Origin of the sequence: Rhizobium sp. 10PS4 (genome assembly GCF_032464805.1) — a bacterium.
Lineage (GTDB): Bacteria > Pseudomonadota > Alphaproteobacteria > Rhizobiales > Rhizobiaceae > Rhizobium > Rhizobium laguerreae.
In genome coordinates this window covers 447312-503436 of sequence record NZ_JAWDIW010000002.1, presented here as the reverse complement: position 1 = coordinate 503436, position 56125 = coordinate 447312, and the positions used below count along the sequence as shown (strand labels likewise).

Below are 56125 nucleotides of genomic sequence, written 5' to 3'. Positions count from 1 at the left end.
CCAGCGCCGCAACATTCACCGGTGCTGGCCGATCCGCGCGTCGGGCCGCCGCCGAGATGGCAAGCGGATAGACCGAAGAACAGCCGATACCCGTCAGGCCAAAGCCTGCGAGCGCGAAAACAGGATGTGTCGCCGCCGCAACCATAACGAGGCCGATGGTCGCGATCCCGAGGAGGGTTATTGCGACCGGGCGTGGATTGAAGCGGTCGATGACAGGGTCCATGCCGAGCCGTCCGATGGCGATGAACAGCGAGAAAATGGTCACGCCGAGCCCGCCGATGAAGGGTTCAACCGCGAATACGTCACGCATATAAATCGCCGACCAATCGACGCTCGCGCCTTCGGCGAGAAGTGGAGCTGCGCCTATCAGGCAAAGGGGCAGCAACCCGATCGTCGGAAAAGCGATGGGCGGACTATCTCCCGGGTGCGCGTCCTGCCGCTGGGGCGCGTTCTCGATCCCGGCGAAAACGATCGACCCCGCAATCAAGACGGCGACGAGGATGATGAAGCTATGCAGTTCGATGGAGACGGCAGCCTGCCGCATGCCGGCGGCAACAAGGGCGGTGATGCAGAAGCCGAGGCTCCACATGCCGTGAGCCCGGCTCATGATGCGGTACCCAAGCAGCGCCTCACGGCGATCAGTTTCGATATTGGCATTGATCTCGAACGCGCCGGTGAAAATGCCCGCAATGAAGAAGAAAGGCACCGCCGCGAGAGCTGAAGGCATCCAGGGGATCAACGCGAAAAACAGCGCCGCACCAAAGACGGTGGCGAAAGCCGTGGTGCGCGCACCAAGCCTCTCGATGAACCTCACCGAGAACGTCAACCCGCAGAGAACCCCGGAAGACATGACGGCAAGCAAAAGGCCCAGCTCTCCCTCGGTCAGGCTGAACTTGACCTGAAGGTCGGGCAACCGCGAAACAAACGCGCCTAAGGAAAGGGCCACGGCAAACTGAATGAAGAAAATGCGGTGGTGCGGCTTCATCTCGACACTCTGCTCCGATTGGAGCGGGATCGAAGCAGAGCGATCCCGCAGATAGCCGGAATCTCCGACGAAATGGCGACTGGCTCAAAAGCTGCGTTCTCAGGATTGTCAACCACCCTTGCTGACAGCCCCTGTCAGCATCATGCAGCCGCGGCCGATTTCACCGGTGCTTGGCAGCAGCTGGTATTTCTGTGACGCGCAGCTGCTCCGTCCACATCCACTCCCCTTTCTCACAAAAAGTCACACTCGCCTCAATTTAGTTGCCGTTTTGCAATCGACATATGTTTGTGCCCATAGGCAAGTCACAGGAGAAGGGAACTATGGCGTCGACGCATATGAACAATACGGGTGCACGTGCCGGCTGGAAGGGCTTTGTCGGACTGGTCGTCAGCCCGGTGATCGGCTTTGCCTTGATGCCGGGCATTGCGCAGGCGGAATCCTTTTCGAAGCTTGAAAAGCAGGGTTATGCCGTCGGCAGACTCACGAAAGGCCGCCCCCCGAATTGAACAGACCACGCTAAACCGGCTGAAGCAGGACGTGTCGCTTCTTGCCGACCGACAGCCGGATCACCCGTCCTGGACGTCGGAGTCGCCAAGCCGCATTGCCTCGTCGCTCACGCTGCCGCCGGTCACCCCCGCACACCACTGCTTCCACCCCCCACAAAAAATTTAGCACCCGCATCAATTTGCTTGCCGTTCTGCAATGCGGCATATGTTTGTGCTCATGGCAAATGGCATGAGCGGGGAACCATGACGGCGACGCATTTGGATAAGACGGGGGATGCCGCCGGCCGGAAGGGCTTTGTCGGATTGGTCATCGGCGCGGTCGGCGTCGTCTATGGCGATATCGGCACCAGCCCACTCTATGCCCTTCGCGAGGCGCTGAGGCCCTTTGCCGCCGATGGCGTACACGAAGCCGAGGTCATCGGTCTCATTTCGCTGATGGTCTGGACGCTGACGATCATCGTGACCTTCAAATATGTGCTCTTCCTTCTCAGGGCGGACAATGACGGCGAAGGCGGCACGCTTTCGCTTCTCGCCCTTCTGATGAAGAAGATGGGGCGAAACGTGCCGGTGCTCTTCTTCGCCGGCCTGATCGGAGCGGCTCTCTTCATCGGCGATGCGATGATCACGCCTGCTTTGTCGGTCATGTCGGCGCTAGAAGGCCTGAAACTGGTCACGCCGGCCTTTGCCGAATACGTCCCGCTCGCTTCAGCTGCGATCATGATCGTTCTCTTTGCTGTCCAGTCGAAGGGAACCGCTGCCGTCTCGATCTTTTTCGGGCCAATAACGGTGTTGTGGTTTCTGGCTATGGCGGCAGGCGGCCTGATCCATATCGGCGACGATTGGAGGATTCTGGAGGCGCTCAATCCAATCAATGCATTCCTGTTTCTCACCCATGCCGGCAGCGTCGGCCTTATCGTGCTCGGCGCCGTCTTTCTGACGGTCACGGGCGCCGAAGCGCTCTATGCCGATCTCGGGCATTTTGGGCGCCGGCCGATCCAGATGGCATGGTTCGTACTGGTTTTTCCCGCACTACTTCTGAACTATCTCGGCCAAGGCGCACTCGTTCTCGCCCATCCGGAAGCCGCCACCAATCCGTTCTTTCTGATGTATCCCGACTGGGCCTTGCTGCCGGTGGTTATCCTGGCGACAATGGCAACGATCATCGCCAGCCAGGCGGTGATCACAGGCGCATTTTCGCTGGCCCGCTCGGCGGTTCACCTCGGCTTCCTGCCGAGGCTCAGGATCAAGTTCACGTCGGAGACCAACACCGGCCAGATCTACGTGCCAAGCGTCAATCTTCTCCTGTTGGTCGGCGTCTTGATGCTGATCTTTTCCTTCGGCGACTCCGAGTCGCTGGCGACGGCCTATGGCATCTCGGTTACCGGAACCATGGTGATCTCGACCATGCTGGTCTTCCAGTTCCTCCGGGCCGTCTGGGGCTACTCCCTCGTGCTCGCCGCCGTCCTGCTGCTGCCGCTCTTCATCATCGAAGTCCTGTTCCTGGCGGCGAACCTCTTGAAGATCCACGATGGCGGCTGGGTTCCGGTCGCCCTTGCGCTGGCGATCATGGTCATGATGTGGACATGGACCCGAGGCCAGGCCTATCTGAAGAGATTGCGGGCCAACAACGAGATCCCGCTCGATTCCTTCATCAGGTCGATCGAGCGAAAGTCGGAGCATTCGCCCGTCACCGTTCCGGGAACGGCCGTCTTCCTGACCAGCGTCCCGGATCGCACGCCGAACGTCCTGCTCCACAATCTCAAGCACAATCACGTGCTCCACGAACAGAACGTTATCCTGACCGTCTGGACCGAGGACGAACCTTATGTCCCCGACAGCCGTCGCATCAAGGTCAGCCAGCTCTCGCCGCGTTTCGTGCGCCTCGACATCACCTTCGGCTTCATGGACGACCCCGATGTCACCAGGGCATTGGCTCTCTGCCGGGAAAGCGGCTTCAAGTTCGAGATCATGAGAACCTCCTTCTATCTCGGCCGCCGGAACCTCGTCAGGACACCAAACACCGGCTTGCCCGCCTGGCAGGAGCGCATATTCATGGGGCTGGAGGGCTTGGCGATCGATCCCTCCGATTACTTCAACCTGCCGTCCAACCGCGTCGTCGAACTCGGCGAGCAGATCGCCATTTAGGAGCACGGCTTCCAAGCCGCTCGCTGCTTGCATCAGCCTCGATATCGCAATGCATTGACGATGATATCGAAGGGCGTAAGGCGCTGAACCTTACGCTTTGGCAGAGATCGCGCTCAACTCCTCGAGATCAAGATCGCGTTCAAGCTCGTCCAACGTTTCGTCGTCGATGTCGCCGGCGCGATGGAGGCGAATGAGCTCCCGGCGTCCCGTAGCAACCGCTTCGAGAACGACGTCGAAGTGGGCATGGAGCACCGGTTTGTAATGCTCCGTTCTCTCGGCATAGTCGACGATTACTGTCGCCCTGCGCTGGTATCGGTCCAGCAGTTGCGGGTGGATGAGTTTTCCTTCCGCGTCGTATGCCAGGCTTTGGACGGTGCCGAGCTGCGCCTGCACCATGGCGACTTCGGCCTGGCTCATGGTGAGGCGCGCTCTTTCCGTCTCCGTCTCCACCAGCCGCGCCCAGGCAATTACCCGCCCCAACGTCGTGCCCTGCACGAGCACGGTTCCGAGAATGACGGCGAAGGACGTGGCGAGGATGAAGTCACGGCCCGGGAACCCCTCCGGCAGGCTGAGCGCCAAAGCGAGCGTGATCACGCCGCGTACGCCTGCCCAGCTGAGAACCGTCGCGCCGCCGGCGCCGAGCGGCTGAGCTCGCGTCACCCCCAGGACTGCACAGAATCTGATGACGAGATCGGAGGCGAAAACCCAAGCAAAGCGCGCGACCACGAGTGTGACGAGGATCGCCAGCATCGGCAGCCCCATCGTCGCGATCACGGTGGTCAGGCCGCCGCCGCGTTCGACGACATCCCGCAGCGACAGGCCGATCAAGGTGAAAACCGAAGCTTCCATCAGGAAGATCATCACGGTCCAGAACGACGTGCCGCGCATGCGCGTTGCGGCCGAAAATACGGTGTGCTGGTGCCAGGACGCGATCAAGCCGGTGGTGACGGTGGCGATGACGCCGGAAACATGCAGCAGCTCTCCGAGCAGATAGGAAATCCAGCCGAGCAGCACCGTGGCTGCGATGATCAGATATTCGTCACCGAGACGCCGAACGAGTTTGACCCATGCCGTTCCCACAACGACGCCGACGACGGCGCCGCCGAGCGCCAGCACGAAGAAGCTGCCGATCGCCTCCCCCGCGCTGAAGGCTCCCGTTGCGGCAGCGGCAACGGCAAAACGGAAAAGAACCAGGCCACTTGCATCGTTGAGCAGGCTCTCGCCTTCCAAAAGAATCTGCAGCCGCCGCGGCAGTTTTACGCGCTCCAGCACGGCGCGCGCCGAAACTGCGTCCGGCGGGGCAACGATCGCGCCAAGGGCTGCGCAGGCGGCCCAGGGAAGCGATGGAAAGATAAGATGGGCCACGACGGCGACGACCGCGCAAGTGAACAATACCGCGCCGACAGCCAGCGAGGCGATGCCGATCATATGGCGCCGCAACCGCGCCAGCGCGATGGCCCAGGCGCCGTCCATCAGGAGCGGCGGCAGGAAGATGACCAGCACCAGCTCCGGATCGACCGATATCGCCGGCAACCCCGGCACGAACGCCAGCAAGGCGCCACCCGTCAGTAGCGCGACGGACGGCGGCAGTCCGAGCCTGTGGGCCGCATAGTGCAGCGCGATGATCGCAAGAAACATCGCGATGACGAGCTCGAATAAGTGGGTTGGTTCCATACGCCTCTGCCCTGGCTCGAAAACGAATTTTGGATGCCTACTGCATAGTTCAAAGCGGAATCGATTCAAGGATAAAATTATCCGGTAATTCAATGCTTTACAGCATCTTTTAAGCGGCCGGAGCCCAATGGGTGCTTCGGAGCAACCGTCCATTTGCTAACATCGGCAGAATACGCTTTCCCGTCAATCCGGCTGCAAACAGGAGTGGCCGCTTCGGGACCCACCTGGCGTCTCGGCGGCATTGCAGATGATCTCGTTGCCGTCGATCATTGCCTGGATTTAATTGGAATTTCCCGCACATCCTCCTTAAATCCTGCGTCTTGAGGCAGAGGAAGACAGATGAAGAAGCGAACCCTTGTGCTTGGCGGTGCGGCCATTGTCGCATCATCCGTGGCTGCGATGGCGATCTGGCCGTGGCGGCATGTCACTGTTGCCGCCAGGACATTCGACTGGAAGGGAACGGATTTCGTAAGCGGCGGCACAAAATCGGTTACCTTGGAAAAGCTGCCAGAGCCGCTCTTCCGTACCAGTCCGAATTGCGTCGTGACCGTCGCCCAGACCCTTGGCCCCTGCCATGTCAACAATGTCCCGGCTCGTCAGGACGTTTCGGAAGGAAAGGCCGGGCTGCCTTTGCGGTTGGCCGTTCGGATCGTCCACGCGGCCGATTGCCGGCCGGTCGAAAATGCCGATATCGAAATCTGGCATACCGATCACCGCGGCATCTATTCCGGCCGCGAGGCTGCGGAGATGTGCACCTTCGGCGATGCCGAGGCGATCAGCGGGCTCGCCTTTCGCGGCCGCCAGCCGACGGATGCCACGGGGCAGGCAAGCTTTTTGACGGCCTATCCCGGATGGTACAAGGGCCGCACGCCGCACGTTCACTGCCGCATCCTCGCCGTGGGCAAGGAGCTTCTCGTCAGCCAGATCTATTTCGACGATGTGCTGAGCGATATCATCTATGGTGAGCATCCCGACTATCTCGGGCGCCCTGCCCGCGATACGCGCAACGACGAGGACGGCCTCTTCCCGGAGGATGCGGCCGACCACATGTTCGATTTCGAAAAGCTCGACGGCGGCGTGCTATCCGCCACCATCACGATCGGTCTCTCTTCCTGAGGGGAGCTGCGGGATTTCCGTACCCTTGACCACGACGACCTCTCCGGCCGTGGAACCCGACACGAGGAAAACGTCAAGGTCGGCATGTCGGTCGGGGGCCTATATGCCTGCATACCATTCATACCCGCGATCCTCCCAGAAGCCGCCATTGCCGCCGTAGAGCTGGCCGAGATCGGCGACGGCTTCGATGCCGGTCAGGTATTTTGCCTGCTTGTAGCCGAGTTGGCGCTCGACTCGGAGCCGGAGTGGCGCGCCATGGGCCACTTCGAGATCGCGGCCGTTCATGCTGTGGGCAAGGATCGTCTGGGGGTGAAACGCATCGACGAGATCGATGCTTTCGTAATACCAGCCGCTGCCGTCGAGCGTCTTTTCATATTCGTCGGCGCAGTGGAAGACGATGTAGCGGGCTTCGGGTTTCAGACCGGCCGTCTGAAGCAACGCACCAAGCGGCACGCCGGTCCATTTGCCGATCGCGCTCCAGCCCTCGACGCAGTCATGCCTTGTGACCTGCGTGCGGCCCGGCAGGGATTTCAGCTCCGCCAGCGACAATTGCATCGGCTTGTCGACCAGCCCGCCGACCTCGAGCTTCCAGCCCGAAAACCGCTGGTTCATCCAGTCGATATAGCGGGCATTGTCGGGCATGCTCGTGCCGTTGGCGCGGAAGGTCGGCGAGATATCGGCTTCTGTGAACTCGCGGGCGAGTGCGTCGTCGCCGAGCAGGAAGCGCTGCGTCTTCATGCTGAAGCCTTCGGCGATCTTCAACACCGATTTCGTCCGATCGTTTTCGACGAGGGCATCGCAGCCGGCAAGCCCCAGCGCCGATGCCGTCATGGTCGCGCCGATCAGGAAGCGACGTCTGGTGATGATGCGGCTCATGACTTTCCTCCCTGCCCGATGTCATAGTAACCGGTGACCATCGAGCGCAGATTGTTGAACACGCCCGAGACCAGCACCATCGCCACATGCACGGCGACGAAGGCGACGAGCGAGAAGGCGGTCAGGAAATGCAGCGTGCGGGCCGATTGTCGGCCGCCGAACAGATCGAGCAGCCAGGGGGCGACCGCATTGAAGCCCGGCGACATGGTAAGCCCCGTCCCGATCATCAGCGGCAGCAGCACGAAGATCACGGCGACATAGGCGAGTTTCTGCAGCGTATTATAGTGGCGGGCCTCGGCCCCCTTGGGAAAGCGCAGCCGGGCGTGATTGACGATCTCGTGACCGAGATGCGAAGGCTTCAGCTCTTCGGCCGCCGGCAGCAGATCGCGGCGGAAATGCCGGCTGACGAAACCATAGGCGAGATAGATGAAGCCGTTGATGACGAACAGCCAGGCAAAGAAGAAATGCCAGCGCCGGCCCGATGCCAGATCCTGGTAGCTCGGCAAGGTCAGCCAGTTCGGAAAACCACGCACCGCGGCCTCGCCGTCGACATTCGAAATCCCGAGAACGCCCGTCGTGTCGAAGCTCAATCCGCCGATGCGCGTCACGCCCTTCAGCGCATCGCCTTCCTGTTCCGCCTCCATGGAAATGAAGGACGGATCGTCGTCGGCGCCGTACTGGCCCCAATAGAGCGCCGGATGGGCGTTGAATATCTGCAGGCCGCTGTACAGCAGCACCGTCATGCACAGCACGTTTACCCAGTGCGACAGGCGCACCAGCAGGCCATGGCGGTAGAAGAGCGTGCGTCCGCTCGCCAGGCCGGCATCGGTCGTGGCCATTGTAGTTCCTCCGGATCGGCGTCAAAGGTCTTCACGAGAAGGACGCGGCCGCTGGCGATAAAGTTTCAGCGGCCGCGCCAAAGTTTACTTCATCGCGTCGCAGGCCTTCATCATCGTGTCCTTCTTCATCGTGTCCTTCTCCATGCCGGCATTGTGCATGCAGTCGGCCTTGGTGCTGCCCGGTCGCCATTGCGTCCTTCGGCACCCGCCGACGGCTCACAGTCCTGAATTCGATCCCCTTGCGAAGGCGGTTACAGCCTCACGCTTATGTGATAGCGCTAGAGTGCCGCGCGTCTTTTGGAGACGTGCAAAGGACGCTGTACACTTTGAATTGCCGCCGGAAGATTTTTGAACCCGCCTGTAACCAAAGCGTCATCCACCCGAATGATATTGCAGACGACATGACGAGCACCCATTCGGAACAAGCACTGAAGATGCTGATGCTTCTTTCCCTCGACGGGGACGAGGCAGCCTACCGGCGTCTGCTCGTGACGTTGCGAACCCTGCTCGTCGGTTATTACGGCGGGCGGATCGGCACTACCGCGAAATCCGACACGGAAGATCTCGTGCAGGAGACGTTGCTGGCGCTGCATTCGCGCCGGGCGACCTATGACAGGGAGCGGCCGTTCACCGCGTGGTTCTTCTCGATTGCCCGCTACAAGCTGATCGACCACCACCGAAAGCATGGCGGTCGCTACAAGGCGGAAATAGAACTGGACGAGGAGATCGAAGACGACTTCAGGGAGGATGCGATTGCAGCGCGCATGGATGTCGAACGGCTGTTGAACGGACTGCCGCAGCACCAGCAGGAGCTGATCCGTCAGGTCAAGCTCGAGGGGCAGTCGGTGGCCGACACGGCAAGCCGCACCGGACAGTCGGAATCGGCGGTCAAGGTCGGCGTTCACAGGGGCATCAAGGCGCTGGCGGCAAGATTGCGAGGTGGGATGTGAGAGAGACTGAGGACGTGATCGACAGCCTTGTCCGGGATCTGAAGCCGGTGCCGAGATATGCGCTCGAACGCCGCTTCGCGTTCGCCATCCTGCCGGCCTTAGCAGTCTCGCTGCTGCTGATGCTTATCATCCTCGGCTTTCGCACCGATATGGCGCAGGCGCTGATGCTGCCGGTCTTCTGGATCAAGTCCGCCTACAATGCCTTGCTTGCAATCGCCGCCTTCGCAGCCGTTTACCGCCTGTCCCGGCCGGATGGCTCGGAGGGCCGCTTTTTCGGGATTACCGCGGCCATCATACTCGCCCTCGCCGTCATGGCGGTCATCCAGCTCGCTTTGTCGCCGGCCGCCAGCTATCCCGTGCTGGTGCTCGGCTCCTCCGCCCTGCATTGCCCGCTGCTGATCTTTGCCTTTGCCACGCCGATCCTGATCGCAAATACCTGGGTTCTCCGTGGCGGTGCCCCGAGCAACCTCGGCATCACTGGCTTCATCGCCGGCATTGCCGCCGGCGCATCCGGCGCCTGGGTCTATTCCTGGTTCTGCACGGAAAACGGCCTGCCCTTCGTCACCCTCTGGTATTCGCTCGGCATCCTCTTGACCGGCGCAATCGGCGCGCTGCTCGGCCCCCGCCTCCTGCGCTGGTAAGCCACTAATCCTTCATCCGGCATGAAACCAGATGCAGCATTCCTGCGTACTACTCGGGGGATGAGTATTGCGTACCCCTGGATCGGGAAACACAGGCAGCGGGGATGACGGCATGGCCAGGAAAGAAGGCGTAGCCCACCTCACCCGGCAAGCCGCAGAACAGGGGCTGGCCAGGCTGATGATGAGGCTGCCTGCGACGCGGGCAACGATCAGAGCAGTTGCGGCGAGCCAGCCCCATTTTTATGAATTATGTGGCGACTACGGCGAGGCTTGCGCCGTCCTCGATCGCGCGCGCCAAGATAGATCGGCCGATCCCGCAATCATCACCGAATACGAGATCATCTGCGCGGAAATCGAAGTCGACGTCATCAGGATCCTGCTCGGCGATCAATGAGACTTCGCAAGTGCTGGGCGGACTGCCGCCGCGATGATGCAACGCCATTTGCTGCCGGCATCCCCATCAACCCGGCAGGTCATCCACATGGATGGAGACGCTCAACGTATCCGTGTCGAAATGCAGCGAAGTCCCGTCGGAGATCTTGTAGTGGAAGGTGTCGCTCACGTCTCCGCTGAGTCCGGCGAGCTTTGCCGCGTCGGCCGTATAGGTGTAATCGCCGTCACTGTCGACATGGATGGTGCCGTATTGGCCGGTCAGCGTCACGCCGTCCTTGTCGACGAATTCGCCCTCGAAGCGGCGAAGCAGCAGGGTTCCATTGGCCGAGCTGTCGTTTTCGAGGAGATTGCCATAATGGCCGCCATCCAGATCGGAGGCGATTTCCAGGCTGTCATGGGTTGCGACAAGTGCAGGCGCTGTGTCCGTGTGCGTCGTATCGCCGACCGCGAGACTATCGCTGCTCGCAAGCATCGTCGCCTGGGCCTCGTCGAGCGTCGTGTTGTTGCTGACGGGAAAGGTGTTCGCGGCGATGATAGTGGGGGAGATGCTGTAGGGCCTGACATCGCTGGCGATGACATTGTCGTGGAAGGAGCCGGATGCCGGCCTGTCGACTTTCAACGCTGCCTGCGACAGATCGTCAAAGACGTTGTTGTGGATCTCGATACCCTCGCGAATGTAACTGGTCGTGCCGGAGGCGCTCACCACCACGCCCCATACACCATCGTGGATGTAATTGCCTGAAATGTCGTAGTCCCGCGTATTTCCCTGGTCGCCGAGACCGATGGCATAGGACCAGCTGTAGCCGCCATAACCTGAAATATCGTTGTCGTGGATAGCGACGTTGGTGCCGGCTTGTGCGCCGATCCCAAAGCCACCGCCGATAATCGCGTTGTCCTCGACCAAGGCATTTACGGGCCGAACGAGCGCGATGACACCCTTCGGCGTAGCTGCCCCCGTCTGGTCGAGATAATTGCCGCTGATCACGATATTGCTGCTGTCGTTCATCTGGACGGCATCTGCCGCGGTGCCGTGGGCATTGGTGACAGTGTTGTTGAGAAAATTGACACCGTTGACTTTTTCGATCCAGACGCCGTCGCCGTTCACGTCGTTGATCGTGCTGTTTTCGATGGTGATGTTCGAGCCGGTCCTGAAGGTGATCGAACCTGACTTGCCCGCCAGTCCGGTGTGATCGACCTCGACGTTGCGGACCGTCCAGTTCGAAACATATCCGCCATAGATGGCTGCCCCGCCGGTGTCCGAGATCTTGATGTTCTCGATGACGATGTTCGATGCATAGAGGCTGTGGATGCCGTCGTTGGGACTATGGATGACCGGCGCATCGCCGACACCATAACTGCCGATCGTAATCGGAGCCGCGACGCTGCCGGAATATTTAAGGTCGAGCTGGTCGTTGAATACGCTTCCGGCGGCGAGCAGCACGCTGTCACCCGGCTGCAGCTTCAAGTTTTCCACCGCCCAGAACGATGCAAACGGCGTGTCCTCGCTCGTTCCATTGTTGCTGTTGGAGCCTATCGCTGGATTCACATAATAGATTGCCATATCGCCTTGTTCTCGAATTGCTCGCGCAGCCGTCTGAATCGGCTGCGACGCGTGGATCGGATGCGGTCGGGGCTAAAGGCCATGTCAAAAGGCCTTCGATATTGCCCTCACGACGGTTGGCAGACCCTGTGGGCCTGCCTTGGTCCCAAGAACGCCTGGCGGAGGCGTACCCTGGAAATGACAACTTATACGAAAACAAGCTACTAAATAACGACCGAAAGGTGAATGAATGATAACCGTATACCTCGGCGACGTATGGTCGCAGAGATGAGATGTCCTGTTTCAGGTCAGTCGCAAGCAAGAAAGGTTGAGGCCGTATTGCAACCCCGTACCCTCACCCGGCGGCAGCCGGATGAGGGACACTGCGGAGCCATTTGATGGCGAGAACAACGCTTCCCCGGGGGAGCCACGCCTCCCTGGGCGAGCCACGCCTCGCCGGAAGGAACGCCTCCCGGCATTGCGCCGCTCCCGGCACTCTCACCTCAGCTCAGCAAGCCATCCAGGTGGATGAAGACGGTCAGCGTATCCGCGTCGCTATGATGCGAGCTTCCATCATTGATCCCGTAGCTGAACGACTCGCTCACATGTCCGCTATGGTCAGGGAGCTTCGTTTCATCGAGCGTGTAGGCATAGTTGCCTTCCCGGTCCACATGGATCTCGCCATATTCCCCGGTCAGCGTCAGGCCGTGCTTGCCGACGGTTTCGTCGCCGAAGCGGCGCAGCACCAGGGTGTCATTGTCCGAGCTGTCGTTTTCGATCAGATTGCCGCGATGGGCGTCGCCCGTATCGGTGAAGATTTTCAAATTATCATGGACGGCGACAACTGCCGGATCCGCGGAGGCCTCCGTGACTGCCGCGGTCTTCGTAACCGGGCTTGCCAGCGCCGTCTCGACATTGGCGACCGTATGGTTGCCTTTGACCGTAAAGGTATGCGCGTCGGCAATGGCCGGCGATATGCTGGTGGCCTTGGTGCCGGTCTCGATCGTATTGTTGTAGAAGGAGCCGGATGCCGGCCTGTCGACCTTCAGCGCCGCCTGCGAGAGGTCGTCGAAGACGTTGTCGTGGACCTTGATATTCGTGCGGGTATAGCTGGCGCCGCTGGGGCCACTGATGGCAACGCCCCATGCGCCGTCATGAATATGGTTGCCTGAAATATCATAGTCCCGCGCATTGCCCTGGTCGCCGAGACCGACGGCGAAGGACCAGCTGTAACCGTGATATCCGGATATGTCGTTGTCGCGGATGGCGACGTTCTTGCCAGCGGGCGCGCTGATGCCGAAGCCGCCGCCGGTGAGCACATTGTCCTCGACCACGGCATTCGTTGCCCGCACCAGTGCTATCACCCCCTTCGGAGTGCTGGCGTCGGTCTGGTCGAGATGATTGCCCTTGATCAGAATATTGCTGCTGTCATTCACTTGCACGGCATCGGCCGTCGAGCCGTTCGCGCTGGTGACGGTGTTGTTGAGGAGCTTGACGCCGTCGACCTTCTCGATCCAGAAGCCGTCGCCTCTAACGCCCGATATCTTGCTATCTTCGACCGTGACGTTCTTGCTGCTCCGGAAGGTGACGGCGCCTGCGTTTTCCGACAATCCGGTCTTGGCGATCTCGACGTCGCGGACCGTCCAGTTCGTGACACTGCCGCCATAGATGCCTGAACCGCCAATATTCGATATCTTCAGATTCTCGATGACGATGTTGGAGGCATAGAGACTGTGGATGCCGTCGCCGCTGCTGTGGATGACGGGTGCCGCACCCGTCCCGTAACTGCCGATCTTGATCGGCGCACTCTCGCTGCCAGAATATTTGATATCGAACTGCTCGTTGAACACGCTACCCTTGGCAAGAAGCACGCTGTCGCCGGGTTTCAGTTTCAAGGATTCCACTTTGGACAAAGTCGCAAAAGCCGAGTTCTGGCCCGTTCCACCGTTGCGGTCGGAGCCAGTCGCTGAGTTCACATAGTAGACTGTCATATCGCCATGTTGCCCTATTCGTCGGATCGCTAATGTCGCCGCCGGGATCGCCAGGATCGGCCGATCGGATGCGGCGGGGGCAACCGGCCACGGCAAGAAGGCGATAAGATGTTGTCAATGCGGCAGCGGGCGAGTCCGCGCGCCTCATTCCACAGGCAATTGCCTGGTGTGACAAAAGTTACAACTTGGGCCGAGAAATCAGCGACTTCGAGGTGAATAAATCGCGGCGTGTTTGCGCGAGGCACACGTCGCCTTCGGTCTGTGCGCCATGTGATTCTTGCCTCGCTTGCGCTCAGGGGGTGAGGAGCGCCAGCGACGAACACCTTGAGCGTAAGCGAAAGGCGCACTCCAAGGTGAAACCCTACCCCTTCGCCCTCAAAGCCGAGGTCAGCGGCAACCATGTCGCAGCGATGGGGAGGCCTCAGGCCCTACAGCGCCGCGCGTCTTTTCAGACGCGCAAAGGACGCTGTAGCACTTTGAATTGCTGCATAATTTTATCCTTAAATCGATCCCGATTTAAGGAATTATGCAGTAGCCGCTTCGGCCTTGATCTTCGGCTTCAGCAGGATGATGAGAAGCAAGCCGGCGATGATGAGTGCCGCGCCTTCGAGGTGATAGCGTTGCAACTGCTCGCCGAGGATCAGATAGGCGAGCACGGCGATGAAGATGGTCTGAATGTAGAGGAGGACGCCTGCCCGAGCCGCGCCCAGTGCCTCGATGCTGCGATTGAAGAGGTAGTACATGACCGCCCCGCCGGGGATCGCGACATAGGCGAGCGCGATGAGCCCGCTGCTGTTGAGCGTCGAGCGCTCGTCTGAGAATAGCTCGAACAGGTAGAAGGGCAGCGCCGTCAGCACCGCCGCACCGAGCAGCAGCACCAGGAGCGCAAGGCGATTCATGTCGAATTTCGCGCGGCGGAGCAGGACGGTATAAAGACTGAAACAGAACGCGCCGGCGACGATCCACAGTTCACCCGGGTTGAAGTCGAGCCGCATCAGCGCGGCCCGACTGCCCTTGATGATGATGACCACGATCCCGAGAAAGGCCAGGATCGATCCGATCACCTGCCAGCGTCCCATCGGCTCGGCCAGCATCAAACGGGCAAGGATCATGGTGATGATCGGGATCAGGGCGATGATGATGCCGGCAGTGGTGGCATCGGCATGTTCGAGGCCGACAAAAATCATGCCCTGGCAGATCGCCAGTCCCACACCGCCAATGAGAAGCAGTTCGAGCGGGCGAGCCCACATCAGCGCGACCATGTCACCAAAATGCCGGCGCACGATCGGCATCAGGATCGCGAAGGCGATCAGCACGCGCCAGAAGCAGAGCGCCCAGGGCGGCATCTCGGTAGAAACCCATTTCGCCGCGATATAGACGCCGGCCGACAGCAGCCAGCAGAGAACGCCTACGGAATAGGCGGCGGCAAGCGAATTGCCTGCCGCCTGTTCCGTCCCGACCGTGTCGCGATGGACCGCCAAGACATTCATTGCCATGGCTGAGTTATGCCACAGTTTCCATGGGTTGGACAGATGAAGCGGCGGCGATCCGCCCGGATGTCTCCTTCGGGCCGATCAGGACGGTCGCCGTGATGATGTGACCCGCCCGGAAGATTTAGACAGCCAGCCTCTACCCTCTCGCCCGCAAAGCCGAGGTCAGCGGCAGCCGGGTCGCCGCAAGTGCCGGCAACGCGCCGCCGATTATGCCGATGGCAAGTCCCAGCAGGCCGGCGGTGAACGCGACGTCGGCGGTGACGTCGAGCTGGAAGGCCATCTTGGTATTGTTGGCGCCCATCGTGCTGGCCTGCCAGCCGTTGAAGGCGAGCCATGAGGCGAGGATGCCGAGGGCGGCGCCGGTGATCGAGAGAGCCACAGCCTCGACCCAGGTGGCAGTGAAGGCCGGCAGGCGGCCGAAGCCGAGCAGGCGGAGCGTGGCGATCTCGACGGTCCGGTCGGAGACCGAGCTCATCATCGTATTCAAAGCGCCGGCGGTTGCCCCGACCGCCATCAAGAGCGCCAGCGGCCAGCCGAACAGGCGGATGAGACTGCTGGTGCGCTCAGATTGCGCCGCATAGAGATCGGCCTCGGAGAGGGCGGTGAGCGGCGCACCGGGAAATGCGGAGAGATGCTCCTGCAACACAGGCAACCCGCCTGCCCCATCGAGACGCACGCGCAGGCTCTGCACCTGTCCCTGCCGGTCGAAGGCCGATTGCACCGCCTCCAGATCCGCCCAGATCTCGGATTCGAAGGCGCTGCCGCCAGAGGTGAAATGCCCGACGACCGTCCAGTCGACCGCGCCGAGTCGCACCTTGTCGCCGATGGCGAAGCCGGAGAATTCATCGGCGATGCGGGCGCCGACGACAATCTCGCGGGCGCCCGGCGAAAACAGCCGCCCTTGGGACAGCGCGGCGCGGTCGCGCAGGCCGGGCCCGGCCGGGTCCATGCCCCGCAGCGACAGCGTTTGGTCGGCACCGTCGCTTGCCCTGATGACATCGACGGGAACGAGGATTTCGCGCGACAGCGCCAGGCCGCCGACGGGCGCCAAGCCGCCCACGGCATTGCGCGCCACGCCGATATCGCCGGTCATGGCGGTCAGGCTGCGGATCGTCTCGGCCGGCACATCGGAACCGGTCTCCTGGTTGGTGCCGCCGCCGAGAATGACGGCGATGCCTGATGAACCCGCGCCTTGAAGGGTCGCCTCGAAGCCCCTGGCCATGGCGAGAAAACCCGCAAGCACCGCCACCACGAGCGCGACCGACAGCAGCATCGACAGCGAGATCGCGAGCCGCCGCGGCAGACTGCCGAGATTGACTCTGATCATGAGAAAGATCTGCTCGAGCACTGATGACATTGGATTATCTCGATCTGAAGGCGTTGATGATGGGCAGGCGCATGGCGTTGACGGCAGGCAGCAAGCCGGTCAGGAGGCCGAGGGCGGCGATGATGGCGACGGATTTCGCCAGCACGGATGAGGTGAAGGCGAGGCCGAATTCCGGCCCGGCAAACAGCGTCGCGAGCTTGGCGAGAACGAGCCCGCCCGCCCCGCCGACGGCGAAGACGAACAGTGTCTCGCCGAGGATCAATGCAATGATCCGCCCCCTGGAAAAGCCGAGCACCTTCATGACGCCGATCTCGAAGCTGCGCTCCCTCACGGCAAAGAGCATGGTGTTGACCACGATCATCAGGATCGTCACGAAGGCGGCGCCGACGACGAGGCTGACGATCAGGCCGATATCGGCGAACTGCCGCAAGAAAGCCTCGAGGAACTGCTTTTCCGATTGAGTGCGCGTCGGTGCCGCCGAATTGGCAAACAGCGCGTCGATCCTTGCCGCCAGCACGCCAGATGAAACGCCCGGTCGCGGTCGCACCACGAAACCATCGACTGTATCCTTGCCGCGGGCGCGCGCCGCATTGACGGCATCATAGCGGGCGATCATGAAATAGGTGTCGGTGCTGGCGTCGGCCCCTTCGAAGATGCCGGCGATCTCAAAACTCCAGTTGCGGCTGCCGTCTTCCCTTGTCAGGTGGCTGGTGACCCCGATGCGCCGGCCGACCGACCAGCCCTGCGCCTCCGCCAGCGCCCGGCCGACCAGCACCCGGTCACGGCCCTGTTCCAGCGCTGATATCAGCTGCGGCGTCAGCCCGAGCTCGTCGCCATTGGCCGCGGCGATCAATCGTGGATCGACCGCGCTCGTCATCACGACATTCTTCTCGACATCGACGAAGCCCCGCATGCGCGTCATGTAGGCGACGGCGGCGACATCGCTATCGGCGGCGATCCTGTTGAGATAGGCAAGCGGCAGCGGCTGCGCCCGCCCCGATCTGTTGAAGACGCCGAGCAGCGTATCGCTCGCCCCGGCCGCCCCTTGCGAGCCGCTGAGGAAGCTCGCCGTCAGCCCATAGATCAGGAAGGCGACGCCGACCGAGAACATCAGAAGCGTGCCTCTGAGCGGCTTGCGCCAGGCATTGCGGCGCATCAGCTGGAAGAAGGTCATTGGGCCGGCCTTTCCTGCTCGACGAATTCGCCCTTGTTGAGATGCAGCGTGCGCCGGGCAAAGGAAGCCGCCTTGGGATCATGCGTCACCATAATGATGGTCTTCCGCAGTTCTTGATTAAGAAAGCCGAGCATCTCCAGGATATCGTTTGCAGACTTCCGGTCGAGATCGCCGGTCGGTTCGTCGCAGAGCAAGAGATCGGGGTCGCCGACGATGGCGCGAGCGATGCCGACGCGCTGCTGCTGCCCGCCGGACATGCTGGATGGAAACTGCCGCTGCCGCCCGGAGAGCCCGACCAGATCCATCACGGTCTCGACGCGCGCCCGCCGCTCCTTGCGCTTGAGCGGTTTCAACAGCAGCGGCAGCTCGATATTCTCGCCCGCATTCAGCATCGGCAGCAAATTGTAGAACTGGAAGACGATGCCCATGCTGTGTGCCCGCCAGGCGGCTCTGGCGCCTTCGCCCATCTGCTCGAGATGGCTGCGGCCGATCCTGATCTCCCCTCCGTCGGGGCTGTCGATGCCGCCGAGCATGTTGAGCAGCGTCGATTTCCCCGAACCCGACGGCCCCATGACGGCGACGAAATCGCCGCGTGCTATGGAAAGGTCGAGCCCGGAAAAGATCGGGATCGTCTCCACGCCGATCCTGAATGCCTTCCTGACGCCGCCAAGCGCGATATAGGGTTCTTGAGTGTCGGTCATCGCTCTGCTCCTTGCTGATGGTCTCTGCTATCCCCGGCCTCACCCACCAGAAGGCGGATGCGCGCGGCCATGGCGGGGCGCATGTCTGACGGCGGCGAGGAGAGCGACAGGCGAAGCGTCACCGTCCCCTTTTCCCGCGAAATCATCGGTGCGATCTTCGATACTTCGACCGCAAAGGGCCGGTCGGGAAAGCCGTCGAGCACCGCCTCGCCACGCAAGCCTGGCCGCATCAACGCGATATTCGCCTCGGCCACATCGGCATCGATAACCATGTTCGCCATGTCGGCAATCGCAAGCAGGCTTTCATTCTCCCGGACGCTGTCCTCTCTCGACAGCACGGTGTCGCCGACATGTGCGGTAAGCCGCGTGACGGTGCCTGATATCGGCGCCCGGACGGTCAGCGCTTCCACGTGCTCGCGCGCCCTGTCGATATCGAGATCGGCGTTGGCCACGTCCTGCCGTGCCTGCAGGGCGGCATTCTCGGCAGTGTCGAACGCCGTCTTCGCCTCCTCCAGCGTCTGCGCCGACATCGCATCGCGCTCGGCCAGCCGCTCGGTGCGCGTGAGGGAAGACCGCGCCTGCGCCAATTCAATAGTCTTCGCCGCCAGCGCCAACTCCGCCGATTGCCGGGCAATCTCGGCCCCCTGAAGCGCAAAGCCGGCGCCGGCATCATCGAGCCGCACCAGCACCTGCCCCGATACGACCCTGTCGCCCGCCTCGACTTCGACGGCAACGATCCGGCCCACATATTTGGAGAAGATGGTGGCGATATCGGGGGCCACGACGTAGCCGGAGCCGGTGACATCCCGGGACGGCAACCCCCTCTCCGCTGGGTTATTGGAGGGCAGAGCCCGGATAGGACCGGCGGCGGGCACGTCGGTTCCATGGACGGATATTGCGGCCTCGTCCTTGCCTATGAGTCCCGCAAGCACAGTCTCGATGCGCTCCAGCGTTTCGGGCCGATAGAGAGGCACCACCGCCAGCGATGCCGTCGCGGCAAGGGCCAGCATTGCTCCGGGGATCACATGCCGCCGGACACGGGGCTCCGGCGGCTCTGTCTGGAAGGGCGCAGGCTCGATCGAAAGTGATCTCAGCTTGGTGGCAAGGTCTCGATCATGTTCTGATGTCGTGTTCATGCCGCCAGAATGACCAACGGCAGCAAAACCGCGACCTCGAACGCGTTTCTGACAGTCCTCGATCGCGATTGTGTACTTGGCGCGGCAAGGCACCTGGGATCAGCCCTCATGGTAAGGAGGCCCGAAGGGTCGTCTCGGACCACGAGGGCGGGTGGGCTCTGCACCAACGGCAACATCCGCATTGTTAGAGCGACGCGGTGGCCAGCCCCGTCCTTCGAGGCCCCTGCGGGGCACCTCAGGATGAGGCTGGAGAGAGGTGGCGGCTTGGAATGCGGCCGGGGCCTCCTCCCACGATCTGAGATACACCGATCACTCCGCGCGGCAATTAGCCCTCATGGTGAGGAGGCCCGAGGGGCCGTCTCGAACCACGAGGGCGGGCGATTGCGTAGGCGGGAGCTGAGAGGACGTACCTCAGGACGAAGCCGAAGAGACGCCTGATCCGCCCTTCCTCTCACGCCAGGCAAGCGGCGTCATATCCGTCACGCGGCGGAATTCGCGGTTGAAGTTGGACTTGGTCTGGAAGCCGACCTCGAACATTACCTCGGTCACCGATTTCTGGCTCGCGGCAAGCAGCCGGCAGGCCTCGCCGATCCTGTAGTCATTGACATATTGCGAGACGTTCTTGTCCATCGCCCGGTTGATCGCCGCCGAGATCTGGCGGGCGGGAATGCCGGCCTTGCGGGCCAGCCGGTCGAGATTGAGATTGGCATCGCGATAGAGCTTTTTTGCCTCCATCAGCGCATCGACCGTGGCGATCGTTTCCTTATCCTCGGTCGTTTCGGACTTCAGCACCGCCTCCACCGTCTCGGCCGGCGCCCGGCTTCGGCTGGCGGCCGCTGCCGCAATGCCGAGGATGACGAGAACCGCGAGATTGCTGACGCTGATCAGCGTCAGCGCATACTCGCCATGCGCCCATGTGAAATCGAAAAAAACGAAAATATCGACCGAGGCCGACAGGCACAGCGCCGCCGCCGCAAAGATGATGGCCCGATAGGCCGGCACCGCTCCCTCGAAGGGCGCAAGCCGAAGCGCATCCGCGCCCGGCCGCATCAGAAGCAGGATCGCCATGGTATAACCGACGAAAACAAGCACCAGCGCGAGATCGATCGCCTCCCGCCGGAACACCATCAAAAGCAGGATGACCGCGGCGGGCACCGCATGCAGTGCAATGCGCGTCGGCAACGGCCGCCGGCTCGTCCTCACCAACCTGGAAACCCCGGCATAGGCAAGCGGCGGCACCATCGCCGCGGTGACAGGCATGATCACGCCCACCGCCTGCACCCCGTAGCCCCAGCGCAGGCCGGAGAGGACGGATTGCAGCACGGCGAGCAGGATCAGTGCCAGAAACGGCAGACTGGGCTGCGCCTCCTCGTCGCGCCTGAGGACGGTGACGAAGAGGATGAGCAGCAGCAGGGCAACGACGAAAGGAAGCGGAATGAACAGCATGGCCTGATAGGATCGGAGTGGCGAATGGATGCCCATCATTGCCGAGATCCTCAGCCGGCGCGACCTCCATCATGTTTTAGGACGTGTTTTAGGCTGGGATTTTTTTGTGAGCGGCATGCCATGAAGTTGCTCTACTGCGAGCTGCCTAGCCGAGTGCGCTTTGTGCTGCGCAGATCCGATCGACCAAAGCATCGAGATCGCCCCTTGGCGGACGGTTCTTGGCCAGGCGCTGCTTGAGATGCATGATCGGCTCCGCCAGAATTTCATCAAGGCTCTCGGCGCAGGTGAAGTCGCCCGCCACGCTTTTAACCTTTGAATTGTCAAAGATTGCCGACCATGCCTTGTCGCCCCGCAGCGGGCCAACCCACTCCGGATTGTACCGGACCAGGGTGTCCGTCGGCACGTGTACGATCCTGGCCTCCACATCAAGCAATCTGGCGATCGTCTTTTGAATATCGTTCCAGATGTAGGCGCGATCGGAGGTGATGTGGAAGATCTCGTTCAACGCCCCCGGCTTGCCGAAAAGCCCGACAAAGGGCACCGCGAAATCAACCGAGCGGGTCAGTGTCCAGGGCGTGTGGCCATCGCCGGCTACGATAGTGGGCTCGCCGTCCAGCATGCGTCTCGCCATGACATCGCTGTCGCCCATCATGATCGGAAGGCCGGTGCGAACAGTGTGACTGGGACGGACGATGGTCCAGGCGAGATTCTCGGAATTCTTGAGCAGCGTCTCGCAGGCAATCTTGTCCTGGCTATAGCGCCAGTAGGGGTTGATCGCCGGTGTCTGCTCGGTAATCACATAATGGCGCGGCGGCTTTTCATAGACCGAAGCCGAAGAGATGAAGATGTACTGGCCGCAGTGCCCGGCAAACACATCGATGTCACGCGCGACTTGATCGGGCGTAAAGGCAATGAACTGGCACACGACGTCATAACTGGCCTTGGCCAAGTCCGCATAGGCGGTCGCCGCGAGATCGCCGACGATCGAGGTAACCCCCGCAGGCAATGGGTCGCCTCTCAAACTGCGGTTATAGACGCTGACATCGTGGCCCTGAACCACGGCGCGCTCGACGCATGGATATGAAATCTGGCCGGTACCGCCAACGAAAAGGATTTTCAAAGCCATGTGAAGGACCTCGGTGTCGGATGTAGCGGGGATATGCGGTCAGTCTTCATAGCGCGAAAGAAATCGGTCGTCTCCTGCAAAACACGTGCACCGGCTCACGTCGTTTGGATCGACCTGTCGCGTAAACCAGCGTGGTGGCAGTCCGCATAAACCGATCGGACGACGTGAGGTTCGGCCGCAACCAGCCATTGCCGATACCGCAAAGATCTCTATCTCACGCCAATAATGCCCCTTCTGTTTGAGATCAGCACAAGACGGAGGCTTTCTTGAAAGATTATCTGCCCTATGCAGCCGGGGTGCTGGCAGGATTGTTGGTCGCCTTCCTCATGTCTGGCCTGTTGGCTTTGACGGAGACACCGCAGCTCATGCTTTTCGGATTGCTGCCGGCCGTCGGTGGCGCGCTCGTCGAACGCGTTTGCCGTCGCCGGCCCAACAATTCTTGAAGTATCCCATGGCAAGGCTGAAAGAAATCGTCATCGATTGCGACATTCCCTCGCGTGTCGCCCGGTTCTGGGCGGAGGCGCTCGAAGGCTACGACGTGATGCCATATGACGACGAAGAACTGGCCCGCCTTGCCGCTCTCGGATTGACACCCGAGACTGACCCGACCGTGATGGTCGAAGGCCCCGGAACCCGCCTTTGCTTCCAACTTCGCCAGGGGGAACGGCCCGCCCGCAACCGACTGCATCTCGATATTGCCATCCCCGATCGGGCCAGGGAGGTAGAACGGCTCTTATCCCTCGGAGCGAGCTTCGTCCGGGAAGCGGATGGCTACACGGTCTTGAATGATCCCGAAGGCAACAATTTCTGCGTAGTGTCGGAATAGTCCGCTCCGCGCCGAAGCCGCGCTGCAGGATGAACGGCATCTATCTCAGGACGACTATACCGGAGCCAAACCGGATCTCCCGCGGAATGTCTGGATCAGACGCGATTCAGGAATTCGAGCACGCGGAGGGTGAGCAGCGCGGTCGCATCCGCGTCATAGGACGGCAGCGAGCTGTCGGCGAAGTAGTGCTGATCGCCTGGGTACAGGAAAAGCTCCGCGCCCTCGACCTTCTCCACGATCTCGCGGGCGGCGTCGATGTCGCCCTCGCCGACAAAAATCGGATCGTTGTCCATGCTGTGGATCTGCACCGGAACGCCGTCCGGCCAGGGTCCGAAGGCCCACTCGCCGCTGATCGGCAGGCAGGAGTAGAAGAGCAGAGCCCCGCGGGCGCCGGGCCGCGTCTGCGCCAGCTTCTGCGCCGGCAGCACACCGAAGGAGAACCCGGCATAGACGAGCCCGGCAGGCAATTCGTCGGCGAGGTGCACGCCGCGCTCCCGCATGGCGTCGAATCCGATCTCGCCGATATAGGCGATCCCCGCTTCGATGCTTGAGAACGTGCGCCCGTCAAACAGATCAGGCGTGTGCACGATGTGACCGGATGCCCTGATATCGTCGGCAAACGAACGCACACCCGGGGTCAGCCCCTGCGCGTGATGGAACAACAGGATCTCAGCCATAAGGGGCCTCCGGGTGGGATGGTCGGGCGCATCGCCACTCTACAGCGTCGCCGCCTTGCCTGGAAGAGTGCGGACACCTTGCCGAAGCAACATCTGCAAACCCGCCGAAAAGCGATAGGCGGGAAACCTCCTAACGCTCTACCGGACTGATAAGGCTGAAGAACCTTTCCGAGACCTGTACATCGATTGCTCCATTCATGGTTTCAGGCTTTGCCGAACCACCGCGATGCGGCCTGCGCGGCTTCCTCATTGTCAGGCACAGTCTCACCAGCCCACGCCACGAAGCCGTCGGGGCGCACGAGCAGCGCGCTCAGCCCCAGCCGATCCCTGGCGTCACTGGCGACATAGGTGATCCCATTCCAGCGGCTTGCGAGCGCTTGCAGCGGTGCACCGGCGTCAAAGTCCAAAAGCAGGCCTTTGCCCTGCCTGAGGCGATCGCCGAGCTTTGTCCCGTCGGCCAGCTCGAAGTCGGGAGCGCTGCGGCCGACCAGCGGGTGACTGCCGCCAAGATCGTAGCGGAGAGACACACCCCAGACGCGCTCGGCAAAGTATGTCGCGCCGTCACGCGTATCGATCAGGTCACGGATGATGGCTTCGAGCGCGCGTGAACTTCGGCTCGGCCGCATCAGTGCGACCTGGCCGCGCGACCAGTCGAGAACCTGCGCTCCAACTGGATGCCGTTCGCAGAAATAGCTGTCGAGCAGGCCCTCCGGCGCATCGCCACGGATCGTCGCTGCAAGCTTCCATCCAAGATTCATCGCGTCGCCGAGCCCGAGGTTCAGGCCTTGGCCGCCCAAGGGGGAATGGGTGTGCGCGGCGTCACCCGCAAGCAGCACCCTGCCCTTGCGGTAAGCCGCCGCCTGATAGGCGCGATCCGTCCAGGTGGTGGCAAGCTCAAGGCCCGTCACCGTGACATCGGCGCCGGAAATATACCGCAACACCGATTGCACATGCTCCGGCGTGATCGGCTGCGTTCGGTGAAACGCGCCCCCATCGAAATCGACCATCGCGATGGTGCCGGGCTTTTGGTAGGTATACATGCCTGTCGGCGTGTAATGGCGGCCCGGGACGAGCTTCTCCGGATCGGCCATCTCGACCTGAGCGGAATAGCCGGTGAACTCGGGATCGGTGCCAACGAATTCAAAGCCGCCTGCCCTGCGCACGGTGCTGCGCCCGCCGTCACGTCACCTTCTGCTTGCCGGACGCAATTCATCTCCTCTACATAAGGAGGAAAAGAGGAGGCCGAGCATGCATTCCATCAAACACCCCGGCAAGACGATCGGCGATTTCTGCCGGCCGGATCAAATGGCTCTCGTCGTCTATGACATGCAGGTCGGCATCATGCGGCAAATGCCTGACGGCGCCGGCATCACCGCCCGTGTCCTGTCGATTCTGACCGCCGCGCGGGCATCGAACTTTCCCGTCATCTTCATGCGGCACATGTCGATGCCGCTCGCTCTGATGGGCGCCTTCCAGCGCCGTCAGGCCATGGCCTGGCAAAGGATCGACGATCCGGCCGCCATCAAGCCCTGGTTTCTCAGAGGAAGCGAAGGCTTCGAGATCGTGCCCGAACTTCAGCCGCGCTACGACGAGGCGGTGATCGACAAGATTACCTTTTCGGCTTTCGAAGGCACGCCTTTGTCGATCATTCTGCGCGATCTGGGTCTGACCAGCTTCGCCATTTGCGGCGTCGCCACCGAAATCGGCATCGAGCCGACGGTTCGCCACGGTGCGGACCTCGGGCTCGTGCCGCTCGTCATCAGCGACGCCTGCGGCGCCGGGCATGCCGAGGCCGCCGAGCGCTCATTCGCCAACATGGCCTTCATGGGAGATGCGCTGATCTGCCAGTCGGCCGATTTCATCGCAGCAGCCCGGCAGAGCTGACGCTCTCCCGACCTGCCGTGTGGGGCTTCGCGGCGAACGCGCGCGCACCCTTGGGTCAGCCCCTGTGTGTGATGAAACAACAAGACCCCAGCCATAGGGAGCCTCCGGGGTGGGACAGTAGGGCACACATTCTGCATCTCTACAGCGCCTCGCCTCGCCGGGAAGACGTCAGCCGCGCGCCAGGCCGCCGAGCATTGCAGCTATGTGTGGCAGCAGGAGCCGTTTCCGGTGTCATCGGCCGAACGCTGCAGGCGATTGTCGACGCTCTGGCTGTTTCCTTCCGGCGGCAGGTCCATGGCGATGTTGGAAGCGAAGAAGCCGTTCGGTTTCAGCGTGAAACCGGCATATTCCACCGGCATGATCGGAAAATCCTCGGGCTTGCAGACATGGGTATGGCCGAAGGAATGCCACAACACGACATCGGCATTCTCGATTTCGCGGTTCTGCTTGACATAACCCGGCAGGCCGTCGCCGCCGGCATGCACGTTCGGATAATCGCCGCTCGCATATTTTTCCCTGGCATCGAAGGCCGTGACCCAGATGTGTTTCTTGGCGAAGCCACCGCGCTGGGCAACGGTCGAATCCGGCTGGGCAAGCATGACCGGCGACGGCATGACGACAATCTTGTAGCCGGGCGCCTTGCCGACGCTATTCTGGATGTTGGGGTTGGAGACTTTCCAGTAACGGCCGGTCTCGCCATTGGCGAGTGCCGGCGAATCGAGTTCGCGCTTCAGCACCCGGCTCCTGGTATCGAAGACATTGCCATAGGGATTGTCTTCGCCCCAGGGACGCGGCACGAACTCATGCTCGGTCACGGTATTGTCACCACCGTCGACATCCATGTGCAGGCGCGCATTGAAGAAATGCTGGTGGGTCGGACCGCCGAGATTGTCATCGACCATGCCGCCCCATGGATAGGTTTCGCCGGTCGCGACCGCCGCCGTCTGGATGATGCCGGTGAGCTTGGCTTCGAGCTGGATCGTGCCGTCCTGGTAGAGATACCAGTAGAAGCCGTAATCGTAGTTGCCGACGGTTGCGAAGAAGGAGATGACGAGGCGGCGCGAACGGCGCACTTCGAAAATACCGTTGCGGAATTCGTAATGCTTCCAGAGGATGCCGTAATCCTCCTCATGCATGCAGATCGCGTTCTTCATGATGAAGGGCTGGCCGAGATCATCCGCCGCCGGCACGTCGAAATAGTGAATATGGCCGAGGCAGTCGCAGCCGAGTTCGAGGCAATTGGCCAGGCGTCCGAGGCCATATTCGCCAGCATCGAAGGCGCTCTTCCAATAGTGGTTCGCGGTCGGATCGGCATAGGGCACGACCATTTCGGTGACACTGGCGCGAAAGACGACGGGCCGCAGCCTGCCCTGATCCTTGATGCCAAGTTCATGCAGAACGAGGCCTTCGCGCGGGGTGAAACCGACACGGAAACTCCAGTTCTGCCATTCGACTTTCCAGCCGTCGACCGTAAAGCTCGGCCCTTGCGGCTGAACGATATGCAGCGGCGTGAGATCGGGCCGCGGTTCGGGGAAGGCTTCGCGGCCATAATTGCGCTTCTTCCTCGGGACCGGAATGATCTTCTCATCGTCGACGAGATCGACCACTCGGTTGGTGATCAGATCGACCACCGCCACCACGCCCTCGATCGGATGCGCGTAGCCGTTGTCACGGACATCCTCGCGCCAATAGGATACGGCGCGGACGATGCGCTTTCCCTTCTCGAATTCGCGGCCAAAATAGCCCGAGGAAAAAGGATCGATCTGGATAAGCGGAATATCCTCGTCGGTAATGCCGCGCTTCTTGACCGCGGCGATCCAGCGCGGATCGGATTTGACGGTGCCTTCAACGGTTTCGAATTCGCACAGCATGATCGGCGGCTGACCATAGGGCAGTTCATCGAGAGGCAGCCGGATATAGGAGGATACCGTCCCGGCAGTCAGGTCTACGACGCCCTCGAAGGTTTCGCCATTGCTGATGTCGATTGCCAGGATGAAGGCGAGCCGCGGCAGCCTGTCGCCCAGGCGATAGGCGGCAAGATCCGCCTTGGTCGGCTCCTCCAGCCGGGTGATCGGAAAGCGGAAGGTGGCTGCGAGTGTCTGCCTATCCTTGAGTATGGCAACGGCAGAAGCGATCTCGTCGAGGCTCAAAGGATCGAGCGGATGGGTAACTGCGACAACGGCGTCCATTGGTATACCTCTTGTTTTTGGAAGAGACGACGCAACATGGTGCGTCGCAAGCTGCGGTGATCAGGATCGACCGGAGCAGATCTGTGTCTCGATCATCTGGTCTGCATGAATGCAGAACAGAGAGCAGAAGGCGTGTGCCTCGACGGCAACCAGCAATGTTGCGCCCGCAAGGATCGCGACCGCGAGAACCAGAAGGCGATCGACGGGTGAAAATTCAGCAACTGCACTCATTCGAAGATCTTTCCAAGCGAGGCGTAGAGAGCGGGCTTGGATCTCTTGACCCGGATCGCAAACAGCGCACCAAGAATGCCCACCAGCACCATGGCATAGGGGAATGCCTTGACGATCAGGCTTTCGCTGCCGGAAAGGAGTGAAAGATTGGAACTGACCAGCACCAGCGAACCCATGAGACCGAGCAGCGCCAGCACTGGCGCGATCATCGTGGTCCAGGCGCTGTAGATGTTCGGCGTCTTGCGGAAGAACATGATGATCGCGACGGAGACCAGCACCTGCACCAGTAGGATACCGATACCTGCCAGCGCCGCCATCCACGAGAACACGACGGTGTAGGGATCGGCACCGAAGATCACGAACAGGCCAAGGACGATGGCCGCGACCAGACTTTGCAGAAGACCTGCAGCATAGGGGGAGCCATGTTTGGTGTGAACCTTGCCAAGCACCTTGGCGGCCAGACCTTCACGGCCGAGAGCGAAGAAATAGCGGTTGAGCGTATTGTGGAAGGACAGGATGCAGGCAAACAGGCTGGTGATCAGCAGCACGTTCATCACCTGGCTCGACCATGGGCCAAGCACGGAATTGGCGGCAGTGAAGTAGAAGCTGTCGAGGCTGGCAGCAGCAGCGGCCTGCACCTTGCCCGGACCGTAGAATTGCACGATTGCCCAAGTGGAAAAGGCGTAGAAGAGGGTGATGAGCAGCACCGCGACATAGGTGGCGCGGGGAATGGTCTTTTCCGGATCTTCGGCTTCCTCGCCGAAAATGGCCGTCGCTTCGAAGCCGATGAAGGAACCGATGACGAAGACCAGCGCCACGCCGAGACCGGGCGCAAAGACCGACGATGGCATGAAGGAGGAGAAGGTGATGCCTTCCGGTCCGCCGCCAGAAAAGACGATGGCAAGATCCAGAACCAGCAAAATGGCGATTTCGGCAATCATGCAGACGCCGAGGATCGCGCCTGAGAAGGCGATGTTGCGCTGACCACAGACCAGCACGACGACCAGTGCCGCGAAGGCGAAGGCCCACCAGGGCAGGACCAGCCCGAGCGGCGCTATGGCATTGGCCATGAAGAAACCAAACAGGCCATAGATGGCGATCTGAACCGCGCTATAGGTGACCAGCGCCATGAAGGCGCCACCCACGCCAGCCGGCTTGCCGATGCCATGGGTGATATAAGTGTAGAAGGCTCCTGCCCCGCCCACATGCCGGCTCATGGCGGTGAAGCCGACCGAGAAGAGGAGGTAAAGCAGGCCGGCGAGCACGAAAGCGCCGGGGACACCTGCGCCGTTGCCAAAAGCAAAGGCAGCCGGCGAAGCGCCGACGACGGCCGTCAGCGGCGCGGCCGCTGCAACGACGAAGAACACGATATGGGCGAGGCCCACCGAGTCCTTGGCCAGACGACGCTCCGGCGATGATGGTGCGGGCATGCTTGCTTCCAGTGTCATGGAGACCCCTCTTTGCTTGTTTGTTGCCAAGAAGGTAAGCGCGGCGATCTGGCCCCGAAATTGCAGTTTATGCCAATGAATCGATAATTCGCGCCACGAAGGTCACCGGAGACGCTGAAAATGGCAGTTGCATCGCATTTGATCAGCCGCATGCCCGCAGTTGCTTCAATTCGAGCCTCCGTCTTGATCCCGCTGGTGCAACAAATCGATAAAAGATCCGGGAAAACCGACCTTCTTCTCGCGTCGCACGGCATTCTGCGCTCGCAATTGGAAGATCCCTACGCTGTCCTGCCTATGGCCCGTTATGTCGCGCTGTTCGAGGAGGCCGCGACGATAACAGGTGAACCGGCACTGGGAGCCCGCATGGGCACCGGCTTCAAGCCCGCCGACATCGGCCCCATCGGCATGCTCTTCGCGCTCTCGCCGACCATTCGCAGCGCTTTCGAGCGGCTGTCGAAATATGTCAACGCGGTCCAGGGCGCGACCAGTTCCGGCGTGTTCGAGGAAAATGGCGATTTTGTCTGGAGCTACCGGATCGTCGATCCCAGCATGTGGCCGCGCCGGCAGGACAGCGAATTCACGATCGCCGCCTCCTGTCAGCTCGTCCGTTCGTGTTTCCGCCGCGGCTGGCGGCCGATCGAAATCCAGCTCGAGCATCACGCCCCGCGCGACGCCGGCGTGCTCGAACGCATCTATGGCGCGCCGATCCTGTTCGGCCAATCCAACAACCGGATCGTCATGAACAAGGCGGAGGCTGACCGTGTGCACCGTGCGGAAGACAAAAGCCTGATCGAAATCCTGGAGCGGCATATCGGCGATCTGGTCAACGAGCCAGCGGCCGGCGATATCGTCACGGAAAAGGTCCAGGCTCTGATCAGCATCTATCTCGGCCGCAAACCGGTCACGGTCGCAACGCTTGCCGCCGAACTGAAGATGTCGCCGCGAAGCCTGCAGCGCCGGCTGTCGGAGGAAGGCGTGTCGCTTCGCGATCTCGTTCGCCAGCACCGCCAGACACTCGCCGCCCACTATCTCGGCGACCGACATGCCGCACCGATGTCCGAGATTGCGCGTGTGCTGGGTTATGCAGACAACACCGTGCTGTGGCGTGCGCTGCGATCCTGGGAAAAGAAGGGGAGCCCCCGACCTTCGAGACATTGAAAATCAGACGATGACCGTGAACCGATCGCTGCTTATCAAGCAGGCTTTCAGCGGCGCTCGACGCCCTTTGCCGCCAGGATATCGTCGACCGCGGTCGACGTCAGAAATTCCGACAATTGCTTGGCCGCTTCTGCGTCCGTTGAATCGGCGCTGATGCCAATAGCGAAGTCGATGTAACTTTGGAGTTCTGCCGGAAACCGACCGACAAGCACGACCTCGGGAGCGGCGGCGAGAATCGACGTCACGGGAACAACGCCCAACTCGGCCTCCCCACGGCCTACGGCCGGCGCGGTCTGCCCTCCTGATATGGCCACCAGCTTGGGCTTTACCTCATCGGCTATTCCCAAGCGCTCCAGCAAACCGGAGAAGTAGCCGCCGCTACTTCCTTCACTGGCGTAGGCGATCGATCTGGCGCTCTTCAACGCATGTTTGAATGCTTCCACCGACCCGACGTCGAGCGGCCGACCGCCCGCCTTGGCCGCCACCCCCATCGCTATCCGGCCGAACGCGACCTCGCTCCCCGCCTTGACTTTTCCCAAGGCGGCCAGATCCTCAACCAGGTTCGGATTGGTGATGACGAGGTCAAAAGGCTCCCCAGCTTCAATCTGCTTCTTGACGACAGGATTGAGCTCCCACTTGACCGCAACTGTGAATCCTGTGTCCGTTTCGAACCGGGATATGAGAGCAAGGACGGCGGGTCGGACCGCAATAGCGCCAAAAAGGCGGATTTCCTGGGTCATGGCCGAAGTCCGCTCCGATCTGTCCATCCTGTCCAGCAGACCCTACGGCCCAGCCCCAAAGAACGCCAGCCGGGTGAAGATCGTGTAGTCTGCTTCCGATACCATCAGCGCCACGAAAACCAGCACCAGCAGCGGCGGCAGCAGGATGGCGTAGACGAGCGCCAGCCGTTCCCAGGCCATGTGCATGAAGACGGCGACGATCAGCCCGGCCTTCAGCATCATGAACACAAGGATCAGCGTCCACCTGAGATAGCCCTGGATGCCGAGATAATCGACCATGTAGGAAAAAGCGCTGAGCACGAAGAGCAGGCCCCAGACGAAGAGATAGAGCCGGATCGGGTGCTGCTGTCCGGTGTGTGTTTGTGTATGCACCGTTTGGCTTTGCGCATGCGCCGTTGTCTCGCTCATGACGACCTCACCACAGATAAAAAAACGCGAAGATGAAGACCCAGACTAGGTCGACGAAGTGCCAGTAGAGGCCCATGATCTCGACGGCCTCGTAGCGGCCTTTCCGGCTGGTGAAGAAGCCGCGCCGTTCCACGTCGAAATCGCCGCGCCAGACCTTGCGGGCGACGATTATCAGGAAGATGACGCCGATCGTGACGTGGGTGCCGTGAAAACCGGTGATCATGAAGAAGGTCGATCCGAACTGTGCCGCTCCCCATGGGTTCTCCCAGGGGCGCACGCCTTCGGTGATCAGCTTCGTCCACTCGAAGGCCTGCATGCCGACGAAGCCTGCGCCGAGAAGGGCCGTCAGCAGCATCAGCATGGCCGTCATGCGGCGGTCGCGGCGATATCCGAAATTGACCGCCATCGCCATGGTGCCACTGCTCGAGATCAGCACGAAAGTCATGATCGCGATCAGGATCAGCGGCACGTCCTGGCCGCCGATATGCAACGCGAAGACCTCGCTCGGATTGGGCCATGCAACCGGCGTCGACATGCGGGCGGTCATATAGGCGATCAGGAAACAGCCGAAGACGAAGGTGTCGCTCAAGAGAAAGATCCACATCATCGCCTTGCCCCAGGAGGCGGTCTTGAAGGCGCGCTGATCCGAGCTGAAATCGGCGGCGACGCCGCGCAGACCGGCTGGCCGGAGGTCTGCCTCGCCGTGTGTCTCGATAGTCTGTGCCATCTGCAAATCTCCTAACTGAGCAGTGTGCGGCAGAGATCGACGAAATCATTCGCCCATCCGGCAAAGAGCGCGAAGAGGGCGAGCCAGACGGCGAGCATGAAATGCGAGTAGATGGCGGAAAGATCGACGCTGAGACGCAGCCTGTCCGTCGCCACAGCCGTTGAAAAAGCCCTGACCGTCGTGTGCGCGAGCACGGCAAGCCCGCCGAGGATATGCAGGCCGTGCAGGCCGGTCAGCATGTAGAAGAAGCTGTTGGAAGGGTTATCGGCCAGCACGTACCCGGCCGCCGTCAGCTCCCGCCATGCCTGGATCTGTCCGATGAGAAAGAAGATGGCAAGCGCAAGTCCTGCAGCAAGCGCCGGTCGCAGCACCTCCATGCGGCCATGCCCTGCTTCTCTTTTCGCCCATTGCAGGGCAGCGCTGCTTAAGGCCAGTGCCGCAGTGTTCACCCAGAGCAGCCGGGGAACAGGCGTCGCCCACCAGTCGGTCGACGCCATGCGCATGAAATAGGCGCTGACGGCAAGACTGAAGACGGCGCCGACGACGCCGAGAAACACGAAGAGGCCGATTTTCACCGCCGGCGCCGGCAGCCTTTGCTGCTCGGCGCCGTCATGACCCGGCAACTGCACCGACCCGGTTTCGAGCCAGGGCTTCGAGGTCAATCGCTGCCCGGAAAGCCACCAGAAGATAATGGCGGCGACTGCGGCAAGGAAGATCAGCGTGACGTTCATGCCGGAACCTCCCGTGTGACGTCGCCGCTTGCCGGCACATTCTGCGGAATGAAATCCTCGGCCGCCCCCGGCACGCTGTAGTCATAGGCCCAGCGGTAGACGACCGGCAGATCCTTTCCCCAGTTTCCATGGGCGGGCGGCGTCTGCGGCGTCTGCCATTCGAGCGTCGTTGCCCGCCACGGATTACCGCCGGACTCCCTGCCCCGGAAAAGGCTCCAGACCAGATTGAACAGGAAGACCATCTGTCCGGCCCCGACGATCAGCGCCATGACGGTGATGAAGATATTCAGCGTATCGGCCGAAGGCGGAACGAAGGCCGTCTCTCCCATCTCGAAATAGCGGCGCGGCACGCCGAGCAGGCCGAGATAGTGCATCGGAAAGAAGATCGCATAGGTGCCGAGGAAGGTGATCCAGAAGTGGATATGGCCGAGCACGTCGTTCAGCATGCGTCCGGTCACCTTCGGATACCAATGATAGATCGCCCCGAAAATGACGAGGATCGGCGCCACACCCATGACCATGTGGAAATGCGCGACGACGAACATCGTGTCCGACAGCGGCACGTCGACGACGACGTTGCCAAGGAAGAGGCCGGTCAGGCCGCCATTGACGAAGGTGACGATGAAGGCGAGCGCAAAGAGCATCGGCAGGGTCAGGTGGATGTCGCCGCGCCACAGCGTCAGCACCCAGTTATACACCTTGATCGCCGTCGGGACGGCGATGATCAGCGTCGTCGTGGCGAAGAAGAAGCCGAAGGCCGGGTTCATGCCGCTGACATACATGTGGTGCGCCCAAACGACGAAGCTGAGCGCGCCGATGATGACGATCGCCCAGACCATCATGCGGTAGCCGAAGATGTTCTTGCGCGCATGCGTGCTGATCAGGTCCGAAACGATGCCGAAGGCCGGCAATGCGACGATATAGACCTCCGGATGCCCGAAGAACCAGAAGAGGTGCTGGAAGAGGATCGGGCTGCCGCCGCCATGCTGCAGCTGCGTGCCCATTTCGACGATGGCAGGCATGAAGAAGCTCGTGCCGAGCAGGCGATCGAACATCATCATGACGCAGGCGACGAAGAGCGCGGGAAAGGCAAGCAGCGCCATCACGGTCGCGGTGAAGATGCCCCAGACCGTAAGCGGCATGCGCATCAGCGTCATGCCGCGAGCGCGTCCCTGCAGTACGGTCACCACATAGTTCAGCCCACCCATGGTGAAGCCGATGATGAAGACGATCAGCGAGGAGAGCATCAGCAGGATACCCCAGTCCTTGCCGCCGGGTGTGCCGGAGAGAACGGCCTGTGGCGGATAGAGCGTCCAACCGGCCCCCGTCGGCCCTCCGGGGGCGAAGAAGCCCGCGGCGAGGATCAGTACTGCGAGCAGATAAATCCAATAGCTCAGCATGTTGGCGTAGGGAAACACCATGTCGCGCGCGCCGACCATCAGCGGAATGAGGTAATTGCCGAAGCCGCCGAGGAACAGCGCGGTCAGCAGATAGATCACCATGATCATGCCGTGCATGGTGATGAACTGATAATAGTGATCGGCATCGATAAAGGTGAAATAGCCGGGAAAGGCGAGCTGAATCCGCATCAGCCAGGAGAGCACCAGCGCCACCAGGCCGATCGCGATCGCCGTGATCGAATATTGCACGGCAATGATCTTGGCATCCTGGCTGAACACATATTTCGTCCACCAGCTTTTCGGATGATAGAGTTCGACATCCTCAACTTCGGCAGAGGGGATGGCGCCTGCGCTGTCGGATGGAATCTCGACCATGATCTCTCTCCCCTTCGTCTTCCAGCGGTCTGCGACCGCTGGGGTTCAGTTTGCCGGCGGCATCTCTCCCGATGACGCCGTAAGCTGGGTGAATGTCTGCTGCTGCCCGAGCCAGGTCTGGTAGTCCGCATCCTCCTCGACAACGACGGTGCCGCGCATTTGCCCATGGCCGACGCCACAGAGTTCGGCGCAGAGGATGTCGAAGGTCCCTGTCCGCGTCGGCGTGAACCAGAAATAGGTGATCATGCCGGGTATCATGTCCATCTTGGCGCGGAATTCCGGCACGTAGAAATCATGGAGCACATCGACCGAGCGCAGCAATATATGCACCGGCTTGCCGATCGGCAGATGGAGTTCGCCGCCCTCGATGATGACGTCGTCAAGGCCGCTTGCGTCGTTTTTATCAAGGCCGAGCGGGTTTTCGGGGGTGACGTCGCCGGTCTCGGCGCGGCCGAGCTTTCCGTCGGCTCCGGGCAGCCGGAAACTCCACAGCCATTGCTGGCTGACGACCTCGACCGATGCGGCATCGGCAGGCACCGTGATGAACTGGTTCCACACGATCAGGCCGGGCGCCAGCATCGCCGCAACGCCGACCGCCGTTCCCCCTCCCAGCAGCAATTCCAGCCTGCGGTTCTCGGGCTCGTAATGTGCCCGGTTGCCTGGCTTGTGCCGGAAGCGGAAGACGCAATAGGCCATGAACGAAACCACCGCCACGAAGACGATACCGGTGATCCAGAAGGTGATGACGAGGGTAGTGTCGATATAGGTCCAGTTGGACGCGATCGGCGTCCACCACCACGGGCTCAGCACATGGAACAGCACGGAGCCGACGACAATCAGGACGAGGATCAGCACGACAGCCATGTCCGCTCCTCCTCGAGCAGGTCGACCCGTGAAACCGCATTCCGCAAAAAGCCCGTGTTTATTATCGCACAGATAGAAAATATCGGCAATTACGGCAATTTAGGCATGCGCCCCCAGGCGCGAGCCGCCATTTGGAGTATTGCCCGTCGCTGGGAATGTTGCCCATCACTTGGAATATTGCCCATCACTTGGAATATTGTTTGAGATAGGCGATGAGATTGGTGATTTCCTGGTCGTCCTTCACCCCGACGAAGGCCATCTTCGTACCCTTCACCTTCCCCTTCGGATTGTGCAGATAGTCGCGCAGCACCATCTCGTCCCAGACGAGACCGCCCTCGCCGGCCGCCTTCATCCCGGCCGAATAGGCGTAATTGGGATGCGTTCCGGCCTTCCGGCCGAACAGCCCCTTCAACGACGGGCCGACCTTGTTCGTATCGGAATCGGCGACATGACAGGTCGCGCATTTCTTGAAAACGGCAGCACCCGCCGTCGCATCGCCCTCCTGCGCCCCGGCGTTACCAGGACAAAGAGCAATGACGGATGTGGCGATCAGCAGAACAACACGGTAATCCATGGCAAACCTCATCCTCCTCAAGGTCGCCGGCCACTCACACCTTCCGCTATCTCTCGCGTGTGGGTGGTGGTTGCTATGGCATAAAGCTTAGTCCTTCGCGGATGCAAGTCAATCGGTTCCGCAATTTGGACGCGGGCCGGGCCTGTTCCAGTCCTCCCAGGAGGGTCCGTCACCCTCGAAGATTGGATATTGACGCCGGTATCGGCGACGACATACTTGCTCGAAGCCCCAGTCGAAACGAGGCCCAGGAAAGGCGCGCAATGTCGATTGCTGAAATTCTGTCTTTTGCTTTCGTCACCGCGTTGTTGATCATTTCCCCCGGCCCCAACGGCGTCCTCATCGCCAAGACGGTGCCGACCTCGGGGCGTGGCGCCGGTTTCGCCAATATTGCCGGCTTCGTCGCCGCCTTCTATGTGCACGGCACCCTGTCGATCTGCGGCATCTCCCTGCTGCTGGCGCAGTCGGCGCAGGCCTTCCTCGTCGTCAAGATGATTGGCGCTGCCTATCTCTGCTGGATCGGTATCAAGGCGCTGGTCGGCGCCTGGCGCGGTTATGCTGCCGTAACGTCAGTGACCCCTTCCCGTAAGGTAAGGCACCTTCCCCGTGCCTTCCTCGAGGGTTTCCTCACCAACGCCCTGAATCCGAAGGTGTCGATGTTCTACCTCGCGGTCTTCCCGCAGTTCATCCACCACGACGCCAATGGCCGGGCCGCGATCGGCGAGGCATTCCTTCTGGTCACCGTCCATGCCAGCCTCAACGTCATCTGGTTCGGCTCGATGGTCATGATCTTTGCGAGGCTCGCCAGAGCTGCGCGCAACCAGCGCTTCCAGCGCTGGCTGAAAGCCGCGACAGGCGTGGTCTTCATCGGCTTCGGCGCCAAGATGGCGACATTGCAGGCCGGATAGCGAAGACGGGCAAACCGCCTTGGTCACGGAAAGGCAGGCCGAACGTCCGCAGGGTGGCAACATAGGATCAGCGACCTGCCGCTAGGACCGGATATGATGCTGGCCTCGCGCCACCTCAGCCGCCGCCATTTGACTACGCCCCGATGGAACGGGCCTCCTTCACCGCCAGCTCGGCCATGGCGAGAGCGGCCTCGCGCGTCCTCGTGGCGGCGATGAAGCGGCCGTTGCGGCAGAAGCTCGCACTCTCTATGCCGCAAACCGCCTCCAGGTCGCCATTGGCAAGACCGGCCCAGCCACGCCGATTGCCCGCCTCGTGTTTCGAGGCTTCCCCCCGCGGCCTCCGCATCTCGGCATGAGGCTCTCCTGGGCCTTCGAGGCTCCAGCCTTTGGCCCGAGCATCTCAGGATCGGCCTCCCCCGGATGCGGCTCCTTCCACAACCAACCCCCTCACAATTTCCAGGAAGCGCTCGCCGCTCGCCGCCAATGCCGGCGGGCGCCATGCGGCGGCGATCGGCAGGGATGGCGGCGGCGGCAGGACGGGGCGGTAGGCGACGCCCGGCCGGGCGGCTTTCGCGATGCCCGAGGTGACGAAGCCGAGACCGGTTCCGGCCGCAACGAGGCCAACCAGCGTCGTCATCGGTGTCACCTCCTGGACGATCCGGGGGCTGATGCCCTCGCCCCTGAAAAGGGCGATCACACGGTCGTATATGCTGGGACCGATCGCCCGCGGCGCAAGCAACAAGGGCTCGCCGGCAAGATCGGCGACGCGGATGACCGGCTGCTTCGCCAGCCGGTGCGTCGCCGGAAGCGCCAGCACGAACGGCTCGTCCGGCAGGGAGTGGATAATCAGATCCCGCGAAAGCGGTGGATGCAGCACGCCGAGGTCGATGTCGCCCGATGCAAGGGCGGCTTCCAGCAAAGGCGAACTCATCTCGATGAGATCGACATCGACTTGCGCGTAGCGGGCACGAAACGCTTGCACCGCCTCCGGCAGGACGCCGTAAAAGGCGATCGGCGTGAAGCCGAGCCGCAGGCGCCCGATCTCGCCGCGCACCGCCCGCAGGGCTTCGGCCTTCGCCATCCCGGCATGCAGCACCGCCTCGCGGGCCGGGCCGAGGAAGGCAGCGCCCGCCGGCGTCAGCGCCACGCCGCGGCGGTCGCGCTCGAAGAGATCGGTCCCGACCTCGCCTTCCAGCACCCGGATCCGTTGGCTGAGCGCCGGCTGGGTCAGGTTCATCCGTTCCGCCGCGCGGCGGAAATGCAGGTCTTCGGCAACGGCCACGAAACAGGCGAGCGTGCGGATGTCCAGGACAGCCTCCCGATGCGAAATACCTATCACAGGCGACAGGATTGCGATTGGAAAATTATCAGCATCGGCGGCATTTTCAAAGGACCGCTAACAAGGGAGCAGGATCATGAACGGACCAGTCCTCACCGCCGCGACGCTCGCCATCACCTTTAGCCTCGCCGCGCCCCAGAGCACGCAAGCCGCCGAAGGCGCGCAAGCCGCGTCCAAGATTCTCGGCCGCATCTCGGCGAGCCGGATCGCCGTCATATCCGACGGTGATTTTCTCGCCCGGACCTACGGCACCGCCGAGCTTGCGCCGCGAAATGCCGGCTATCGCGATCTGCTGACGATCATGTCGCCAGCCGGGGACAAGATTGTCACCGGTTCGATACCGGTCTCCAATTCGGTGACCTCGGCGCCTGAAATCCTCGCCCTCAGCGAAGACGGGCAAACCGCCTTCGTCACTGAAAGGCTGGGCGAACGTCCAAAGGGGGGCAACAGGATCAGCGACCTGCCGCCGGGCCGGCGGCTCTTCGCGGTCGACCTTTCGGACGACGCGGCACTCCGCCTCTCCGACACGGTGGAGATCGAAGCCTTCCCCGAGGCCTTGTCCCTCAGCCCTGATGGAGAGAGCGTCGCCGTCATTTCCAACACGCCGGAGGCGAGCTTCGTCCAGATCGTCGCCTATCGCGATGGCCGCTTCAGCCGCCTCGCCCGGTTCGACCTCGCAGACCTCGGGGTGAGAGGATCGGAGCCGGCACCGCGCGGCGGCGTGACCGCGACCAACGTCCACTGGCATCCCTCAGGCCGCTTCCTGGCAGTCAACATCAATACGCAAAACCGGGTCGCCTTCTTCGAGGTCACCGGAGCCGACGGCGCGCCCATCCTGCGCCCATGGGGCAATGTCGTGGAGGTTGGCGCCGATCCCTTCGTCGGCCGTTTCACACCCGACGGGCGCCACTATCTCACCGCCAACTGGGGCCGGAACTTCGCCGCCAAGAACCTGGAGGGCCGTATCCCGCAGACACCGTCGACGATCAGCGTCATCAGGCTCGCCGATCCCGCGACACCACAGCAATCGGCCCGCCACGATCTCCTCGGCGGTGCCGAGACCGGCCTCTCCTCCGAGGGCATCGCCATCAGCCCGGAAGGCCGGCTCGTCGCCACCGTCAACATGCGCGGCACCGCCTTCCCGCCGGGCTCCGCCCGCTTCGACCGCAACGCCAGCGTCACGCTTCTGAGCTTCGACCCGGCGACCGGCGCCATCTCCAGGCTCGCAGACTATCCCTTCGAAGGGGCACTGCCGGAAGGCGGCGCCTTCGATCGGACAGGAGACCACTTCCTCGCCACCGTGTTTCAGGGCCATGATGGGGCGAGGCCCGAGGCCGGCTCGGGGCTCGAGGTCTTCCGCGTCGCAAAAGGCGACCGGCCGGCGCTTAAGCGGCTCGGCCGCGTGCCGCTGCCGCACGGCGCCCACCATGTCGATCTCGCACCGTAGGGCGCCCGCAGATTCACGCAGACGGCGAAGCTGAGGAAATATCATTCAATGTCGGACTGATGACCTTCAATGCGACCTCAGCGGCCGCCATTTGACTGTGCCCCGATCGAAAGCGCCTCCTTTACCGCCAGTTCGGCCATGGCGAGAGCGGCCTCCCGCGTCCTGGCGGCGGCGATGAAGCGGCCGTTGTGGCAGAAGCTTGCGCCTTCGATGCCGCAAACCGCCTCCAGTGCACCATTGGTGAGCCCGGCCCAGGCCGCCGGAAGGTCGGCCCGGAGCTCGAACCCTTCCTCGGCGCGGCGAATGCCGGTCACGCACCAATCCTTTTCACGCGGGTGAACGACGAACAGCAGGTGATCGGCGCCCGCCTTGACGATGGCGGGACGGAAGGGCATGCCCCTCGGTAATTCCAGAACACGCCCCTGCCCCGCGGCCTCGATTGCCCGATGCACGATCGCCTCGGCCCGCAATTTTGCGGCACTTTGGGCGATCCTGGCCTCGACGAAACTGCGGGCAATGGCAAGGGCTGCGTGGAAGGCACGATCGTCGGCCTCAGGGTCCGCTTCGTCGAAAACCGGTTTCAGGGTTTCCAGCAGCACCGGCAGCGTCAGCCCGGCCAGCGGCCCGGATGGGCTGAGCGCGCCATTATCAGTCAGATCGATCGGCAGCACGAAGCCGTCGTCGAAAGAGCCATGCATCGCCTCGACATGCGCTTCGGGAAGGTCGGAGGCTGCGAGATAGTCACGGCCGTAATGCTTCCAGATCAGCCCGAACGAGCTGTAGGGCTGGCCATCCTCGCGCAGCGGCGCGCCGCGCTGGTGGTGATCGAATATCCCGGCAGCAGGGTTATAGGATCCGCCGACATCATAGATGATCCGGTCTTCGCCCGGCGTGATCCACTCCGGCGCGCGGCTGCGAACGATACGAGCCTGCGGGAAAAGCCGGGTCAGGATGACGCTCGACAGCAATTCATCGGCATGAAAGCCACCGGAATGGGTGACGAGGAAATCGGGGATCATGGGAGCTATGCACCTTGTCGTTCGCGGAGAGTCCGCTTGCAGGTCGGCACCAAATAACCGTTGCCGGCTGCTATCTCAACCCATACCTTAAATCGGAGAGGATTTAAGAATAAAATGATGCAGCAATCCAATGTGTTACAGCGTCCTTTCGCACCACGCCAAGATACCGGTCTCTAGTTGAATTCATCGAAGCCCCTGAAGGGTGCATCAGGATAAGAGGCAGTCCGTGGAGATCCCTCAGCACTTTCACGTTGTCGAGACGGCCGGATGGCTTGTGAACCACCGCATGAACTCCGCCCTTCCCGGTTACCTCATGATCAGTTCCAAGACCGACACCAACGATCTGTCGGATCTGCCCGAAGACGCTTTGGCCGAATTCGGCCCGTTGCTTGCAAGGGCTCAGAGCACGCTGAAACGGCAATTGAATGCTCAGCGCGTCTATATCGGCCGGTACGGGCACATGCCCAGTTATCCGATCCACTTCCATGTGATCCCGATATATGACTGGGTGGAGGAGTTGTTCTGGAAGGACGCTCGATATCGCCTGCTCGAGAATTTTGCAGAAGGACCGGGGGAAACTGCAACGGATGGCGCAGAACTGACGCTGTTTGTCTGGCGCGAGTTCTGCGAACGCGCAGAGCCGCCGCCGATCAGAGGGCCTTCGGTCTCAGAGGCCATCGAGCTGCTGCGAGAGGCAATGCGGTTTCCGCCGCTTTAGATCATGCATGTCGCCGGAAAATGCCCAGCGGTTTTGGCAGGACGGCATGCATGAAGAGAAAGGGGTCCAAGACAGCGCCGGCCTCGTGACCCCTGGCGATCCTATGGCCGAAAAGCGAGGTCGAAGGTCTCCGGCCGTCTCGACCAATAATCGCCGATCTCCTCCATGAGATCGAAATTCCCGGGCATCCATCAATCCATGACGTATTGGATATAATGCCGGCCGTGCACGGCCGATTTCTGGACATGGGCGCGAACGCCGAAGACCCGGCCGTATCCTCGGTCAGCACAACCTCGGGCGCACCGGAGGCAACGATCTCGCCTTTCTGAAGCACCGCCAGCCTGTCGCAGAACATCGCCGCCAGATTAAGATCGTGCAGCGCGACGATGCAGGTGATGCCGAGCTTCGAGATCAGCGAGAGAATGTCGAGCTGATGCTGGATATCGAGATGGTTGGTCGGCTCGTCGAGTAGCAGTTCGCTCGGCGCCTGCGCCAGCGATCTGGCAATATGGATGCGCTGATGCTCGCCGCCCGCGTCTGCCAGAGTTGGCCCGCCCTCTCCTGCATGCCCACCCGCAACAGGGCCTCGTCGACGGCGGCGTCGTCTCCGGCACCCCAGGACGACAACAGCCCGCGATGCGGCGTGCCGCCGAGCCGCACCACGTCGCGCACGGTCAACTGCGTATCGGTCGTCGACTGCTGCTCGACGAAGGCGACGCGACGCGCAAGCGCTGCGCGCGGTAGCGAGGAAATGTCGTCCTCACCCAGCCGGATGATGCCGCTGCGAACCCTGCGCAGCCGACAGATCAATCTGAGAAGGCTCGATTTGCCGGAACCGTTCGGCCCAAGCAGACCGAGCACCTTGCCCTTTGCCACCGTCAGGCTGACGCCGTTGACGATAACGATATTACCGGCGGCAAAGCTCACCTCGTCGATGCTGATGCTCATGCCTTCCCCCGCACACGATAGAGGATGACGGCGAAGGCCGGTGCGCCGAAGAGCGCGGTGACGACCCCGATCGGCAGGATGATGCGCGAAATGATATCGGCGCCGACCATGTAGATCGCGCCGCCGAGCGCCGTTGCCGGCAGCAGCCGCCTATGCGCCGGTCCGACGAGGAAGCGGGCGGCATGGGGGATGACGAGGCCGACGAAGCCGATCGAACCCACCATGCTGACGACGCTTGCATGGCTTCATGCCGCAGTTCGGTGCGCGAACTGTCCCCGCGCCAGCGGGACTTGCGAAAATTATCCGTTGATATGGTCCAGCGAATGGTCTAATTTTCCAGAAGAAACTGGGTTGCACTGGTCCTGGGGAGTGCGAACGATGCGAGTGTCTGTGACGGATGCCAAGGGGCAATTGACCGAACTGGTCCGGCGTGCCGAAGCCGGGGACGAGGTCATTCTCACCCGGCACGGTCATGCCGCCGTGAAACTGGTTCCGATGAGGGCAGCGCCCGATCGGAAATCCCGCCGGACGCTCATGGAAGCGGTGCGGGCCTCCGCCATTGCCAAAGCCGCAGATGGGCCGCCGGCCGCACGCAGCCAGGATTTCCTCTATAGCGATGACGGCCTGCCCGAATGATCGCCGTCGACACCTCCGCCCTGATGGCGATCGTCCTTGGCGAACCACAAGCCGATGCCCTGATTGCCGTCCTCGAAGCCGAGGATGATCTCCTGATCTCCGCCGGCACGGTCGCCGAAGCCTTGATCATCTCGGCCCGTCGCAACGTCGGCGATGAGATGGAACAACTGATCGACGGCCTCGGCTTCGAAATCGTCGCCATCACCCCTGCCTCCGCCCGCCGCATCGCCGAAGCCTACCGCACCTGGGGCAAAGGCGCCCATCCCGCCAGCCTGAACTTCGGCGACTGCTTCGCCTATGAGGTAGCTAGGGAACATGGATGCCGGCTACTATTCGTGGGGGACGACTTCGTTAGGACCGATATAGAAAACGCGCTTTGAACGATGCGGCGGTTGCCAGCACCGGCCGCCCTACAACGCATCCAGCGGAATCTTCAAATACCGCCTGCCATTTCCCTCCGGCTCGGGCAGCCGCCCGCCGCGGATATTCACCTGCAGCGCGTGCAGCATAAGCTTCGGCTTCGGCAGCGTGCGGTCGCGCGCCTGGCGCAGCGCCACGAAAGCGGCCTCGTCGATGCCTGCAATATGTGGATTGGCGCGCTTCTGCGCCGCCGCCGTGCTTTCCCAGCGCGGATGCCGGCCGCCGGGCTGGTAGTCGTGGCCGGAAAACAGACGAGTTTCCTCGGGCAGCGACAGGATGGCCTGGATCGACTGCCAGAGGGCGGCAGCACCGCCGCCCGGGAAATCCGTGCGCGCCGTGCCCGAATCCGGCGTGAACACCGTATCGTGCACGAAGGCGGCGTCGCCGATCAGATAGGTAATCGAGGCAAGCGTATGGCCCGGCGAAAACATCACGCGGGCTTTAAGCGCACCGATCTCGAAGGTGTCGCCATCGGCAAAAAGCCGGTCCCATTGCGAGCCGTCGGTTTCAAGCGCCGGCCAGTTATAGATCTCCTTCCAGAGCTTTTGGACGTCGGTGACATGACTGCCGATTGCGGTCGGCGCGCCGGTCCTCTCATGCAGATAATGCGCGGCGGAGAAATGATCGGCATGCGGATGGGTGTCGAGGATCCACTCGATCGTCAGCCCTTCGCTTTCGACATGAGCGAGGATGGCATCGGCATTGGCCGTCCCCGTCGCCCCCGACATCTCGTCGAAATCGAGCACCGGGTCGATGATGGCACAGCGTCTCGTCGCTGGGTCGGAAACCACATATTGCACGCTGCAGGTGCGGGGCTCGAAGAAGGCCTTCACATGTGGCGCCTGCCTTGTCCGCTTCTCCAGCCAGCTGCGCGCACCGGCAAGATCGAAGCCGAGGTTTTGACCGAAGGCCTCGACATCCCCGGGCTTCATTCGCCCGTCGAGCACCTCGCCCAGCGCATGGAGCGTCAGCGCCCGCGTGCCGCTCTTGCAATGGGCGACGACCGGCCCCTTCGCTTGCGCCATCGCCGCCTGGAAGGCGAAGATATCGGCCTCGGTGATCTCGGACCCCTTCACCGGCACGAAACTGTAGGAAAGCCCGGCGGCCGCGGCCGAAGCTTTTTCCGCCGTATTGCCCGGCTGGCCCGGCTCCTCGCCATCAGGCCGGGCATTGATGACGGCAGCAAAGCCGTCTGCGGCGAAAGCGGCAAAGGCTGCGGCGTCGGGCTGCCCCGCCACCGATAGCAGTTCATTGACCTTCACGCATGTCATTGAAGCCCCCGAAAGCCCGCGCCGCCCTCATCATGCAGTATCGCATGTATATCGACCCAATCACACAAGTATATTTCCGAGCGCAAGAATGCCGCAGATCATCAAAGTTTCGGGATGCCGGTGTAAGACGCTTTCCTCAACGCCCGCCCAACCCGGCTTTCCCCGGTCAAAACGACAGCGTCGCAGCACCTTCCTTGATCTCGGCATGCATGGCGCTGGCGCCGACGATGACGACGCCGTCGAGCAAATCTTCCTTATTGTAGCCGCGGGAAGTCACGCAGGGCGGGCAGGCCCAGATCATGCCACCGCGCTGCTGGAAATTCTCGATCAGGCTCGCGAGCGGTTCGAGCGGCGGCACATGCGTCATGCGCTGGCCACCCTTGCGCACCAGGTCGATCCCGGTGCTGGTGAGGAATACCGAGACCTTCAGCCCGGCGGTGATGCCGCCATGGGCAATGGTGAAGGCAACGGAGGGATTCGATGCCTTTGGTCACGAGCACGACCAGTTTGTCGCATTGAGTTTGCATAGTATTCTCCCAATCGAGTTGCAGTGAACGTGTCGATGATAGGAGGACGCGCGACGCGCGTATTTGGCCGGGATGCGTGAAGCCTTGTCCGAAAATCCAGACGATGCCGGCGGCGTGGCGCGTGACGATGTGCTTTCGGCGCTGCTCTCGACGATCCGCCTGTCGGGATCGCTGCAATTCTGCTTCATGCCGACCGGCGACTGGCAGACGGATGCCACGCCCTCGCTCGCAAGCCTTTCGGCAAAGGCCTCGGGCACGATGCCGTTTCGCATCGTCGCCGCCGACAGCTGCTGGCTGAAAACGGAAGGCGAAGAGACGTATCTGGAAGCAGGCGACGTACTGGTCTTCCCCTTCGGCACCGGCCATCAGCTCGGCGCAGGCAGAGACGGCATGCTGGTACTGCCGACCCGCGATCTGCCGCAGAAGCCATGGCGTGAGATTCCCGTGCTGCGTTACGGCGACGAGACACAAGGCGTGCGTCTTCTCTGCGGCTATCTGCAGTGGGACGGGCTGAGCTTCGCGCCGCTTCGGCAGTCCCTGCCGAGCCTTATCCATGTCAGAACGCGGGCCGCCAATGACGGTGACTGGCTGCGCGCCACCATCCGCCAGATGGTCGAGGAGGTCGACAGGCCACGGGCCGGCGGCGTCTCGATGCTGCCGCGACTGACGGAAATTATCTTCATCGAAATCCTGAGGCACCAGATCATGATGGCCGAGCCGCATGCGATCGGCTGGCTGGCAGCGCTCGCCGATCCGGCGCTGTCGCGCTGCCTCTCCCTCATCCACGACGACCCCAAACGCGACTGGTCGCTGGAGCAACTGGCCGCGGCATCGGGAATGTCGCGCAGCGCGCTGGCCGAACGCTTCCAGGCGATGCTTTCGACATCGCCGATCCGCTATATCCGGGACTGGCGGCTTTATCTCGCAAGCGTGGCGCTCGCCACCTCAGGCCAGCCGATCGCGGCGATCGCCTACGACGCCGGCTATGCCACCGAAGCCGCCTTCAACCGCGCCTTTTCCCGCACCTCATCCTGAGATGCCCCCGTGTCGCTGCACGTCGGAATATACCGAAATCTCGCGATATCGGGTCGACCTCTGCCTTGCTAGCATCACAATTGTCAGAGGAGCGACACGCTGTACTTGGGATGGAGAAAATAATGACGCCAGTCGGAATCAGGATTGCGGCGGTAATGTTCTCGGTTGCCGTTTGGGCTATGATTATAACAGCCGCAATGCACATTCCGATGATTGAGACGCACACATTGATACTGGCGCTCGCCAGATAGCCTGGCATGTCATCGCCAATGCGCCACGAGTGCAATCGAATATCCGACGGCGCGGGATTGAGGGTGTACTGGACCGAGGAGCGGCAGCGCCCAAGAGAACCTTACCCTGAGGGGCCTCGAAGGACGAGGCGTGTGCGCCGGCGCCAGATGGATGCAGAGAGCAGCGTTGCGGCGTGCCCTTCGAGGCTCTGCCCTACGGGCTACACGCCTCAGGATGAGGGCCGTTGGTGGATGCCGCTCTAAGCCGCCACCGGCCCCCGGTCCCGCGCCGTTTTCATGTCCCTGACCGGCGACAGGCCGAACATGCGGCCGTATTCCCGGGTGAACTGCGGCACGCTCTCATAGCCGACGGCAAAGGCGGCGTGGCTGGCTGGGACACCTTTGGCAAGCATCAACCGCCGCGCCTCGATCAGCCGCAGCTGCTTCTGGAATTGCAGGGGCGAGAGCGAGGTGACGGCGCGAAAGTGCTGGTGGAAGGAGGATGGGCTCATGCCTGCCACCGCAGCCAGCCTCTCCACCGGCACGGTCTCGGCGAACTCGGCGCGTAGCACTGCCACCGCCCGCGCCACGCGCCGCACATGGCCATCCGGCCAGCCGAGCCGGCGGATCGCCGTGCCGTGCCGGCCGGCAAGCAGCCAGTAATGCATCTCCCGCACCAGCTGCGCCTGCAGCACCGGCACCGAGGCCGGGCGGTCGAGCAGGCGCATCAGCCGCAGCGCCGCATCCGCCACTTCCGTATCGGTCGGCTCGACGCGCACCGGCGCGGCATCCACCACCCGGGCGAGCTTCATCTCGACGCTGAGCTCGGCGATCAGTGCCGGGTCGAGGTCGAGCACCAGCGAGTAATAGGGCCGGCCGACTCTTGCCGCGGTGATCTCGCTCACCGTCGGCACATCGGCCGTGATCAGCAGCGAGTCTCCGGAGCTGAAATCGAACACGTCATCGCCCATCGTCACGCGCTTGGCACCCTGCACGACAAGCGCCACCAGCGGCTTGGAGATCGCATATTGCATGTCGCTCGGCATCGTCGCGCGGATGGTGGCAAGGCCTGGAATCGGCGTGCGCGCCAGCCCGGAGAGATCGGCATGGGTCTCGGTGTAGCGGCGAACAGCTTCCAATAGCGTCTCTGTCATGCCCTGGCCTCTCCTGCAGTCGAGCTACCCTAAGCCGAAATTGGAGGTTTAGGCAATATCCCTAGCGATTCCGGCAACACCACCCGCCTTCCCTCTGAGATAGTCACACCGTCAGAGAGACGAGACGCTTGATCGCAGCGGATCGCCGAACGCAAGGAGGTCTTCGATGACTGAAATCTCCCATGCCGGTACAGGATTCGGCGAAATAGGCAAAATGTCAGGCGCTTCGAGCAACGGGCCTCGCCCGTCTTTTCCGATCGTCGCACCAACACACCACGAAGGAGTTTCGAAATGAGCAAGATTGCAATCGTCACCGGCGCCAGCCGCGGCCTCGGCCGCAACGCGGCTGTCAGCATCGCCCGCCATGGCGGCGATGTCATCCTGACCTACCGCAGCGGCAAGGCCGAGGCCGAAGCCGTGGTCGGCGAAATCGAAGCCATGGGCCGCAAGGCTGTCGCCCTGCCGCTCGATGTCGGCAATGTCGCAACCTTCCCCGCCTTCGCCGATCAGGTCCGTAAGGCGCTGCACGACAAGTTCCGGCGCGATAGCTTCGACCACCTCGTCAACAATGCCGGCCACGGCGAAATGGCAATGTTTGCCGAGACCACCGAGGCGCAGTTCGACGCGCTGTTCGACGTCCATGTCAAGGGCGTGTTCTTCCTCACCCAGGCGCTGCTGCCGCTGCTTGCCGATGGCGGCCGCATCGTCAACTTTTCCTCCGGCCTCACCCGTGTCTCCTATCCCGGCTTCTCCGCCTATTCGGCCGCCAAGGGCGCAATCGAGATCCTCACCATCTACCTCGCCAGGGAACTCGGCAGCCGCGGCATTGCGGTCAACACCGTCGCGCCCGGCGCCATCGAAACCGATTTCCTCGGCGGCGCCGTCCGCGACATGCCCGACCTCAACAGCCAGTTCGCCGGCATGATCGCGCTTGGCCGCGTCGGCGTGCCCGACGATATCGGCCCGATGATCGCAAGCCTGCTCGGCGACGACAACCGCTGGATCACCGCCCAGCGCATCGAAGTCTCCGGCGGCCAGGTCATCTGAACTCGCCTGCCGCCAGACAGCAAAAAGCCCCGCCAATCATTGACGGGGCTGTTCTTCCTGAAAATCGCTTCGGCATTACGCTCTACAGCGCCGCGCGCCTTTTCCCGCACCTTCGGGGATCAAGCGGATGGATTGGCGACGCCGGTTTGTTCCATCTCCTTCTGAACGACGCAGAACCTGTTTCCATCAGGATCAGCCAGAACGATATAGTCCGCGCCTTCGGGATAGCGCCAATCCACACGCTGCGCTCCAAGAGACAACAGCCGCTCGACTTCGGCTTGCTGATCGGATGCATAGAGATCGAGATGATGGCGCTGGTGGGTGGTGGGGTCGGATGAAACGATCGTGATCGCCATCTGCTGTCCTTCGCCCGTGACCGGGACAAGAATGGCCCAATCTTCCGACGGCTCTCGCAAAGGTTTATAATTCAAGGCCGCGCGCCAGAATTCGATGGCGCGCGCAACATCCCTCACACCCCAGACAATCGACCCAATCGTAAGCATCAAATGTGCCTCCTCAAGACCAATGCGCGCGTCGGTGACATGGACGCAGCGCGGTTAGGACATACGGATATTTCCAAGCGACAGGACTCTTGAGAGAGTGCCATGCCGCGAAAGCGATCACGCCGACAATAGACAGACCCGCTCGACTCCCTGACGACCAATCAGCGCGGTTGCGGTGCCGTCAATCCGAGGGCCAGCGTGATGTCGTTGATGATCCCCAGTCGCGCTTCGATTACCGCGATTTTCTCGGGCGTATCGGCACCAAAAGCCTCGATATCGATAATTGCTCGCAGCCGCCCGGCGTGACCGTGCCGAACATCTGGCCGGGTTCGTCGCCTATGTTTCGCCAGCTGTGCAGTACATGTGGCGGCAGAACGACGACGGTTCCCACAGGCGTGTCGAACGCCTCGTCGCCGCACCGGAATCGATAGAGACCGCGAACGACCCGAAAGACTTCCGTCTCCCGGGTGTGCGTGTGCGGGGCCGGACCATGACCCGGCGGCGTGAAGGTTTCCCACATCCCGAACGCGCCGCCGGTCTCGGCGGCCGTGGCATGGATGACGATCCTCGCGCCGAAGGGCGCCCTCGCCACGCGCTCCTTGCCGGGCAAAGAGACAACGGCGTTCCTGAAACTCGACATATCCACCTCCCCCTCGATTGCATTCTTTGGGCGGAGCCCGGCGCTCACCCTTGCGGCGCCGGCTCATTGAGCATCGCTTCGATATTGTATCCGTCGGGATCGAGAACGAAGCAGGCATAATAGTTCTCTTCATATTCCGGCCGCGGGCCGGGCGCGCCATTGTCCCGGGCGCCGGCTTCTAGCGCGGCCCGATAAAACGCCTCGACCTCCGCCCTGCTCCGAACCCGGAAGGCAACGTGCAAACGCGTCAGAGGCGGCTTGTCGTCGGTGTGCTGGATCTCGAACAGGCTGCCGCCGACATCGAAGGCCCAGGACACGCCCTCCTTCCCGAAGGTACGGCGATAGCCCAGAGGGTCGAGAGCGCGTTCATAGAACAGCTTGCTCTTCTCAAGGTCACTCACTGCAATGGTAATATGATCGATCATGCCGTGCATCCCTATCGTTCCAGCGTCCCATCATAGTCGAAATCGCCGCGGCGGAAAAACTGACGACTGATGGCGAAGGGTGGCCAGATCAACGGTCCCTGCCCAGACAGAGCGGGAATCAACGATTGCCTGCTGCCAATCGAATCTGGCGCCAAGCTTGCACCTTGGATCCTCGCCTTGTCGACCGGCAGCCGACGCGTCCGCGCAGTCGAACATTCGGACTATCGCATTGACATCAATTTCGTCATCAGCCCTGCTTTGATTTCGAGCACGGGTCGATTGATTTGGGGATGACCGATGTCACCCCGGGGATGGCCGATGTCCCTCAGCTGGTCGGGCGTCAGATCTGCCAATGCCTTCCGTCTTGCGACGCTCCGCTGCCACTTCCTCAGGGCAGCGACAATGATTGCTACGCTGTTCGGTCTGAACCCGAACAACTGTCCTTTCGGCGCGCTGATGCCGGCGTGAGTTTCCGTGTGAGCCATTTTCAGTCTCCCATTTGTGAGATTTGCAAGTGGGAGCCTGACACGCGGGCGTATTCCGGCTGTTCGGTTCAGCGTGAACGGCCAGGAAAACTTCGACAAGCCGCCGCTAAATCGGTGTTAAATCTATCTGCCGAAATGCTATTCTGCGGTCGCGGTCGAAATCTGGGAGACGATCTTTGCGCATCAGGTTGCTGGGTGGCCTTGAAGTGATGTCCCGGGAGCACCGGCAAATCCGCTTCGCCACGCGCAAGACGTCACTTCTTTTTGCTGCCCTGGTGCTTGCAGGCCGCCGCGGCCATCGCAGGGAACTGGTTTCCGAAGCTTTCTGGCCAGGACGAAGCAATGAGCAGGCCCGCAACAGTCTGCGCCAGGCGCTGGTCGATATCAGGCGATCGTTTCCGGCTGGCGGGGATGCCACCGTTTACATCGACGGGGACCAGGAAACCGTCGCGCTGATAACAGGTCCTGATGAAGCGGACATTTCGATCTTCGACCGTAAACTGGAGGCCGGCCGGACGGCCGATCTCGCCTTCGCCGCCGATCTCTACCGCGGCGAGGTGCTCTCAGGCGAGGCCATTCCGGACGGGTTGGACGAGTGGTTCGGACCCTATCGCAGCACATATCAACGCAAGGCGCTGCAGCTTGTGGAGCGGTTGAGCCTCGCGCTCTCCGAGCCGGGCTCCGCGGACGAATCGGCCTGCGAAGGGCTGGCTGAGAGGCTGCTCGCTGCGGACCCGACCGTGGAGGCCGCCCATCGGGCGCTGATGCGGATCCACGCTCTGAGGGGCCACGAAAACGCGGCCTTGCGCCAATACGAAGCCTGCCGGGCGCTCCTGAAGAAGCATCTTCAGGCTGAACCAGAAGCACAGACGTCCTCCCTGGCAGCTTCGCTGCAATCGCGGCAGGGACCCGGACATCCGCGGAGCGCACCGGCCGCCGACGTCAGAGCGCAACCGCAGGTCTTCCCCGCCCCGGCGAAGCATCACGATCGGCCATCGGTTGCGGTCCTGCCATTTCAGAATTTGAGCGGCGACGCGGAGCAGGAATATTTTGCCGACGGCATCGTCGAGGACATCACCATAGCACTTGCTCAATTCCGCCATCTCTACGTCATCGCCCGGAATTCGAGCTTCACCTACAAAGGTCAGGCGGTCGACATAAAGCAGGTCGGGCGTGACCTGGACGTACGCTACGTGGTCGAAGGGAGTGTGCGCCGCACGGGTGACCGCCTGCGCATTGCCGGGCAGCTCATCGACACGTCGACCGGTACACATCTTTGGGCCGATCGTTTTGACGGAACCCTGGCGAATGTCTTCGATCTTCAGGATCAGGTCGCCTCGAGCATCGTCGGCGCCATAACGCCGAAAGTGGAGGAAGCTGAGATCGAGCGTGCCAAACGCAAGCCGACGGAGAGCCTCGACGCTTACGACTACTATCTCCGCGGCCTGGCGGCCTTCGACCGGACGGTCACCAACCGATCGGTCATCGATGAGGCCCTGTGGCTTTTCAGGGAGGCGATCGAGCGTGACCCGGAATTCGCCACAGCCCATGCCCGAGCGGCACGCTGCTACGCCACACGAAAGAGCAATGGCTGGATGCTCAATCCCGCAGACGAGACTGCCGAAGCCACCCGGCTGGCCCGGAGAGCGGTCGAACTCGGCTGGGACGATGCGGTTGCGCTCACCTACGGCGGATATGTTATCGGTTATGTCGGCGGCGATCTCGATGACAGTGCGGCCTGCATCGATCGCGCACTCTTCCTCAACCCGAATCTGGCCGCTGCGCTCGGCGTCAGCAGCTGGGTGAAGGCCTGCCTGGGCGAACCTGATAAGGCCGTTGAACACGCTACACTTGCCATGCGTCTCAGCCCTTTGGATCCGCGCCTCTTTGCCTGGCAGTTCAACATCGGTCTCGCGCATTTTTGCGCCGGCCGCTATGACGATGCTGCCGCCTGGGCAGGAAAATCGCTACGCCACCAGCCGAACTACCCGAGCGCCATGCGCGTGATGGCGGCGAGCCAGGCCATGGCCGGGCGGCTTGTGCAAGCCCGCGAAACGATCGCCCGCCTGTGCCTGATGGACCCCGCCCTCCGGCTTTCCAATCTCGCCGACGTACTTCCACCATTCCGAAGACCGGACGATCGCAGACGATATATCGAGGCTCTCAGGATGGCGGGACTGCCGGAGTAGCTGCCGTTTCAGCGGCTTCTTCAGAACGAAAGGGACCATGGCCGGGCTATTGCCGCCCCCCTATCGGCTAATTGCGAAACGATGCTGCTTCGTGCGAAAATGCCGCGCGATGGATCACACGGGCGAAGTTCTCATTCTCACCGGGCCGCCGGGCTCCGGGAAAACCACGACGGCCGAGGCGCTCGCCAGCGAGCCCGGCTCGCCGAAGGTCCATCTTCATTCCGACGACTTCTGGCATTTCATCAAGAACGGCGTGATCCCGCCCTATCTACCGGAAGCGCATGAACAGAATATCGTTGTCGTCGACGTGTTGACGAAGGCGGCGTCAGGCTATGCCGGCGGCGGCTACTTCGTCGTCGTGGACGGCATCGTCGGGCCGTGGTTCCTGGAACCGTTCCGGAAAATCGCGGCACCCCTCCACTACGTGGTCCTGCGTCCGCCGCTCGATGTCGCCATCCGGCGCTGCCGGGAGCGCGGCGGCGACACGCTGACCGATCCCGGCCCTATTGCGGCGCTCCATCAGCAATTCTCATCACTTGGCCCGTTCGAGCAACATGTCGTCTCGACGGAGGGGCACGAGAGGGAAGACACGTTGCGCGCGGTGATCGAGGCTATGCGCAGCGGCGCGTTTCGCCTGGCGTCATAACGCAAGCCCCTCAGCTTTTTACCCGATCCCGGTTCGTCCTCTCCGAGCGAGCCGGGAAATTCATGAGCGGACCTCATAAGTTCATGCCGATATCTCCGGCTAATCGCCGCCGGGCTTTGCCCTATCTTGGGATCAAACCTGGGAAGGAGGACTTGAAATGATCAAGCGCAAGCTCGGCCAAAGAGGCCCTGACGTCTCGGCGATCGGCTTCGGCTGCATGGGGCTGAACTACCATCGCGGGCCGGCGATGGAGCCTGGTGATGCCGTCGCGCTCCTGCGGGCGGCGCATGAGCGGGGTGTCACATTCTTCGACACTGCCGAAGCCTACGGGCCGTTCACCAACGAGGAACTCGTCGGCGAGGCGCTGGCGCCGATCCGCGATCAGGTGGTGATCGCGACGAAATTCGGCTTCAGGGATGGCCGGCCGGAAGTCGGCCTGGATAGCCGGCCGGAACGCATCCGTGTGGTCATCGAAGAAGCCCTCAAGCGGCTTCGCACCGATCGCATCGATATCTTCTACCAGCATCGGGTCGACCCTGCGGTACCGATCGAAGAGGTGGCAGGCACGGTCAAGGATCTGATCGGCGCCGGCAAAGTGCTGCATTTCGGCCTGTCAGAAGCGGGCGTCGAAGCCATCCGCCGCGCCCATGCCGTCCAGCCGGTCACCGTGTTGCAAAGCGAATATTCGCTGTGGTGGCGCAACCCGGAGCGGGAAATCCTGCCTGTTGTCGAAGAACTTGGCATCGGCTTCGTGCCCTACAGCCCGCTCGGCCGCGGCTTCCTCGCCGGCAAGATGGACGAGAACACCAGTTTCGAAGGCGGCAACGACCACCGCCACACCAATCCGCGCCTCTCGGCCGAAAACCGCAAGGCGAACCAGCCGGTGGTCGATGCGATCGAGGCCATCGCCGCCCGCAAAAACGCCACCGCGGCCCAGATCGCCATCGCCTGGCTGATGGCGCTCAAGCCCTGGATCATCGCCATTCCCGGCACCACCAAGCTGCACCGGCTGGAAGAGAATATCGCTGCCGCCGACATCACCTTCACATCGGAGGAACTGGCCGGGATCGATGCGGTCTTCTCAGACATCGAGATCCACGGCGACCGCTACTCCGCAACCTCGGCAGCCCGCGTCACGCAGTGAACCGACGACACCGATCGGTCGATGCAACAGCACGAACGTTCTTGTCTCTCGGTGCGCCGGCGTCGGATGGATGCAAGGAGCAGCGTTGCGGCGTATCCTTCGAGGCTCCGCCCTATGGGCTGCGCGCCTCAGGATGAGGGCCGTTGGAGGATGCCGCACACCCAACAACAGGCGTGAGAGGACGCGGCAACCCCTCTTCCGTCATGCTCGGGCTTGTCCCGAGCATCTGCAACCGGTGCCGCAGAGCCTCGGCACAAGGCTGACATGACCGGAGAGCGAGGCGGCGTTCGCGTCACACTGAAACCGCCCGCGAGAAGACGCGGGCGGTTGCATCATCGTGTGGCACCCGCCTCAAGCGCGGATGATCAGTCCTGCCCCTGCAGGCGGTCTATAACCTGGAGCAGCAGATCGGCGCAGGCTTTCATCGGTTCGTCCTCGGCGCATTTGAGATCGATCCGGGTGTTCCCATCCTCGATCCGGAAATGCGCTGCCTTGGACGGCGGTGGCGGGCGATGCCCACGGAAACCACGGAAACCCATGTCGCCTCTCCGACCATGCCAGCGGTAATCGGGGCGATCTCCCGGCCGCGCATCCGGCCGGTCCTTCATCTGCTCATCGTCATCAGGAGCGGACGGAGACGGCGGAGGAGGAGGCGAGCCGGGTTCGGCCGCCGCGGGTGGAGTCCCGGCGGATGGCGGAGCCGGCGGCTGCTGGGCGAAGGTTGTGCCGGCCAGTGCTGCAAGGGCAAGGCCCGATAGCAGAAATCTTTGCATTGGAAGCGTTCCTTTCGGAGTTATGAGGCGTGTCTGTAAACACCGCGCTGAGGCTTTGGTTCACCCCCGTTACCGCTTGTGATCGAAATCGGCGCGCCAGGGGCCATGCGCTCGGTCGGCTTCCACCATAAATGTGTCGGCAGGCGGCTGAAGACAGCTTTGCGCCACCTGACAGGAACCATCGGCACCGAGACTGCGTTTTGCAGCGAAACAACTGCCGGGTGGAAATCATGTACATCGTTCTGGGTGCAGCGGGAAATGTCGGTTCCCGTGTCATCGAAGCGCTGAAGCCCGCTGGCGAGAAGATATTCGCGCTCGTCCATAGTGAGCAGA

53 protein-coding genes and 6 pseudogenes (2 of these 59 only partly in view) are annotated in these 56125 nt (G+C 62.0%); 21 read left to right on the top strand and 38 right to left on the bottom strand.

Features of this window, described 5'->3' with window-relative positions; all coding sequences use genetic code 11:
- Positions 1-985 carry the 5' portion of an MFS transporter gene (locus tag RWJ89_RS05425; protein WP_316030667.1) on the bottom strand. The gene continues 188 nt to the left of window position 1, outside the view, so only the first 985 of its 1173 coding nucleotides appear in the window; the start codon lies at positions 983-985; its stop codon lies beyond the left edge, outside the window.
- A gap of 320 nt (positions 986-1305) precedes the next feature.
- Here RWJ89_RS05425 and RWJ89_RS05420 point away from each other — a divergent pair, with 320 nt between their 5' ends.
- Both RWJ89_RS05420 and RWJ89_RS05410 read left to right on the top strand, forming a co-directional pair.
- Positions 1306-1491, top strand: coding sequence for a hypothetical protein (locus RWJ89_RS05420; RefSeq protein ID WP_316030044.1), 186 nt, complete (start codon positions 1306-1308; stop codon positions 1489-1491).
- Between the two features lie 243 nt (positions 1492-1734).
- The gene (locus RWJ89_RS05410) at positions 1735-3636 is read left to right on the top strand and encodes a potassium transporter Kup (protein ID WP_316030045.1); all 1902 of its coding nucleotides are present in this window, start codon (positions 1735-1737) and stop codon (positions 3634-3636) included.
- Between the two features lie 90 nt (positions 3637-3726).
- Here the strand turns inward: RWJ89_RS05410 and RWJ89_RS05405 are convergent, their stop codons facing one another.
- Entirely contained in the window at positions 3727-5310 is a 1584-nt protein-coding gene (locus tag RWJ89_RS05405; RefSeq protein WP_131663659.1) for a Na+/H+ antiporter, read from the bottom strand.
- 339 nt (positions 5311-5649) lie between these two features.
- Here RWJ89_RS05405 and RWJ89_RS05400 point away from each other — a divergent pair, with 339 nt between their 5' ends.
- Positions 5650-6426 carry a dioxygenase family protein gene (locus RWJ89_RS05400; protein ID WP_316030666.1) on the top strand — a complete coding sequence of 259 codons (777 nt, stop codon included), beginning with the start codon at positions 5650-5652 and terminating at the stop codon, positions 6424-6426.
- A 99-nt stretch (positions 6427-6525) separates the two neighbouring features.
- Here RWJ89_RS05400 and RWJ89_RS05395 read toward each other — a convergent pair whose 3' ends face one another.
- Together RWJ89_RS05395 and RWJ89_RS05390 are read right to left on the bottom strand one after the other, a co-directional pair.
- The gene (locus tag RWJ89_RS05395; protein WP_316030665.1) at positions 6526-7302 is read right to left on the bottom strand and encodes a molybdopterin-binding protein; all 777 of its coding nucleotides are present in this window, start codon (positions 7300-7302) and stop codon (positions 6526-6528) included.
- Complete coding sequence (locus RWJ89_RS05390) at positions 7299-8141, bottom strand: cytochrome b/b6 domain-containing protein (protein ID WP_316030664.1); 843 nt, start codon at positions 8139-8141, stop codon at positions 7299-7301. Before RWJ89_RS05390 ends, RWJ89_RS05395 begins: the two co-directional genes overlap by 4 nt.
- Before the next feature lie 401 nt (positions 8142-8542).
- On the opposite strand from RWJ89_RS05390, the gene RWJ89_RS05385 reads away from it, so the two are divergent.
- The 3 genes from RWJ89_RS05385 (at position 8543) to RWJ89_RS05375 (ending at position 10126) form a co-directional block, all read left to right on the top strand.
- Positions 8543-9091: a sigma-70 family RNA polymerase sigma factor gene (locus RWJ89_RS05385; protein ID WP_020050542.1), complete on the top strand. Its 549-nt coding sequence runs from the start codon at positions 8543-8545 to the stop codon at positions 9089-9091.
- On the top strand, positions 9088-9732 hold the full coding sequence (locus tag RWJ89_RS05380) for an NrsF family protein (RefSeq protein ID WP_131663663.1): 645 nt from the start codon (positions 9088-9090) through the stop codon (positions 9730-9732). The genes RWJ89_RS05385 and RWJ89_RS05380 overlap by 4 nt, the downstream gene beginning before the upstream one ends.
- A gap of 112 nt (positions 9733-9844) precedes the next feature.
- On the top strand, positions 9845-10126 hold the full coding sequence (locus RWJ89_RS05375; RefSeq protein WP_316030663.1) for a nodulation protein: 282 nt from the start codon (positions 9845-9847) through the stop codon (positions 10124-10126).
- 66 nt (positions 10127-10192) lie between these two features.
- On the opposite strand, the gene RWJ89_RS05370 is transcribed toward RWJ89_RS05375, so the two are convergent.
- The 9 genes from RWJ89_RS05370 to RWJ89_RS05330 form a co-directional block, all read right to left on the bottom strand.
- On the bottom strand, positions 10193-11686 hold the full coding sequence (locus RWJ89_RS05370; RefSeq protein ID WP_316030662.1) for a right-handed parallel beta-helix repeat-containing protein: 1494 nt from the start codon (positions 11684-11686) through the stop codon (positions 10193-10195).
- A gap of 482 nt (positions 11687-12168) precedes the next feature.
- Entirely contained in the window at positions 12169-13656 is a 1488-nt protein-coding gene (locus RWJ89_RS05365; RefSeq protein ID WP_131663666.1) for a right-handed parallel beta-helix repeat-containing protein, read from the bottom strand.
- 524 nt (positions 13657-14180) lie between these two features.
- Positions 14181-15152: a DMT family transporter gene (locus tag RWJ89_RS05360; RefSeq protein WP_316030661.1), complete on the bottom strand. Its 972-nt coding sequence runs from the start codon at positions 15150-15152 to the stop codon at positions 14181-14183.
- A gap of 133 nt (positions 15153-15285) precedes the next feature.
- Positions 15286-16506 (bottom strand): ABC transporter permease, encoded by a 1221-nt coding sequence (locus RWJ89_RS05355; RefSeq protein WP_316030660.1) that lies wholly within the window; start codon positions 16504-16506, stop codon positions 15286-15288.
- Between the two features lie 4 nt (positions 16507-16510).
- The gene (locus RWJ89_RS05350) at positions 16511-17650 is read right to left on the bottom strand and encodes an ABC transporter permease (RefSeq protein ID WP_316030659.1); all 1140 of its coding nucleotides are present in this window, start codon (positions 17648-17650) and stop codon (positions 16511-16513) included.
- Complete coding sequence (locus RWJ89_RS05345; RefSeq protein ID WP_316030658.1) at positions 17647-18351, bottom strand: ABC transporter ATP-binding protein; 705 nt, start codon at positions 18349-18351, stop codon at positions 17647-17649. Before RWJ89_RS05345 ends, RWJ89_RS05350 begins: the two co-directional genes overlap by 4 nt.
- Positions 18348-19580, bottom strand: a complete 1233-nt coding sequence (locus RWJ89_RS05340) for an efflux RND transporter periplasmic adaptor subunit (RefSeq protein ID WP_316030657.1) — start codon at positions 19578-19580, stop codon at positions 18348-18350. The genes RWJ89_RS05345 and RWJ89_RS05340 overlap by 4 nt, the downstream gene beginning before the upstream one ends.
- A 318-nt stretch (positions 19581-19898) precedes the next feature.
- A complete protein-coding gene (locus tag RWJ89_RS05335) occupies positions 19899-20972 on the bottom strand; it encodes a helix-turn-helix domain-containing protein (protein WP_316030656.1) in 1074 nt (357 codons plus the stop codon).
- Positions 20973-21078: 106 nt separating this feature from the next.
- Complete coding sequence (locus RWJ89_RS05330; protein ID WP_316030655.1) at positions 21079-22059, bottom strand: SDR family oxidoreductase; 981 nt, start codon at positions 22057-22059, stop codon at positions 21079-21081.
- 266 nt (positions 22060-22325) lie between these two features.
- Here RWJ89_RS05330 and RWJ89_RS05325 point away from each other — a divergent pair, with 266 nt between their 5' ends.
- Entirely contained in the window at positions 22326-22502 is a 177-nt protein-coding gene (locus RWJ89_RS05325) for a hypothetical protein (protein WP_165504409.1), read from the top strand.
- A gap of 8 nt (positions 22503-22510) precedes the next feature.
- Positions 22511-22885: a VOC family protein gene (locus RWJ89_RS05320; protein WP_168284879.1), complete on the top strand. Its 375-nt coding sequence runs from the start codon at positions 22511-22513 to the stop codon at positions 22883-22885.
- A gap of 95 nt (positions 22886-22980) precedes the next feature.
- Here RWJ89_RS05320 and RWJ89_RS05315 read toward each other — a convergent pair whose 3' ends face one another.
- A complete protein-coding gene (locus tag RWJ89_RS05315; protein ID WP_316030654.1) occupies positions 22981-23562 on the bottom strand; it encodes a dienelactone hydrolase family protein in 582 nt (193 codons plus the stop codon).
- Between the two features lie 203 nt (positions 23563-23765).
- Positions 23766-24743 (bottom strand): annotated as a pseudogene (locus RWJ89_RS05310) (FAD-dependent monooxygenase); the annotation flags it as partial.
- Positions 24744-24810: 67 nt separating this feature from the next.
- Between RWJ89_RS05310 and RWJ89_RS05305 the strand changes: the two are divergent.
- Positions 24811-25446: a cysteine hydrolase family protein gene (locus tag RWJ89_RS05305; protein WP_168284881.1), complete on the top strand. Its 636-nt coding sequence runs from the start codon at positions 24811-24813 to the stop codon at positions 25444-25446.
- Between the two features lie 200 nt (positions 25447-25646).
- On the opposite strand, the gene RWJ89_RS05300 is transcribed toward RWJ89_RS05305, so the two are convergent.
- The 3 genes from RWJ89_RS05300 to RWJ89_RS05290 are packed head-to-tail and all read right to left on the bottom strand — an operon-like array spanning position 25647 to position 29314.
- Positions 25647-27635, bottom strand: a complete 1989-nt coding sequence (locus RWJ89_RS05300; RefSeq protein ID WP_131663677.1) for a primary-amine oxidase — start codon at positions 27633-27635, stop codon at positions 25647-25649.
- A 60-nt stretch (positions 27636-27695) separates the two neighbouring features.
- The gene (locus RWJ89_RS05295; protein WP_020050559.1) at positions 27696-27866 is read right to left on the bottom strand and encodes a hypothetical protein; all 171 of its coding nucleotides are present in this window, start codon (positions 27864-27866) and stop codon (positions 27696-27698) included.
- A complete protein-coding gene (locus RWJ89_RS05290) occupies positions 27863-29314 on the bottom strand; it encodes an APC family permease (RefSeq protein WP_131663678.1) in 1452 nt (483 codons plus the stop codon). Before RWJ89_RS05290 ends, RWJ89_RS05295 begins: the two co-directional genes overlap by 4 nt.
- 120 nt (positions 29315-29434) lie before the next feature.
- On the opposite strand from RWJ89_RS05290, the gene RWJ89_RS05285 reads away from it, so the two are divergent.
- A complete protein-coding gene (locus RWJ89_RS05285; protein ID WP_168284882.1) occupies positions 29435-30472 on the top strand; it encodes an AraC family transcriptional regulator in 1038 nt (345 codons plus the stop codon).
- Positions 30473-30519: 47 nt separating this feature from the next.
- On the opposite strand, the gene modA is transcribed toward RWJ89_RS05285, so the two are convergent.
- The 7 genes from modA to RWJ89_RS05250 all read right to left on the bottom strand — a co-directional run bounded on the left by modA (position 30520) and on the right by RWJ89_RS05250 (position 36291).
- Positions 30520-31212, bottom strand: coding sequence for a molybdate ABC transporter substrate-binding protein (modA, locus tag RWJ89_RS05280; protein ID WP_206105870.1), 693 nt, complete (start codon positions 31210-31212; stop codon positions 30520-30522).
- A gap of 42 nt (positions 31213-31254) precedes the next feature.
- The gene (locus RWJ89_RS05275) at positions 31255-31620 is read right to left on the bottom strand and encodes a cytochrome C oxidase subunit IV family protein (RefSeq protein ID WP_131663681.1); all 366 of its coding nucleotides are present in this window, start codon (positions 31618-31620) and stop codon (positions 31255-31257) included.
- A 7-nt stretch (positions 31621-31627) separates the two neighbouring features.
- Complete coding sequence (locus RWJ89_RS05270; RefSeq protein ID WP_131663682.1) at positions 31628-32347, bottom strand: heme-copper oxidase subunit III family protein; 720 nt, start codon at positions 32345-32347, stop codon at positions 31628-31630.
- An 11-nt stretch (positions 32348-32358) separates the two neighbouring features.
- Complete coding sequence (locus RWJ89_RS05265) at positions 32359-33078, bottom strand: cytochrome c oxidase subunit 3 (protein ID WP_168284883.1); 720 nt, start codon at positions 33076-33078, stop codon at positions 32359-32361.
- On the bottom strand, positions 33075-34853 hold the full coding sequence (ctaD, locus tag RWJ89_RS05260; protein ID WP_077978594.1) for a cytochrome c oxidase subunit I: 1779 nt from the start codon (positions 34851-34853) through the stop codon (positions 33075-33077). Before ctaD ends, RWJ89_RS05265 begins: the two co-directional genes overlap by 4 nt.
- A 45-nt stretch (positions 34854-34898) precedes the next feature.
- Positions 34899-35717: a cytochrome c oxidase subunit II gene (locus RWJ89_RS05255; protein ID WP_025395085.1), complete on the bottom strand. Its 819-nt coding sequence runs from the start codon at positions 35715-35717 to the stop codon at positions 34899-34901.
- A gap of 184 nt (positions 35718-35901) precedes the next feature.
- Positions 35902-36291 carry a c-type cytochrome gene (locus RWJ89_RS05250; RefSeq protein ID WP_131663684.1) on the bottom strand — a complete coding sequence of 130 codons (390 nt, stop codon included), beginning with the start codon at positions 36289-36291 and terminating at the stop codon, positions 35902-35904.
- A gap of 260 nt (positions 36292-36551) precedes the next feature.
- Between RWJ89_RS05250 and RWJ89_RS05245 the strand changes: the two genes are divergently transcribed.
- Positions 36552-37196: a LysE family translocator gene (locus RWJ89_RS05245; protein ID WP_131663685.1), complete on the top strand. Its 645-nt coding sequence runs from the start codon at positions 36552-36554 to the stop codon at positions 37194-37196.
- 133 nt (positions 37197-37329) lie between these two features.
- Here the strand turns inward: RWJ89_RS05245 and RWJ89_RS05240 are convergent.
- Both RWJ89_RS05240 and RWJ89_RS05235 read right to left on the bottom strand, forming a co-directional pair.
- Positions 37330-37488: pseudogene (locus tag RWJ89_RS05240) on the bottom strand (MYG1 family protein); the annotation flags it as partial.
- Positions 37489-37596: 108 nt separating this feature from the next.
- Complete coding sequence (locus tag RWJ89_RS05235) at positions 37597-38535, bottom strand: LysR family transcriptional regulator (RefSeq protein WP_312884517.1); 939 nt, start codon at positions 38533-38535, stop codon at positions 37597-37599.
- Between the two features lie 76 nt (positions 38536-38611).
- Between RWJ89_RS05235 and RWJ89_RS05230 the strand changes: the two genes are divergently transcribed.
- Complete coding sequence (locus RWJ89_RS05230) at positions 38612-39982, top strand: lactonase family protein (protein ID WP_168284884.1); 1371 nt, start codon at positions 38612-38614, stop codon at positions 39980-39982.
- A gap of 77 nt (positions 39983-40059) precedes the next feature.
- Here the strand turns inward: RWJ89_RS05230 and RWJ89_RS05225 are convergent, their stop codons facing one another.
- A complete protein-coding gene (locus RWJ89_RS05225; protein WP_077978598.1) occupies positions 40060-41001 on the bottom strand; it encodes an MYG1 family protein in 942 nt (313 codons plus the stop codon).
- 226 nt (positions 41002-41227) lie between these two features.
- On the opposite strand from RWJ89_RS05225, the gene RWJ89_RS05220 reads away from it, so the two are divergent.
- Positions 41228-41719 (top strand): HIT family protein, encoded by a 492-nt coding sequence (locus RWJ89_RS05220; protein WP_077978599.1) that lies wholly within the window; start codon positions 41228-41230, stop codon positions 41717-41719.
- 191 nt (positions 41720-41910) lie between these two features.
- On the opposite strand, the pseudogene RWJ89_RS05215 reads toward RWJ89_RS05220, so the two are convergent.
- A pseudogene (locus RWJ89_RS05215) lies at positions 41911-42667 on the bottom strand (ABC transporter ATP-binding protein).
- Positions 42664-42906, bottom strand: a pseudogene (locus RWJ89_RS05210) (iron chelate uptake ABC transporter family permease subunit); the annotation flags it as partial. The pseudogenes RWJ89_RS05215 and RWJ89_RS05210, both read right to left, overlap by 4 nt.
- Positions 42907-43045: 139 nt before the next feature.
- Here RWJ89_RS05210 and RWJ89_RS05205 point away from each other — a divergent pair.
- Both RWJ89_RS05205 and RWJ89_RS05200 read left to right on the top strand, forming a co-directional pair.
- Complete coding sequence (locus tag RWJ89_RS05205; protein ID WP_017961033.1) at positions 43046-43303, top strand: type II toxin-antitoxin system Phd/YefM family antitoxin; 258 nt, start codon at positions 43046-43048, stop codon at positions 43301-43303.
- On the top strand, positions 43300-43683 hold the full coding sequence (locus RWJ89_RS05200) for a type II toxin-antitoxin system VapC family toxin (protein WP_222043172.1): 384 nt from the start codon (positions 43300-43302) through the stop codon (positions 43681-43683). Before RWJ89_RS05205 ends, RWJ89_RS05200 begins: the two co-directional genes overlap by 4 nt.
- Positions 43684-43713: 30 nt before the next feature.
- Here RWJ89_RS05200 and blh read toward each other — a convergent pair whose 3' ends face one another.
- Both blh and RWJ89_RS05190 read right to left on the bottom strand, forming a co-directional pair.
- Positions 43714-44994, bottom strand: a complete 1281-nt coding sequence (blh, locus tag RWJ89_RS05195) for a bifunctional sulfur transferase/dioxygenase Blh (RefSeq protein ID WP_222043171.1) — start codon at positions 44992-44994, stop codon at positions 43714-43716.
- A 166-nt stretch (positions 44995-45160) separates the two neighbouring features.
- Positions 45161-45521: pseudogene (locus tag RWJ89_RS05190) on the bottom strand (DsrE family protein).
- A gap of 72 nt (positions 45522-45593) precedes the next feature.
- Here RWJ89_RS05190 and RWJ89_RS05185 point away from each other — a divergent pair.
- Positions 45594-46556 carry an AraC family transcriptional regulator gene (locus RWJ89_RS05185; protein WP_222043170.1) on the top strand — a complete coding sequence of 321 codons (963 nt, stop codon included), beginning with the start codon at positions 45594-45596 and terminating at the stop codon, positions 46554-46556.
- A 490-nt stretch (positions 46557-47046) separates the two neighbouring features.
- Here RWJ89_RS05185 and RWJ89_RS05180 read toward each other — a convergent pair whose 3' ends face one another.
- Positions 47047-47940: an AraC family transcriptional regulator gene (locus RWJ89_RS05180; RefSeq protein ID WP_222043169.1), complete on the bottom strand. Its 894-nt coding sequence runs from the start codon at positions 47938-47940 to the stop codon at positions 47047-47049.
- A 291-nt stretch (positions 47941-48231) separates the two neighbouring features.
- On the opposite strand from RWJ89_RS05180, the gene RWJ89_RS05175 reads away from it, so the two are divergent.
- On the top strand, positions 48232-48987 hold the full coding sequence (locus RWJ89_RS05175) for an SDR family NAD(P)-dependent oxidoreductase (RefSeq protein WP_168285143.1): 756 nt from the start codon (positions 48232-48234) through the stop codon (positions 48985-48987).
- A gap of 119 nt (positions 48988-49106) precedes the next feature.
- On the opposite strand, the gene RWJ89_RS05170 is transcribed toward RWJ89_RS05175, so the two are convergent.
- The 4 genes and pseudogenes from RWJ89_RS05170 to RWJ89_RS05155 form a co-directional block, all read right to left on the bottom strand.
- Positions 49107-49490, bottom strand: coding sequence for a VOC family protein (locus RWJ89_RS05170; protein ID WP_020050584.1), 384 nt, complete (start codon positions 49488-49490; stop codon positions 49107-49109).
- Positions 49491-49651: 161 nt separating this feature from the next.
- Positions 49652-50130: pseudogene (locus tag RWJ89_RS05165) on the bottom strand (cupin domain-containing protein).
- Between the two features lie 44 nt (positions 50131-50174).
- Entirely contained in the window at positions 50175-50555 is a 381-nt protein-coding gene (locus RWJ89_RS05160) for a VOC family protein (RefSeq protein ID WP_168285167.1), read from the bottom strand.
- 221 nt (positions 50556-50776) lie between these two features.
- Entirely contained in the window at positions 50777-51040 is a 264-nt protein-coding gene (locus tag RWJ89_RS05155) for a DUF1127 domain-containing protein (protein WP_168285144.1), read from the bottom strand.
- Positions 51041-51216: 176 nt separating this feature from the next.
- Here RWJ89_RS05155 and RWJ89_RS05150 point away from each other — a divergent pair, with 176 nt between their 5' ends.
- From RWJ89_RS05150 to RWJ89_RS05140, 3 genes are all read left to right on the top strand, one after another.
- Complete coding sequence (locus tag RWJ89_RS05150) at positions 51217-53229, top strand: BTAD domain-containing putative transcriptional regulator (protein ID WP_168285145.1); 2013 nt, start codon at positions 51217-51219, stop codon at positions 53227-53229.
- Positions 53230-53338: 109 nt separating this feature from the next.
- Positions 53339-53875, top strand: coding sequence for an ATP-binding protein (locus RWJ89_RS05145; RefSeq protein WP_168285146.1), 537 nt, complete (start codon positions 53339-53341; stop codon positions 53873-53875).
- A 157-nt stretch (positions 53876-54032) separates the two neighbouring features.
- Complete coding sequence (locus RWJ89_RS05140; protein WP_316030653.1) at positions 54033-55019, top strand: aldo/keto reductase; 987 nt, start codon at positions 54033-54035, stop codon at positions 55017-55019.
- Positions 55020-55384: 365 nt separating this feature from the next.
- Here the strand turns inward: RWJ89_RS05140 and RWJ89_RS05135 are convergent, their stop codons facing one another.
- Entirely contained in the window at positions 55385-55792 is a 408-nt protein-coding gene (locus RWJ89_RS05135) for a hypothetical protein (protein ID WP_168285148.1), read from the bottom strand.
- 230 nt (positions 55793-56022) lie between these two features.
- Between RWJ89_RS05135 and RWJ89_RS05130 the strand changes: the two genes are divergently transcribed.
- Positions 56023-56125 carry the start of an NmrA family NAD(P)-binding protein gene (locus tag RWJ89_RS05130; protein ID WP_168285149.1) on the top strand. 743 nt of this gene lie beyond the right edge of the window, so the window shows 103 of its 846 coding nt (coding positions 1-103); its start codon is at positions 56023-56025; its stop codon lies off the right edge, out of view.

Coding starts and splice junctions, on each gene's coding strand:
- RWJ89_RS05420 (WP_316030044.1), top strand. CDS start 1,306: ATGGCGTCGACGCATATGAACAATACGGGTGCACGTGCCGGCTGGAAG.
- RWJ89_RS05410 (WP_316030045.1), top strand. CDS start 1,735: ATGACGGCGACGCATTTGGATAAGACGGGGGATGCCGCCGGCCGGAAG.
- RWJ89_RS05405 (WP_131663659.1), bottom strand. CDS start 5,310: ATGGAACCAACCCACTTATTCGAGCTCGTCATCGCGATGTTTCTTGCG.
- RWJ89_RS05400 (WP_316030666.1), top strand. CDS start 5,650: ATGAAGAAGCGAACCCTTGTGCTTGGCGGTGCGGCCATTGTCGCATCA.
- RWJ89_RS05395 (WP_316030665.1), bottom strand. CDS start 7,302: ATGAGCCGCATCATCACCAGACGTCGCTTCCTGATCGGCGCGACCATG.
- RWJ89_RS05390 (WP_316030664.1), bottom strand. CDS start 8,141: ATGGCCACGACCGATGCCGGCCTGGCGAGCGGACGCACGCTCTTCTAC.
- RWJ89_RS05385 (WP_020050542.1), top strand. CDS start 8,543: ATGACGAGCACCCATTCGGAACAAGCACTGAAGATGCTGATGCTTCTT.
- RWJ89_RS05375 (WP_316030663.1), top strand. CDS start 9,845: ATGGCCAGGAAAGAAGGCGTAGCCCACCTCACCCGGCAAGCCGCAGAA.
- RWJ89_RS05370 (WP_316030662.1), bottom strand. CDS start 11,686: ATGGCAATCTATTATGTGAATCCAGCGATAGGCTCCAACAGCAACAAT.
- RWJ89_RS05365 (WP_131663666.1), bottom strand. CDS start 13,656: ATGACAGTCTACTATGTGAACTCAGCGACTGGCTCCGACCGCAACGGT.
- RWJ89_RS05360 (WP_316030661.1), bottom strand. CDS start 15,152: ATGGCAATGAATGTCTTGGCGGTCCATCGCGACACGGTCGGGACGGAA.
- RWJ89_RS05355 (WP_316030660.1), bottom strand. CDS start 16,506: ATGTCATCAGTGCTCGAGCAGATCTTTCTCATGATCAGAGTCAATCTC.
- RWJ89_RS05350 (WP_316030659.1), bottom strand. CDS start 17,650: ATGACCTTCTTCCAGCTGATGCGCCGCAATGCCTGGCGCAAGCCGCTC.
- RWJ89_RS05345 (WP_316030658.1), bottom strand. CDS start 18,351: ATGACCGACACTCAAGAACCCTATATCGCGCTTGGCGGCGTCAGGAAG.
- RWJ89_RS05335 (WP_316030656.1), bottom strand. CDS start 20,972: ATGATGGGCATCCATTCGCCACTCCGATCCTATCAGGCCATGCTGTTC.
- RWJ89_RS05330 (WP_316030655.1), bottom strand. CDS start 22,059: ATGGCTTTGAAAATCCTTTTCGTTGGCGGTACCGGCCAGATTTCATAT.
- RWJ89_RS05320 (WP_168284879.1), top strand. CDS start 22,511: ATGGCAAGGCTGAAAGAAATCGTCATCGATTGCGACATTCCCTCGCGT.
- RWJ89_RS05315 (WP_316030654.1), bottom strand. CDS start 23,562: ATGGCTGAGATCCTGTTGTTCCATCACGCGCAGGGGCTGACCCCGGGT.
- RWJ89_RS05305 (WP_168284881.1), top strand. CDS start 24,811: ATGCATTCCATCAAACACCCCGGCAAGACGATCGGCGATTTCTGCCGG.
- RWJ89_RS05300 (WP_131663677.1), bottom strand. CDS start 27,635: ATGGACGCCGTTGTCGCAGTTACCCATCCGCTCGATCCTTTGAGCCTC.
- RWJ89_RS05295 (WP_020050559.1), bottom strand. CDS start 27,866: ATGAGTGCAGTTGCTGAATTTTCACCCGTCGATCGCCTTCTGGTTCTC.
- RWJ89_RS05290 (WP_131663678.1), bottom strand. CDS start 29,314: ATGACACTGGAAGCAAGCATGCCCGCACCATCATCGCCGGAGCGTCGT.
- RWJ89_RS05285 (WP_168284882.1), top strand. CDS start 29,435: ATGGCAGTTGCATCGCATTTGATCAGCCGCATGCCCGCAGTTGCTTCA.
- modA (WP_206105870.1), bottom strand. CDS start 31,212: ATGACCCAGGAAATCCGCCTTTTTGGCGCTATTGCGGTCCGACCCGCC.
- RWJ89_RS05275 (WP_131663681.1), bottom strand. CDS start 31,620: ATGAGCGAGACAACGGCGCATGCGCAAAGCCAAACGGTGCATACACAA.
- RWJ89_RS05270 (WP_131663682.1), bottom strand. CDS start 32,347: ATGGCACAGACTATCGAGACACACGGCGAGGCAGACCTCCGGCCAGCC.
- RWJ89_RS05265 (WP_168284883.1), bottom strand. CDS start 33,078: ATGAACGTCACGCTGATCTTCCTTGCCGCAGTCGCCGCCATTATCTTC.
- ctaD (WP_077978594.1), bottom strand. CDS start 34,853: ATGGTCGAGATTCCATCCGACAGCGCAGGCGCCATCCCCTCTGCCGAA.
- RWJ89_RS05255 (WP_025395085.1), bottom strand. CDS start 35,717: ATGGCTGTCGTGCTGATCCTCGTCCTGATTGTCGTCGGCTCCGTGCTG.
- RWJ89_RS05250 (WP_131663684.1), bottom strand. CDS start 36,291: ATGGATTACCGTGTTGTTCTGCTGATCGCCACATCCGTCATTGCTCTT.
- RWJ89_RS05245 (WP_131663685.1), top strand. CDS start 36,552: ATGTCGATTGCTGAAATTCTGTCTTTTGCTTTCGTCACCGCGTTGTTG.
- RWJ89_RS05230 (WP_168284884.1), top strand. CDS start 38,612: ATGAACGGACCAGTCCTCACCGCCGCGACGCTCGCCATCACCTTTAGC.
- RWJ89_RS05225 (WP_077978598.1), bottom strand. CDS start 41,001: ATGATCCCCGATTTCCTCGTCACCCATTCCGGTGGCTTTCATGCCGAT.
- RWJ89_RS05205 (WP_017961033.1), top strand. CDS start 43,046: ATGCGAGTGTCTGTGACGGATGCCAAGGGGCAATTGACCGAACTGGTC.
- RWJ89_RS05200 (WP_222043172.1), top strand. CDS start 43,300: ATGATCGCCGTCGACACCTCCGCCCTGATGGCGATCGTCCTTGGCGAA.
- blh (WP_222043171.1), bottom strand. CDS start 44,994: ATGACATGCGTGAAGGTCAATGAACTGCTATCGGTGGCGGGGCAGCCC.
- RWJ89_RS05185 (WP_222043170.1), top strand. CDS start 45,594: ATGCGTGAAGCCTTGTCCGAAAATCCAGACGATGCCGGCGGCGTGGCG.
- RWJ89_RS05180 (WP_222043169.1), bottom strand. CDS start 47,940: ATGACAGAGACGCTATTGGAAGCTGTTCGCCGCTACACCGAGACCCAT.
- RWJ89_RS05175 (WP_168285143.1), top strand. CDS start 48,232: ATGAGCAAGATTGCAATCGTCACCGGCGCCAGCCGCGGCCTCGGCCGC.
- RWJ89_RS05170 (WP_020050584.1), bottom strand. CDS start 49,490: ATGCTTACGATTGGGTCGATTGTCTGGGGTGTGAGGGATGTTGCGCGC.
- RWJ89_RS05160 (WP_168285167.1), bottom strand. CDS start 50,555: ATGATCGATCATATTACCATTGCAGTGAGTGACCTTGAGAAGAGCAAG.
- RWJ89_RS05155 (WP_168285144.1), bottom strand. CDS start 51,040: ATGGCTCACACGGAAACTCACGCCGGCATCAGCGCGCCGAAAGGACAG.
- RWJ89_RS05145 (WP_168285146.1), top strand. CDS start 53,339: ATGGATCACACGGGCGAAGTTCTCATTCTCACCGGGCCGCCGGGCTCC.
- RWJ89_RS05140 (WP_316030653.1), top strand. CDS start 54,033: ATGATCAAGCGCAAGCTCGGCCAAAGAGGCCCTGACGTCTCGGCGATC.
- RWJ89_RS05135 (WP_168285148.1), bottom strand. CDS start 55,792: ATGCAAAGATTTCTGCTATCGGGCCTTGCCCTTGCAGCACTGGCCGGC.